The sequence below is a fragment of the Pseudomonas chlororaphis subsp. piscium genome, from assembly GCF_003850345.1.
GTDB classification, from domain to species: domain Bacteria; phylum Pseudomonadota; class Gammaproteobacteria; order Pseudomonadales; family Pseudomonadaceae; genus Aquipseudomonas; species Aquipseudomonas piscium.
In genome coordinates this window covers 5,258,765-5,313,901 of sequence record NZ_CP027707.1, presented here as the reverse complement: position 1 = coordinate 5,313,901, position 55,137 = coordinate 5,258,765, and the positions used below count along the sequence as shown (strand labels likewise).

Below are 55,137 nucleotides of genomic sequence, written 5' to 3'. Positions count from 1 at the left end.
GCCGGTGCGCAGCAGCTGGCGGGCGCCGATCCCGAGCTTGCCCAGCAGGCTTTGCAGCTGGGCGGCATCGAGTGGGGTTTCCAGGTAGCGGACCACGGTCGGGGCCAGGCCACGGGCTTCCAGCAGTTCCAGTGCGCCGCGGGATTTCGAGCAGCGCGGGTTGTGATAAAGCGTCAGATCGGTCATGGGCGGGTCGCATCTTGCGTAAGGTGGCGGCTATTCTACCTGTGCGACGGGCAGTCCTGAACCTTGCGAGGCGATGGGTCGCACGAGAAAGCGGGTTTGACTGGTTTTTTTCAATACAAGGATCAAGGCATGGCAAGGCAACTGGCAGCGGCATTGGCGATCATCGGCACCTTGTTGCTGAGCGGCTGCGGTAACGATTACGGGGTCGATCAATATGGCCAGAAAGTCGCCGCCGAGCGCGTGGACAAGCAATGGCTGGTGCTCAATTACTGGGCCGAGTGGTGTGGGCCGTGCCGCACCGAGATTCCCGAGCTCAATGCATTGGCCGAAGGGCTCAAGGGCCAGCCGGTGAGTGTGCTCGGGGTCAATTTCGATAACGTACAGGGCGAAGAGCTGAAAAGCGCCAGTGAAAAACTGGGCATCAAATTCACCGTGCTGGCGCAGAACCCGGCGGAGATTTTCGATTTGCCACGCAGCGAAGGGTTGCCGGTGACCTACATCATCGATGACCAGGGCAAGGTGCGTGAGCAACTGATGGGCGAGCAGACCGCGGCGGGCGTGATGGCGAAGCTGGAAGCCCTGCGCGGGCATTGATAGATAGCCGCTGCAGGCTGCGAACGGCTAGCAAGGCCGTTGCGATCCCTGGATCGCTGAAGGTCCTGCGGACCTTATCGCAGCCTGCGGCAGCGGCTACAGGAGGACGGTATCAACCTTCCTCGAGCCACCAGCGCAACGGCTTGCCTTCGGCCGGCCAGAAGCGCACTTGCTCGATCGGGGAAATGTCCCAGCGCTGGACGGTTTCCAACGCCTGCAGGAAGCGTCGTTCCTGCTCCATCAGGGCTGGCGCGCACATCTTGCGGGTGCTGCCGACCTTGCCGAAGCTGAGCTTGTCGCCGTCCAGGGTGTAGGGCGCGAACCAGTGGTTGCAGCCACCGTTGCCATAGGCGCGACCGTCTTCGCCGAGGGTGATGGTCAGGTGGCTGTAGTCGATCAGCGGACGCTCGCCGATCCACTCCAGGATGTAGCTGCGATCCTGCTGCAGTTTCACCGGCTCCGCCGCGCAACCCAGCAGGCCGGCGCCGAACGCGGCGGTCAACGCCAGGCGTTTCATTGGGCGGCTCGCTGGCATTTCGGGCAGAGGTGTTTTTCCCCTTGGCTGATCCAGCCCAGCTCGGCGATCCGCGCGCTGGCCGCAGGCTTTTGCGCCTTGCTGCCCAGCTTGGCATCCACTGCGAACTCGAAGTTCAGTTCGGTGGCGCAGCTGTCGCAGTTGACTTGCCACTGATGGATAGCCAGCTCGCCGAATACCGGGCCGCGGGCCACGGCGACCCACTGGCCGACCGGATTGATCAGGTGCCGCACGGTTTCCACCGTCAGGCGCATCGACAGGTCCTTGCTGCCCTTGAGGGTGACGATCAGCACGTCGTCGTTGCGGATGGAACCACCGTTGCCGGTGACCTGATAGCGGCCGGGCACCAGGGCGCGGCATTCGATAAGGGTGTGTTGCGGGTTCATCAGGCTGTAGCGGAAATCGTGTTCGACCATGGGTCCTCCAAATCTGGCGCGTATGCTAGCACGCACCCCGATACCTCAGGTTGCAGGCAGATGACCTTCGCTTACCGCCGGTCCGTCGGCTCAGCCTTCCACCAGGTTGCAGGGCGCGCCGGCAGCCCAGGCGGCGATGTTGTGCAAGGTGGTGTCGGCAATCGCCGCCAGGGCCTCGCGGGTGAGGAAGGCCTGGTGGGCGGTGACAATCACGTTGGGGAAGGTCAGCAGCCGCGCCAGCACGTCGTCCTGCAGCGGCAGGTCGGAGCGGTCCTCGAAGAACAGCTGTGCCTCCTCCTCGTAGACATCCAGTCCCAGGTAGCCCAGTTGCCCATTCTTCAGCGCCTCGATCAGCGCCGGGGTATCCACCAGGCCGCCGCGGCCGGTGTTGATCAGCATCGCCCCCGGTTGCATCCGGGCCAGGCTCTGGCGGTTGATCAGGTGTTTGCTGTCGGCGGTGAGCGGGCAGTGCAGGCTGATGATCTGTGCCTGGGCCAGCAGCTCCGGCAGGCTCAGGTAACGCGCACCCAGGGCCTCGACTTCTGGGTTGGGGAAGGGATCGTGGGCCAGCAACTGGCAGCCGAAACCGGCCATGATCCGGGCAAAGGTGGCGCCGATCTGCCCAGTGCCGACTATGCCGACGGTTTTTCCCACCAGGTCGAAACCGGTCAGGCCGTGCAGGCTGAAGTCGCCTTCGCGGGTGCGGTTGTAGGCGCGGTGCAGGCGGCGGTTCAGCGCCAGGATCAGGGCCACCGCATGCTCGGCCACGGCATGGGGTGAGTAGGCCGGGACCCGCACCACGCTCAGGCCCAGGCGTTTGGCCGCGGCCAGGTCGACATGGTTGTAGCCGGCCGAGCGCAGCGCGATCAGGCGCGTGCCGCCGGCGGCCAGCTGTTCCAGCACCGGGGCGCTCAGGTCGTCATTGATAAAGGCACAGACCACTTCGTGGTGTTCCGCCAGGGCCGCGGTGTCCAGGCTCAGGCGCGCGGCCTGGAACTGTAGCTCGATGCCCGGCGGCAGCTCGGCGCCGAGGAAGCTGTCGCGGTCATAGTTCTGGCTGCTGAAGAGAATGGTGCGCATGGTGTCGTCCTTGTGGGAGGTTGCCCCCAGCATGAACCTTCGGGGCAACCGGGTCGTTGCCCTGAGTCAGGCGTTGATGCGGGCCTCCGTGGCCAGGCGGTTGATCGCCCGTTCGAGTTCGTCGAGGGCGGCGAAGGCCTTGACGTCTTCCTGCTTGAGCAGGGTTTCGCTGCGTTGGCAGGCGGCGCGCAATTGCGGCACTCCGCAGTAGCGGGTTGCCCCATGCAGGCGGTGGACCCGTTCGATCAGGGCATTGTGGTCGTTGGCGGCACGGGCGGCGCGAATCGCTTCGCGATCGGCCTCCAGCGAGGCCAGGAGCATCGCCAGCATGTCGGCGGCCAGGTCCGCCTTGCCGGCGGCCAGGCGCAAGCCTTCGTCGTGATCCAGCACTTGCAGCTCGAGGCCGTTGCCGGACGGTTCGCCCGTGCGTTCCGGGCCCTGGTTGCGCAGGGCCAGACCGGTCCACTTCAACACCACCTGAGCCAGCTGCCGCTCACTGATGGGTTTGGTCAGGTAGTCGTCCATGCCGCTTTGCAGCAGCGCGCGTTTTTCGTTGGCCATGGCGTGGGCGGTGAGGGCGATCACCGGCAGCGGCGTGCAGTTGCGCTCGCTTTCCCACTGGCGAATCGCCTCGGTGCTCTGGCGACCGTCCATGCCGGGCATCTGCACGTCCATCATCACCAGGTCGAAGGATTCGTTCTGCACCGCCTTGACCGCCGCGTAACCGCTGTCGACCGCGAGTACCTTGGCGCCCATGTCTTCGAGCAGGGTCTGCACCAGCAGCAGGTTGGCCGGGTTGTCATCGACACACAGCACTCGCGGTGGGCGACTGGCAATCGGTTCGCTCGGCTCGTTGCGCACCGCCTTGGGGTTGACCAGGTCGGCCAGGGCGCGCCGCAGTTTGCGGGTGCAGGCCGGTTTGGCCTGCAACTGGCTGTGCGGGTTGGGCACCGACAGGTGGAACAGCGTCTGTTCGGTGGTCGGGCACAGCACCAGCACTTTGCAGCCCAGGTGCTCGAGGTCCCAGATGTGCTGGTTGAGACGTTCCGGCGGCATGTCATTGGTGGTGATGCCGAGGACCGCCAGGTCGATCGCCTGTTCGGTCTGGTGCACCCCGGTCACCCCGTTGGTCAGGGCTTCCAGGGTATTGAACGGCGTGACTTCCAGGCCGCAGTCCTCGAGTTGATGCTGCAGGGCCTGGCGCGCCAGCTCATGGTTCTCCAGCACCGCGACCCGCCTGCCGAGCAGCGGCGGGGCGGGCAGGTCTTCGGCATCGTCGCGGGTTTTCGGCAGGCGCAGGCTGATCCAGAACTCCGAACCTTCGCCGGGCGTACTGTCGACGCCGATCTCGCCACCCATCTGTTCGATCAGGCGCTTGGAAATCACCAACCCCAGGCCAGTACCGCCGGGTTGCCGCGACAGCGAGTTGTCGGCCTGGCTGAAGGCCTGGAACAGGGCGCGCACGTCCTGGTTCGACAGGCCGATGCCGGTGTCCTGAATGCTGATGCGCAGTTGCACGCTGTCTTCGTGTTCTTCTTCGAGCATGGCGCGGGCGACGATGGTGCCTTCGCGGGTGAACTTGATGGCGTTGCTCACCAGGTTGGTGAGGATCTGCTTGAGGCGCAGCGGGTCGCCCACCAGCGACAACGGGGTATCGCGATACACCAGGCTGACCAGTTCCAGCTGCTTGGCATGGGCGGCCGGGGCGAGGATGGTCAGGGTGTCCTGCAACAGGTCGCGCAGGTTGAACGGAATGCTGTCGAGCACCAGCTTGCCGGCTTCGATTTTCGAGAAGTCGAGAATTTCGTTGATGATCCCCAGCAGGCTGTCGGCGGACTTTTCGATGGTGCCCAGGTAATCCAGCTGGCGCGGGGTCAGCTCGCTTTTCTGCAACAGGTGGGTGAAACCGAGGATGCCGTTGAGCGGGGTACGGATTTCGTGGCTCATGTTGGCCAGGAATTCCGACTTGATCCGGCTGGCCTCCAGGGCCTCCTTGCGCGCCAGGTCCAGTTCGATGTTCTGGATCTCGATGGTTTCCAGGTTTTGCCGGACGTCTTCGGTGGCCTGGTCGATGCTGTGCTGCAGTTCTTCCTGGGCGTTCTGCAGGGTGCCGGCCATGCGGTTGATGCCCGAGGCCAGTTCGTCCAGCTCCTGGCTGCCGAGCAAAGGCAGGCGGGTTTCCAGGTTGCCGTCCTTGAGTTGGGTGACGGCCTGTTTGATCTGGCTCAGCGGGTTGTTGATGGTGCGCCCCATGCGCAGCGCCAGCAGGCCGGTGCAGATCAGCCCGGCGCTGATCAGCAGCAGGCTGGCGAACAGGCTGCGGTAGCCGCGCAGCAGCATGCTGTTATGGGACAGCTCCAGCTCGACCCAGCCGAGCAGGCGGTCGGACTCGTCGGGAATCAGGTCGCCGGCCAGGTTGCGGTGGCGGCCGAACACTGGCAGCAGATAGCGGGTGGCGTCGCTGCCGGTGCGTTGCAGCATCTGGCTGCCATTACCGGTCGGCGCCTGGTTGAGCATGCTCGGGCCGGCGTGGGCCAGGGGCGTACGGTCGGGTGCGAGGAAGCTCACCGCGCGCACGTCCTGCTGTTCCAGGGATTGGGTGGCAATGCGTTCCAGCAGAGTGGTGTTCTGGTGGGCCAGGGCCGGAGCCACCAGGGGCGCCAGTTGCTCGGCGATCATTTCGCCGCGTTGCAGAAGCTGGGTGTGCAGGTCCGATTGCTGCATCCAAGTGAAATAACCGCCCAGCACCAACGCCATCAGGCTGGTTGGCAGCAAGGTCAGCAACAGCACGCGGCCTTTGATCCCCAATTTCTTAAGCACGCAACTCTCCTGCTACCACGCCGTTTTGAATGAACCCTGCGCACATCCGGTGCGCACCACCTGCGCAGTGTAGCCATTTGCTTTGCCGCAATCTTCGCAAAATTAGCCGTCGAACCGCTCGGCCTTCCTTCGGTGTAGCGAGCGCCTTGTTGACTGGTGTCGGTTGCTCGGAAGTGGACAATCTTGAATAATCGCTCAACTGAGAATTACTTGCAGAAGCTAATGAATCCCGTATCTGTCGTCCATCCCCGGATCCTGAGCATCGAAGACGACCTGGTGCTCGGTGCCTATGTGCACGAGCAATTGGGCCGTTGTGGGTTTGATGTCACCTGGTGCCAGAACGGCCAGGAAGGGCTGACGATGGCCCGCCAGCAGCCTTTCGATGTGGTGCTGATGGACATCCTGCTGCCGGGGATGGACGGACTGACGGTGCTCACCCATTTTCGCCAGAGCCATTCCACGCCGGTGCTGCTGATGTCGGCGCTGGGGGCTGAGGCCGATCGCATCAGTGGTTTCCGCCTGGGGGCCGACGACTATCTGCCCAAGCCCTTCAGCATGGCCGAACTGCGGGTCCGGATCGAAGCCATCCTGCGGCGCGTGGCCCTGGATCGCCGGCCCGCCCCGGCACCGCTCAGGCAGGAAGCCCAGGGGCTGCGTTTCGACGATGAACTGTGCGATGTGCATTACGGCCAGCAGTGGGCTGGCCTGACCCGCAGCGAGTACCGCCTGCTGGAGACGCTCAACCGCAACGGCGACGAGGTTTTGAGCAAACCCTTCCTTTATCAGCATGTGTTGCAGCGCGGCTACGCGCCCCATGATCGCAGCCTGGACATGCACATCAGCCAGATCCGCCGCAAGCTCAAGGCGGTCGGTTATGTCGCGCGGGAAGTGCGCACGGTCTGGGGCAAGGGCTATGTGCTGAGTGCCGTCGATGAAATGGCCTGAGCTGCCCGGCAGACATTCGCTGTTCTGGAAACTAGCCTTTCTGTTGGTCGCCTTCTGCCTGCTGATGATCTGGCTGAGCTGGTCCTGGGGTCGCTACATGGAACAGAAGAACCTGTTCCTCTCCGATGAGGCCCGCGGCACGCTGACCGGCTACGCCGCCGAAGCCGAACAGGCCTGGAGCCAGGGACAGAGCGCCGGGGTCGATGTCTGGTTGCAAGGCATGGCCGAGCGCGAGCGCCATTGGGTCGGGGTCATCGGCCGCGACCTGCAATCGCTGAGCAGTTATCCGCTGAGCGAAGCCGAGAGCCAGCACCTGACCTTCCTGCGCGGCCTTGATTGGCCGGTCAGCCGTCATACCCGTGGTTTGCCCTGGCTGAAGATTCCATTTCCCAACGACCCGTCCGCCGGCAGCCTGGTGATCGAGCTACCCCAGCGCTTCATGCCCGGGCGCTACCGGGTGTTCTGGCGGGTGCTGACCAACGGGGTGATTCCCGGCCTGTTTACCCTGTTGCTGTGTGTCGGGCTGTATCGACTGTTGGTGGTGCCGCTGAACCAGTTGCGCGAACAGGCCAACGCCTGGCGCGCCGATCAACTGAATGCGCGGCTGTCGAGCCAGACCACCAGTCGCCAGGACGAGTTGGGCGAACTGGGCCAGGCATTCGACCAGATGTCCGAGCGCCTGCAGGGCACCGTGGCCTTGCAGCAGCAATTGCTGCGCGATCTTTCCCATGAATTGCGTACGCCCCTGAGTCGCTTGCGGGTGGCCTGTGACGGCGAGCAGAGCTTGTCGGCATTGCGCGAGCGGTTGGCAAGGGAAGTCGATGGCATGCAGCGGCTGGTGGATGACACCTTGCAACTGGCCTGGCTCGACACCGAGCGGGCGCCGCTGGCCGAGGAAGACATCCAGATCCAGGCCCTGTGGGAAATGCTCACGGAAAACGCCTGCTTCGAAAGCGCCTGGTCCAGCGCGCAACTGCACTGCGCGCTGGACGCCTCGTGCTGGGTCAGGGGCAACCTCAATACCCTGGCCCAGGCCCTGGAAAACATCCTGCGCAATGCCATTCGCCATTCGCCCGCGGGCGGGCGTGTGCTGCTGGACGGCCAGCGCCAGGGCGAGTATTGGCTGCTGTGGTTGGAGGATGAAGGGCCTGGCGTGGCCGATGCCGATCTGCAGCGGATCTTCGATCCCTTTACCCGTCTCGACGGCTCGCGTCCGGGCAATGGCGGTTTTGGCCTGGGGTTGAGCATTGCGCGCAACGCCGTGCAGCGCCAGGGCGGTCAGCTGTGGGCGGAAAATGCCGGGCGTGGGCTGCGCCTGAACATGCGTCTGCGGGCTGCCGTTGCAATGGAAGCGCCTTCGACCGAGGCTGATTCGCTGCCTTATATCGTTAAGCCATAAGACCCTCACTTTGCGTGATATGGCCTGCGAACGTTTGCCGGTATGATAGTCGCCCCCGCAGTCCGGATTGCGAATACGCCATGACCTTGCAGTACCCCACCATCGCCGATTGCGTCGGCAACACCCCGCTGGTCCGTTTGCAGCGCCTGCCTGGCGTCACCAGCAACACCCTGCTGCTCAAGCTCGAGGGCAACAACCCGGCGGGTTCGGTCAAGGACCGCCCGGCGCTGTCGATGATCACTCGCGCCGAGCTGCGTGGGCAGATTCACCCCGGCGATACGCTGATCGAGGCGACCTCGGGCAACACCGGGATTGCCCTGGCCATGGCTGCGGCGATCAAGGGTTACAAGATGATCCTGATCATGCCCGACAACTCCAGTGCCGAGCGCAAGGCGGCGATGACCGCCTATGGCGCCGAGCTGATCCTGGTCAGCCAGGAAGAGGGCATGGAAGGCGCGCGCGATCTGGCCGAGAAGATGCAGGCCGAAGGTCGCGGCAAGGTGCTCGACCAGTTCGCCAACCTGGATAACCCGGAAGCGCACTACACCGGCACCGGCCCGGAAATCTGGCGCCAGACCGAGGGCACCATCACCCATTTCGTCAGCTCCATGGGCACCACCGGCACCATCATGGGCACTTCGCGTTATCTGAAGGAACAGAACCCGAACGTGCAGATCATCGGCCTGCAACCGATGGAAGGCTCGGCCATTCCCGGCATTCGCCGCTGGCCGCAGGAATACCTGCCGAAGATCTACCAGGCCACTCGCGTCGATCGCATCGTCGACATGACGCAAAGCGAAGCCGAAGACGTGACCCGGCGCCTGGCCCGCGAAGAAGGCATCTTCTGCGGCGTGTCCTCGGGCGGTGCGGTGGCGGCGATGTTGCGCCTGTCCCGCGAAGTCGAAAACGCGGTAATTGTCGCGATCATCTGTGACCGTGGCGACCGTTATCTGTCGACCGGCATCTTCGATGCGCCCAACTGATGGCTAAGCCAGTCAGAGGCCTGCGCTTCCAGCCTTCGGGCGGGAGCCGGGCGGCGCAGATACCCGTTGGAAAAAAACAGCGCCTGACCATCGAGCGCCTGGCCAACGACGGCCGCGGTATCGCCTTCCTGGAAGGGCGTACCTGGTTCGTTGTCGGTGCACTGGCGGGCGAAGAGGTCGAGGCGCGAGTACTGGGTGCCCACGGCAAAGTGGTGGAGGCCCGTACCGAGCGGGTGTTCAGCGCCAGTGATCTGCGTCGGCCAGCGCCTTGCGCCCATGCCGGCCGTTGTGGCGGCTGCAGCGTGCAGCACCTGCCCCACGATGAACAGCTTGCCCTGAAACAGCGCATGCTCGCCGAGCAGCTGTCGCGGGTCGCCGGTGTCGAGCCAGAGGAGTGGGCGGCGCCCCTGAGCGGTCCGGAGTTTGGCTACCGACGTCGGGCGCGGGTCGCGGTGCGCTGGGACGCCAAGGCGAAAAAACTCGAAGTAGGCTTTCGTGCTGCCGGCAGCCAGGACATCGTCGCTATCGACGAATGCCCGGTGCTGGTACAGCCCTTGCAACCGATCATGAGCCGCTTGCCGGCCATGCTGCAGCGCCTGAGCAAACCGCAGGCGCTGGGGCATGTGGAGTTGTTCAGCGGTTCGGCGATTGCCGTGCTGCTGCGCCATATGGCGCCGTTGTCCGCGGCCGACCTGGAGATTCTCCAGGCGTTCTGCGCGTTCCATGAGGCCCAGCTGTGGCTGCATGGCGAAGGCGAGCCGCAACCGGTGGACCCGGACCAGGCCCTGGGTTACCGCCTGGAGCCGTGGAATCTGCAGCTGGCTTATCGGCCGGGGGATTTTGTCCAGGTCAACGCCGGGGTCAACGAGGCGATGGTGGCCCAGGCCCTGGAGTGGCTGGCGCCGCAGGCTGACGAGCGCGTGCTGGACCTGTTTTGCGGCCTGGGCAACTTTGCCTTGCCGCTGGCGCAGAAGGTTCGGGAAGTGGTGGCGGTCGAAGGGGTGGCGACCATGGTCGCGCGCGCCGCGGAGAATGCCGCTAGCAACAATTTGCATAACACCCGGTTTTTTCAGGCCGATTTATCGCAGCCCCTGAGCGATGCCGAGTGGGCCGGTGAAGGCTTTTCTGCGGTACTCTTGGACCCACCTCGGGACGGTGCTTTCGAGGTGGTACGCAAGCTTGCGAGCCTGGGCGCCAAGCGCCTGGTTTATGTGTCATGCAACCCTGCCACTCTGGCGCGTGACACAGTCGAACTGGTCAGACAGGGCTACCGGTTAAAACGTGCCGGGATCCTCGATATGTTTCCTCAGACGGCACATGTCGAGGCCATGGCGTTATTTGAAGCGAGCTAGGATGGCTCGTCTAATCCGTTGGCCCGTCAGGTAGCACTCGCCGGCCCAGCGAGGAAATACTGGCAGTGAAGGTCAGCGATTTGACGCATTGAATGTGCGTCGTAGGGAAGGTAAAGCAAGATGGTACAGGTGAGAGCGCACCAGCCGATCAACACCGACGGCAGTATCAATCTCGAGGCGTGGCTCGATCATGCGGTCAGCGTCGACATGGCACTGGACCGTGAAGCCTTGAAAGAAGCCTGCGAGTTCGCTCGTGAGGCAGAGCAACAACACATCGCCGCGAAGAATCTCAGCGGCGAAGACATGTCGAGTTTCAGCACCGGCCTCGAGATCGCGGAGATCCTCGCCGACCTCAAGCTGGATCAGGATTCGCTGGTGGCCGCGGTACTCTACCGCGGCGTCCGCGAAGGCCAGATCCCGCTGCCGGCTGTCAGCCAGCGCTTCGGTCCGGTGGTGGCCAAGCTGATCGACGGCGTATTGCGCATGGCGGCGATCAGCGCCAGCCTCAGCCCCCGCCAATCCCTCGTGCTCGGCACCCAGGCCCAGGTGGAAAACCTGCGCAAGATGCTGGTGGCGATGGTTGATGACGTGCGTGTGGCGCTGATCAAGCTGGCCGAGCGGACCTGCGCGATTCGCGCGGTGAAAAACGCCGACGACGAGAAGCGCAACCGGGTCGCCCGGGAAGTCTTTGACATCTACGCACCGTTGGCCCATCGCCTCGGTATCGGCCATATCAAGTGGGAGCTGGAGGACCTGTCCTTCCGCTACCTGGAGCCTGAGCAGTACAAGCAGATCGCCAAGTTGCTGCACGAGCGACGCCTCGATCGTGAGCGCTTCATCTCCGACGTGATGAACCAGCTGCAGAACGAACTGCAGGCCACCGGCGTCGACGCCGACATCAGCGGCCGGGCCAAACACATCTATTCGATCTGGCGCAAAATGCAGCGCAAGGGCCTGGAGTTCAGCCAGATCTACGACGTGCGCGCGGTGCGCGTGCTGGTCCCGGAAATGCGCGACTGCTATACCGCGCTGGGGATCGTCCACACCCTGTGGCGGCACATTCCGAAAGAGTTCGACGACTACATCGCCAACCCCAAGGAGAACGGTTACCGCTCGCTGCACACGGCGGTCATCGGTCCTGAAGGTAAGGTGCTGGAAGTGCAGATCCGTACCCATGCGATGCACGAAGAGGCCGAGCTGGGGGTCTGCGCCCACTGGCGCTACAAGGGCACCGACGTCAAATCCGGTTCCAACCACTACGAAGAGAAAATCTCCTGGCTGCGTCAGGTGCTCGAGTGGCATGAGGAGCTGGGGGATATCGGCGGCCTGGCCGAGCAGCTGCGAGTGGATATCGAACCGGACCGGGTCTACATCTTCACCCCCGACGGCCACGCCATCGACTTGCCGAAAGGCGCGACGCCGCTGGACTTCGCCTACCGGGTGCACACCGAGATCGGTCACAACTGCCGGGGCGCGAAGATCAACGGGCGCATCGTGCCGCTCAACTACAGCCTGCAGACCGGTGAGCAGGTCGAGATCATCACCAGCAAGCACGGCACGCCGAGCCGCGACTGGCTGAACCCGAACCTGGGGTATGTCACCACCTCGCGGGCGCGGGCGAAGATCGTCCACTGGTTCAAGCTGCAGGCGCGGGATCAGAACGTGGCGGCGGGCAAGACCCTGCTGGAGCGCGAACTCAATCGCCTCGACCTGCCGCAGGTGGATTTCGACAAGCTGGCCGACAAGGCCAACATGAAAACCGCCGAGGACATGTTCGCCGCCCTGGGCGCAGGCGACCTGCGCCTGGCGCAACTGGTCAACCTGGCTCAGCAGCTGGTGGAGCCGGAGCGCGGCAACGAACAGCTAGAGCTGATCCCGCGCAAGGCCACCGGCTACAAGCCAGGCAAGCGCGGCGACATCCAGATCCAGGGCGTCGGCAACCTGCTGACCCAGATGGCCGGCTGCTGCCAGCCGCTGCCGGGGGATGCGATCGTCGGTTACATCACCCAGGGGCGCGGGGTGAGCATTCACCGTCAGGACTGCGCCTCGGTGCTGCAACTGGCCGGCCGCGAGCCGGAGCGGATCATCCAGGTCAGCTGGGGCCCGGTACCGGTGCAGACCTACCCGGTGGACATCATCATTCGCGCCTACGACCGCTCCGGTCTGCTGCGTGACGTGTCCCAGGTATTGCTCAACGAGCGGATCAACGTGCTGGCGGTCAACACCCGCTCGAACAAGGAGGACAACACCGCGCTGATGTCCCTGACCATCGAGATTCCGGGGCTGGACGCGCTGGGGCGGTTGCTGGGGCGTATTTCCCAGTTGCCGAACATCATCGAGACCCGCCGTAACCGTACCCCTTGAAATCCGGAGCGTAGGAGCGAGCGGACGGCAAGCCTCGCTCCTACAGAAAACATGGTTTGGCAATGAGAGTGACTGATGTATAGCCTTGAAGACCTGTTGCACCTGATGGCACGGCTGCGGGATCCGCAGTACGGCTGCCCTTGGGATATCAAGCAGAGCTACGCCACCATCGTCCCCCACACCCTGGAAGAAGCCTACGAAGTGGCCGATGCCATCGAGCGGGGCGATTTCGAGCACTTGCAGGGCGAGCTGGGCGATCTGCTGTTCCAGGTGGTGTATTACAGCCAGCTGGCGCGGGAGGAGGGGCGTTTCGAGTTCGACGGCGTGGTCGACAGCATCACCCGCAAGCTGATCCGTCGCCATCCCCATGTATTCCCTACCGGGGACCTGTACGCGCCGCTGGATACGCCACGGCTGGATGAAGAGCAGGTCAAGCAGCGCTGGGAAGAGATCAAGGCCGAGGAGCGCGCCGAGAAGTCGGCAGAGCCTTTGCAGTTGTCCTTGCTCGACGATGTGCCCGCGGCGCTGCCGGCCCTGTCCCGTTCGGCCAAGTTGCAAAAGCGCGCGGCCCAGGTCGGTTTTGACTGGCCGGACGCCTTGCCGGTGGTGGACAAGATCCGCGAAGAGCTCGATGAAGTGCTCGAAGCCATGTCCGAGAATGACCCGCAGGCGATCGCCGACGAGGTGGGCGACCTGCTGTTCGCCGTGGTCAACCTGGCCCGGCATCTGAAGGTCGATCCGGAAACCACCCTGCGTGGCGCCAATGCCAAGTTCGAGCGGCGGTTCCGATTTATCGAGCAGGCATTGCGCGATACCCGCCGACCCATGGAAGATTGCACCCTCGAAGAGTTGGACGCCTTGTGGGGCGAAGCCAAACGTCAGGAAAAGAATTTGCCCAGCTGTGGCTGAGGCTGTTGCCTAAGTGAGTGAGCACCAATGAGCCTTTCCCTTCGCGACCAGTTGCTCAAAGCAGGGCTGGTCAACCAAAAGCAGGCCAAGCAGGTCAGCAAAGAGAAACAGAAGCAGCAACGCCTGGTCCATAAGGGCCAGGTCGAGGCGGACGATACCCAGGCGCGCCTGGCCCAGGAGGCGCAGGCCGAGAAGGTCAAGCGCGACCAGGAACTCAATCGCCAGCAGCAGGAGAAGGCCGAGCAGAAGGCCCGTGCCGCGCAGATCAAGCAACTGATCGAAGTGTCGCGCCTGCCGAAGCTGACCACCGAGGACTACTACAACTTCGTCGACGACAAGAAGGTCAAGCGCCTGTCGGTGAACACCCTGATGCGCAACAAGCTGAGCAGCGGCTCGCTGGCCATCGTGCACCATGCCGGCGGTTATGAAGTCATCCCCCGTGAAGCCGCGCTGAAGATCCAGGAGCGCGATCCACGGCGCATCGTTCAGCTCAACACGCCGACCGAGGCGCCGGACGAGGACGATCCGTACGCGGCCTACCAGATCCCTGACGATCTGATGTGGTAAACCCGCAGAAACAACAAACCCCGCCATGAGCGGGGTTTGTTGTTTCTGAAGCGCCTGCCGATGCGTGGCGGCGGGCGCGGCAGTCATTGTGAGATCAGGAGCTTTGCGGTGCGCGGTTCTGCTCCAGCTTCTCCAGTTCGGCCTTGTAATTATGGGCATCGCTCTCGGAATGAAACATTCCCACCAGCATGTCTTGTTGATGCACGTCCCAGATCCGTACACCTGCGGCTACGCCTTCATGGGACATGTGTGAATCGTCGCGTTCAGTTACTTTTACAGTCATCTGCTAGCTCCAATCTCTATTGATCTGCAGCAAGGCGTGTGCAGGACTCCGTTATATATTTTGTTAGCTGGCTAAGTAAATTACTTTCAAAAGCAACAATCTTTTGCAGATTTCGCAACAGTCCCGCAGGCCGCGGAAACTGTGACATTCGGTCGCAGGCGCCGGAGTTTTATGACAAAAGTTTCATGTTGGGCAGCGGTCGAGCTGGGCATTCCTGCCTGGCGAGCGAGCCTTTCGGATCGCCAGGAGGGCTGTGCTTGAGCGGTTAACTAGAAACGCCAGGCGAAAAAAAGCCCCGCATCGGCGGGGCTTTTTTATTGTCGTGCGGCTTAGCTGCCTTTGACGGTCTTGCCGTTGACGGTGCCGTTCAGGAGCATGATGTTGTACTCCTTGCCGTCGGTTTCGACCTGTTGCAGGCGAACCAGCAGGTAATCCCAGTCCTTGGCGAACCACATGACGGTGATACGTTTGCTTTGTGTCGGGTCGCGCACGCGCTCGACCTTGATCGCATCGATCTGGCCGGCCTTGGTGTCGACTTTTTCCGAGCCCAGGACACGGAAGTCGTAGGTATCGACTTCGCCATCATCGACGACCTGATAGCTCATGCTTTTCTTGCCGGCGGCCACATCGTGCTGCAGGGCGAGTTGGTAGGTGGATTTGTCGACCATGCCGCGATTGAGCGGGATCTTGACCGCATCGCCGCGATCGGTGCCGGTGACCATCTTGGCGTTCCAGTCGAAGTCCAGGTCGGCCTTCTTGGCTTTGCCCAGGCCGCCGCGCTCGAAGTGATAGGACTGCGGCAGCAGGGTGTCCTTGTCGAACGTCAGGGTGCTTTCTTCAGTCAGGCTGGCGATCATCATCGAGGCCTTGAAGCTCAGCTTCCAGGTGCCGTCGCCTTTCTTTTCCAGGCTGCGTTCGGCGGTACCGCTCATCGGCAGCTGTTTCCAGTCGGCGGTATAGCTGGCGGAGAAGGGTTGAAGGTCCGCAGCCTGCGCGAAGGGCAGGGTGAGCAGAGCACAAGCGAAGAGCAGGGCGCGACGCATAAAATCTCCTAATTACGAATCAAGTGGCCACTGGCGGCCAGTAACTGACCATCCAGTAAAGCACCCTGTTCGCCGAGTGTGAGTCGACCTTCGGCAAACCAGCGTACGGCCATCGGGTAAATCCGGTGTTCCTGGACGTGGACCCGCTGCGCCAGGCTTTGCGGCGAGTCGTGCAACTCTACCGGGATCACTGCCTGTACGACCAGTGGTCCGCCATCGAGTTCCTCTGTCACAAAGTGCACGCTGCAGCCGTGCTCGGTGTCTCCGGCCTCCAGCGCTCGCTGATGAGTGTGTAACCCCTTGTATTTGGGTAGCAGCGAAGGATGGATATTGAGCAGGCGACCCTGATAGTGCCGCACGAAGTCCGCGCTGAGAATGCGCATGAATCCGGCAAGCACCACGAGCTTGGGCTGGAAGGCATCGATCAGTTCGATCAGCGCGGCATCGAAGGCCTCGCGGCCTTCGAATGCCTTGTGATCGAGGGCGCGGGTATCGATACCCGCGTCCTGGGCGCGTTGCAGGCCGTAGGCATCGGCGCGGTTGGAAATCACCGCGCGGATGCGCACCGGGCTGTCGTCGGCCCGGGTGCTGTCGATCAGGGCCTGCAAGTTGCTGCCGGTACCGGACAACAGCACCACTACATCACAGGTGGCGGGCATCGGCTCTTGCATCAATGTGCCTTGAGGTTTTTCAGCTCGACCTGGGCAGCGCCTTCGGCGGCGCTAGCGATCTGACCAATGACCCAAGGCTGTTCGCCGGCTTCGCGCAGGACGTTCAGGGCCGTTTCAACATGCTCCTGAGCCACGCAGATCACCATGCCCACGCCGCAGTTCAGCACGCGGTGCATTTCGTGTTCTTCGACGTTGCCCTTCTCCTGCAGCCAGTCGAATACCGCCGGACGCTGCCAGCTGGCTACGTCGACCACGGCCTGGGCGCCTTTTGGCAGAACGCGCGGGATGTTGTCCAGCAGGCCGCCGCCGGTGATGTGGGCCATGGCTTTGACTGCGCCAGTGTCCTTGATCAGCTTGAGCAGTGGCTTGACGTAGATGCGGGTCGGGGCCATCAGCAGTTCGGTCAGCGGCTTGCCGTCGAGCTGGACGGTTTCGATGTCGGCACCGGAGACTTCGATGATCTTGCGGATCAGCGAGTAGCCGTTGGAGTGCGGGCCGGAAGACGGCAGGGCGAGCAGGGCATCACCGGTAGCCACCTTGGAGCCGTCGATGATTTCGGCTTTTTCCACCACGCCGACGCAGAAACCGGCCAGGTCGTAGTCTTCGCCTTCGTACATGCCTGGCATTTCAGCGGTTTCACCGCCAACCAGGGAGCAGCCAGCCAGTTCGCAGCCTGCACCGATGCCGGTGACCACGGTGGCGGCAACGTCGACGTTCAGTTTGCCGGTGGCGTAGTAGTCGAGGAAGAACAGCGGCTCGGCACCGCAGACCACCAGGTCGTTGACGCACATGGCGACCAGGTCCTGGCCGATGCTGTCGTGCTTGTTCAGGTTCAGTGCCAGGCGCAGCTTGGTGCCCACGCCGTCGGTGCCGGAGACCAGCACTGGCTGCTTGTAGCCGGCCGGGATTTCGCAGAGGGCGCCGAAACCGCCCAGGCCGCCCATGACTTCCGGGCGCGCAGTGCGCTTGGCGACGCTCTTGATGCGTTCGACCAATGCTTCACCGGCGTCGATGTCTACACCGGCGTCTTTGTAGCTCAGGGAGGGTTGCTTGCTCATGATCCAGGCCTTTAGGGGGGATTCAGGGGTATCGACCGAGTCCAGGGAGGCCATTGAAACAGTCGCGGCGGCAATGCCGCGCAATCATTTCAGCGACCCCGGCTGTTGCCGGTCTGCGAAGGCGCGCGATTTTATCAGGCTTGAGGTGTAGCGGCCATCCTCGGGCCGACGGGTAGGGCATATCCGCTTAAAAAAAACCGCAATTGCGCGTGTCGATCGCGTCGCACAGGGCTGTATAAGGTATAGCCTTGTATCCGCTGTCGTTATGACAGCACGAAAACTTCCATCGATCGGGTGAATGTTTGCCTGGGCTTTGTGGTCACAGCCTGGATCAATCCTGTTCATGCGGTCTGTTCCAGCCGCCTTTTGTCGTCGGGAATCTTCCATGCGTTTGGGTAAATTTCTGTTTGTGGGCTGTTTGTCATTGGTCAGCCTGGCGAGTCATGCCGAAACCCTCAATAACCTGTATCAGGTCCGCGAGCCGGTCAGCAGCCAGGCCCCTGGCGAGCGCGATCAGGCCACCCGGCGGGCCCTGGAAACCCTGGTATTGCGCCTGACAGGCGATAGCAAGGCCCTGCAGAACCCGGGGCTGGCGGCGATCCGCAAGGACCCGCAGCAGATCATCAGCCAGTACGGCTACGATGCCGGTCCTCCCGAGAGCCTGCAGGTCGACTTCGATCCGGCCAGTACCGATCGGGCGTTGCGCCAGGCTGGCTTGTCCCTGTGGGGCAGCAATCGCCCATCGATTCTCGGCTGGTGGCTGACCGACTCCAGCGAAGGTTCCAGCCTGGTGGGCGATGGCCAGGCCAGCGCTACGCCATTGCGTCGTGCGGCCCTGCATCGCGGCTTGCCGCTGCGTTTGCCGCTGGCTGACCTGAATGAGCAGATTGTCGCCACGGCGCCGAATCTCGAAGGTTCCGATCCGGCGCCATTGCGCGCCGCGTCGGAGCGTTACGGTGCGGACGCCCTGCTGGCGGTGCATGCCAGTGAAGACGGCGGTCAGTGGCAGGCCAAATGGCGCCTGTGGCTGGGTGACCAGAAGGAGCAGGGCAGCGTCCAGGGAGCTGATGTGCCGGCCTTGGCCGATGCCGTGCTGTTGGCGGTCAGCCAGCGCCTGGCGCCGCGTTTCGTGGTCAAACCGGGGGCATCCAGCGAGCAGTTGCTGGAAGTGCAGGGCATGAACCTGGAGCGTTATGCGGCGTTGGGCCGTCTGCTCGAACCTTTCGGCGGGCGTTTGCAGAGCGTCGATGGCGATCGCTCGGTGTACCGGGTCAGCGGCAGCGCCGAGCAATTGCGCGCGCAACTGAGCCTGGCCCGGTTGCAGGAAGTCCCGGCGGGCGCCGCGCCTGTCCAGCCGGCTGTCGAAGGCGCGACACCCGCGCCCGCGCCCGCACCGGCCGCGCAGCTGCGTTTTCGCTGGTAGGTTTTCTTTCTTTATATAGAAGCAATGGAGTGGTTCATGGCTGATACGCGTCGTTGGGTCTGGTTGGGTGGGCTGGTCCTGCTCTGTGGGTTTGTGTACCTGCTGCATCCGATCCTGACCCCGTTCCTGGTGGCTTTGCTGTTGGCCTATCTGTTCGATCCGCTGGTGGACCGTCTGGAGAAGCTCGGCTTGTCACGTACCTGGGGTGTGGTGGCGGTATTTGCCCTGTTCACCCTGATCGTCATGGCGTTGCTGCTGGTGCTGGTGCCCATGCTCGCCAAGCAGCTGCTGCGCCTGTACGAACTGGCGCCGCAGATGCTCGACTGGTTGCAGCACACGGCGATGCCCTGGGCGCAGTCCAAGCTGGGCTTGTCCGACGGTTTCTGGAAGTTCGACAAGGTCAAGGCGGCGATCAGCGAGCACATGGGGCAGACCACCGATATCGTCGGCGTGGTCCTGAGCCAGGCAACGGCCTCCAGCCTGGCGCTGATCGGCTGGCTGGCCAACCTGGTGCTGATTCCAGTGGTCAGTTTTTACCTGCTGCGCGACTGGGACCTGATGATGGCGAAGATCCGCAGCTTGTTGCCCCGTGATCGCGAGGAGCGGGTGGTGGCCCTGGCCGGGGAATGTCATGAAGTGCTGGGGGCGTTCGTCCGTGGCCAGCTGCTGGTAATGGTCGCTCTGGGAATGATCTATGCCGCCGGCCTGATGCTGGTCGGGCTCGAGCTGGGCCTGTTGATCGGCTTGATTGCCGGCCTGGCGGCCATAGTGCCGTACATGGGGTTTGTCATCGGCATCGGCGCGGCACTGATTGCCGGGTTGTTCCAGTTCGGCGGCGACCTGTACCCGATGATCGGTATCGTGGCAGTGTTCATGGTCGGCCAGGCCCTGGAGGGCATGGTGCTGACCCCCTTGCTGGTGGGCGACCGCATCGGCTTGCACCCGGTGGCGGTGATCTTCGCGATTCTCGCCGGGGGCGAGCTGTTCGGTTTCACCGGCATCCTGCTGGCCTTGCCGGTGGCGGCTGTGATCATGGTGCTGGTGCGCCATGTGCACGACTTGTACAAGGATTCGGACATCTATAGCGGTGTAGAGGAGTCCGAGCAGTAACGCCTACCGTTTGTGCTTTTGGGGCGCCCGCGTTTCAGGCGGGTGCCTGCGAGAGCCTTTAGAGCTGTCACATCCACCGTCAAAGATCCCCCCGTGATTTCACCAGGCTAACGCAAACCTTTGATTTTGCTTGTGGTCTGTTGCATTGTGCGCCCGGCGTCACGGGTATAAACTTTGCAAACTTTACACAGAGGCCACTAACGGTTCGTTTGGAACTGTTCAGTCAGCATGAAACCGATTCAGCTGCCCCTAGGTGTGCGTCTGCGTGATGACGCCACCTTCATCAACTACTACCCAGGCGCCAATGCCGCTGCACTCGGCTATGTCGAGCGGCTTTGCGAAGCCGACGCCGGCTGGACCGAAAGCCTGATCTACCTCTGGGGCAAGGATGGGGTAGGGCGTACGCACTTGCTGCAGGCGGCCTGCCTGCGGTTCGAGCAGTTGGGGGAGCCAGCGGTCTATTTGCCTCTGGCGGAATTGCTGGATCGCGGCATCGAAATCCTCGACAACCTGGAACAGTACGAACTGGTCTGCCTGGATGACTTGCAAGCGGTGGCGGGCAAGGCTGACTGGGAAGAGGCGCTGTTTCATCTGTTCAACCGCCTGCGCGACAGTGGCCGGCGCCTGTTGATCGCGGCTTCGACCTCTCCACGGGAGCTACCGGTGAAGCTGGCGGACCTCAAATCCCGCCTGACCCTGGCACTGATCTTCCAGATGCGTCCGCTCTCCGACGAAGACAAATTGCGTGCGTTGCAGTTGCGTGCCTCGCGTCGCGGGCTGCACCTGACCGACGAAGTCGGGCACTTTATCCTGACTCGCGGTACTCGCAGCATGAGCGCCTTGTTCGAGCTGCTGGAGCGCCTCGATCAGGCGTCCTTGCAGGCTCAGCGCAAGCTGACCATTCCCTTCCTCAAAGAAACCCTGGGCTGGTAAACCGCGGGCAGTAGTGGCTTTTTGGCATATTTCAGGCGCCAGAAACCCCGCTTCGGAAGCAGTTCCAGAGGCGCGTGCGTTTAAAATGGGCTTAAGGCCTTAGATGTTGAGTAGAAACCGATAAGTCACATTTCAATCGATTGAATTTGCAAATTAGAGCGATAGAAGGCATAGTCGCGGCTTCTTTATAACTTTAAGCCACGGTCGTGCCCATGCTGAAGCGCTTCGCACCCCTCGTGCCTCTTGCACTCGTCACCCTGTTGTTTGGTTGCGCCACCCACTCTCCGGTGAGCCAACAAGAGCAGCAACAACAGGTTCAAAACTCTTCCAAAGCCCAGTCTTCCGCTATTTTCCAGGAAGAGCTGGCAACCGAAAAAGAACTCGCCGAGTTCGCTGACAGCAAGCCTTACCAGCTGCCAGTGCTGGCTGACAGTATCCTCGAACGTGGCATGTCCCTGATCGGTACCCGTTACCGTTTCGGCGGTACCTCTGAAGCCGGTTTCGATTGCAGCGGTTTCATCGGCTACCTGTTCCGTGAAGAAGCCGGCATGAATCTGCCGCGCTCCACCCGTGAAATGATCAACGTTAACGCTCCGCTGGTTGCGCGTAACAAGCTGCAGCCGGGCGATCTGTTGTTCTTCGCCACCAATGGCCGTCGCGGTCGTGTAAGCCACGCTGGCATCTACCTGGGCGACGACCAGTTCATCCATTCCAGCAGCCGCCGCAGCGGTGGTGTGCGAGTGGACAGCCTGGGCGACAGCTACTGGAGCAAGACCTTCATCGAAGCCAAGCGCGCCCTCGCCATGGCCCCGACCGTGGTCACCGCACGCAAGTAAGCGGACTTTTTGTAAGGTGAAGTTAAAGTCTTACTTGAAGTTTGGCGCGTAGACGCTAGAATCCTGATCTATTGTTGAAAACTAACCGCGTAAGCCCTGCTTACGCGGTTTTGTTTTCGGCCTCACGGCAGAGAAAGCCGCATCCAGATCAGGATTGTTCTGCATATGTCGACGTCGGCCCGCCTCGCATTGATCGTTCTCGCCGCGCTACTCAGCGCGTGCGCCAGTCGTACCCCGCCTCCCGCGCCTGTGGTACGTGCTCCCGTTTTCAATACTCCCCAGACCTTCTCGCCGGCTGCCGAAGACGTGCTGTTTCGTGCGTTGGGCCTGGTGGGCACGCCTTATCGCTGGGGCGGCAACACACCGGACTCCGGATTCGATTGCAGTGGCCTGATCGGTTACGTCTATCGCGACGCGGCCGGTATCTCGCTACCGCGCTCGACCCGCGAAATGATCGGCATGCGTGCACCGAATGTCGGCAAGAACGCCTTGCAGACCGGCGACCTGATATTTTTTGCCACCAATGGCGGTTCTCAGGTCAGCCACGCGGGCATCTATGTCGGCGAAGGCCGCTTCGTCCATGCGCCGGCCACCGGCGGTACGGTGAAGCTGGACAGCCTGTCCAAGGCCTATTGGCAAAAAGCCTACCTGAGCGCCAAGCGCGTGCTGCAGCCAGAGCATCTGGCGCACAACCCTTAGGTTCCATCTCTGCGTCGAGGTTGTCATGACCGCTCGTACCCTCAACCTCGACGACGCCCTCTATCACTACCTGCTCGACGTTTCCCTGCGCGAAACGCCGTTGCTGCGCCGTCTGCGCGACGAAACCCAGGCGCTGCCCATGGCGCGCTGGCAGGTGGCGCCCGAGCAGGGGCAGTTCCTCGCCTTGCTGATCAAACTGATCGGTGCCAGGCGTGTGCTGGAGGTGGGGACTTTCACCGGCTACAGCGCCTTGTCCATAGCCGCGGCCTTGCCGGAGGATGGCCAGTTGATCTGCTGTGACATCCCGGGAGACTACAACGCCACCGCGCGCCGCTACTGGCAGGAAGCGGGTGTCGCCGGGCGGATCGAGTTGCGTCTGGCGCCGGCCCTGGAGACCTTGGCCAGCATTGAGCGGGAGGAGGGCGAGGATGGTTTCGACCTGGTCTTCATCGACGCCGACAAGGCCAATTACCCGGCTTATCTGGAAAGTGCCCTGCGCCTGCTGCGGGTGGGCGGGCTGGCGGTGTTCGATAACACGCTGTGGAGCGGTCGGGTGCTGGAGGAGAATCCCCAGAGCGAAGACACCCGGGCCATCCAGGCACTCAATCGTGCCTTGAAGGATGACCCGCGTGTCGACCTGTCGCTGCTGCCCCTGGGAGACGGCTTGACCCTGTGCCGCAAGCGCTGAACCTATTGCGCCTTGGCTGCTGACACGCGCCAGACCTTGTTGCCGACATCATCGGCCACCAGCAGATCCCCTTGCTTGTCGATCACTACGCCGACCGGGCGGCCCATGGCTTTCTCGTCGGCGCTGAGGAAACCGGTCAGGACATCCACCGGTTGGTCCACCGGCTTGCCGTTGGCGAAGGGCACGAAGATCACTTTGTAGCCGCTGTGGGGCTTGCGGTTCCACGAGCCATGCTGGCCGATGAACACGCCATGGGTGAACGGCGCCGGCAGCGTGCTGCCTTCGGCGAATGCCAGGCCCAGGGAGGCGGTATGCGGGCCGACGGCATAATCCGGGGCGATGGCCTTGGCCACCAGGCCCGGGTTCTGTGGAGTGACGCGCACATCCACATGCTGGCCGTAGTAACTGTATGGCCAGCCATAGAAGGCGCCGTCCTTGACCGAGGTGATGTAGTCCGGCACCAGATCGCTGCCGATCTCGTCACGCTCGTTGACCGCGGTCCATAGCTTGCCACTTTGCGGTTCCCAGGCCATGCCGTTGGGGTTGCGCAGGCCTGAGGCGAAAATCCGTTGTTTGCCGGTGGCGCGATCGACTTCCCAGATGGCGGCGCGACCTTCCTCCTGATCCATGCCGTTTTCGCCGACGTTGCTGTTGGAGCCGACCGTGACGTACAGCTTGCTGCCGTCTTTGCTGGCAATCACGTTTTTGGTCCAGTGGTGATTCCGCGGGCCGCCAGGCAGGTCGACCACCTTGGTCGGCTGGGCGCTGATCTTGGTGTCGCCGTCCTTGTAGGGGAAGCGCAGCAGGCGATCGGTGTCGGCGACGTACAGGTCATTGCCCACCAGGGTCATGCCGAACGGCGAGTTGAGATTTTCCAGGAACACCGTGCGGGTTTCCGCCACGCCGTCGTGGTCCTTGTCCCGCAGCAGAGTAATACGGTTTGGGCTGGGCACGCCGGCGCCGGCACGGCTCATGATCTTGCCGGCGATCCAGCCGCGAATACCCTTGCCTTCATCGGGGGAGGGCGGGGCGTTGGTCTCCGCCACCAGCACGTCGCCGTTGGGCAGCACATACAACCAGCGCGGATGGTCCAGGCCCTCGGCGAATGCGGCCACCTGGGTGCCGGCGGCGGCCACCGGTTTGGCGCCTTGTGGCCAGCCGATCGCGGGTGCGATGTTCACGGTCGGGAACAGGGTCTTGTTCGGTTCGGGCAGTTTCGGCGAGGGGCCGGTGCCGTCGGAGACCTGGAGGGTGGAGGTTTCGCCACAGGCGGCAAGGCCTGTGGCGAGGGTAATAAGGATTGCGTATCGAGGCTTGAGCATGCTGATTTCCCTATGAATGCACGACGTCGGTGTAGTCATAGAGAAGCACAGACGGGCGATGGTTCAACCCGTTCAGCGTGCTTCCTTGAACAGTACGGCAACGCCGGGGTGATAGTTGCCGGCTTCGTTGCGCAATTTGCGGTACGCGTAGGGGAAGTACCAGGCGACGGCGCAGCAATGTTCCTTTTGCAGGTCGTCGACCATGTCCTGCAGTTCTTCCGGGGTGGCGCTGTGCTGGGTTTTCTGTGGCGTGACGAACAGGCAGCCAAGTTTCAGATCGCTGGGGTAGCTAGCTTTTTTCGCGTCGCTGGCGGCATCCAGCAACGGTTGGGTCAGGTGCAGGCTGTTGACCCGGGGCCAGCGCTGGGTGGTCTGGATATAGACGCGTTCCTCCTGCGTGGCGATGTACAGGTCGGTGCGGCCGCTGCGGTTGCCGTCCTCGACCTGTTTTTTGCTCGGGGTGTGTTCCAGGGTGACCATCTCCGCCATCCAGGCTGCCGCCGAGAGCAATCCCAGGTTGGCTTTTTCGTCGAACCAGTAAGGGCTTTCGTTATCGCCGCGCACGGCGTTGTAACGGTCGATGCAATCGAACCAGCGTTCCAGGGCAGGGCGCAGGAATTCCAGTTTCGGATTACTGACGATCATGCCTTTCATCGGACTTTTCCTATTATTGTTGAGATATTGGAGTTTTTTAACTGGATTATGGCTATTTGATATCACTGTGCTGAGTGTGGCACAAGATTGGCGTCATATTTCCGATATGCAGCAGTTCGTCGATCTGTCGGCCCCCCGGCTTTAATTGACGCTCCACCCCCAACCCTCTAACCTTCGCGACTTGTTTCAGGTGCTCTGTGGCCGCAGGTCGACAGAGTGAAACAGGGAAGCCGGTGAGTACGCGTGCCGAAGGCGCACGCACGACGATTCCGGCGCTGCCCCCGCAACGGTAAGTGAGTCAAGACTGCGCCTGATGCCACTGTGTCGACTGTCGACATGGGAAGGCGCGCAGTTGGGCATCCTAGCCACTCACAAGCCCGGAGACCGGCCTGATCCATCCAACGGCATCACGGTGGGCGATGCCAGGCTTGCGCCGTCTATTCCTATTCCTGCCCCCCGTTATCCAGCCCCAACGGAGAGCTGCCCCATGACTGAATCCCCTGATCGTGACGAACGCCATCTGGCGCGCATGTTGCGCAAAAAAGCCGTGATCGATGAACGCATCGCCAACTCGCCGAACGAGTGCGGCTTGCTGCTGGTGCTGACCGGCAACGGCAAAGGCAAAAGCAGCTCGGCCTTCGGCATGCTCGCGCGGGCCATGGGCCACGGCATGCAATGTGGCGTGGTGCAGTTCATCAAAGGCCGCAACAGCACCGGCGAGGAATTGTTCTTCCGGCGCTTCCCGGAGCAGGTGCGTTTCCATGTCATGGGCGAAGGCTTCACCTGGGAAACCCAGGACCGCCAGCGCGACATCGCCGCCGCCGAAGCCGCCTGGGCGGTTTCCCGCGAACTGCTGAGCGATCCGAACATCGGCCTGGTGGTGCTCGACGAATTGAACATCGCCCTCAAGCACGGCTATCTGGACCTGGATCAGGTACTCAGCGACCTGCAGGCGCGGCCGCCAATGCAGCATGTGGTGGTCACCGGGCGTGGCGCCAAGTCGGAGATGATCGACCTGGCCGACACCGTCACTGAAATGGGCATGGTCAAGCATGCCTTCCAGGCCGGGATCAAAGCGCAAAAAGGCGTCGAACTGTGAGTGATGCCCGTCATTGCCCGGCGGTATTGATTGCCGCGCCGGCTTCCGGTCAGGGCAAGACCACCGTGACCGCCGCGCTCGCCCGCCTGCATCGCAATCAGGGACGCAAGGTACGCGTGTTCAAGTGCGGCCCGGACTTTCTCGACCCGATGATCCTCGAGCGTGCCAGTGGCGCGCCGGTGTATCAGCTGGACATGTGGATGGTCGGCGAGCAGGAAAGCCGCCGCCTGTTGTGGGAGGCCGCCGGCGAGGCGGACCTGATCCTGATCGAAGGCGTGATGGGGCTGTTCGACGGCACGCCGTCCAGTGCCGACCTGGCGCGGCATTTCGGGGTGCCGGTGCTCGCGGTGATTGATGGCACCGCCATGGCCCAGACCTTTGGTGCCCTGGCGCTGGGGCTGGCGCGTTATCAGCCGGACCTGCCGTTCGCCGGGGTGCTGGCCAACCGCGTCGGTACCTTACGCCATGCGCAGTTGCTCGAAGGCAGCCTGACCGAAGGCCTGCGCTGGTACGGCGCGCTGTCCCGGGAAACCGGCATCGAACTGCCCAGCCGCCATCTGGGGCTGGTGCAGGCCAGCGAACTCAACGATCTGGATCTGCGTCTTGACGCGGCGGCGGCCGCCTTGGCTGACAGCTGCGAAGTGGCCCTGCCGCCGGCCGTGGCGTTTGCCGCTCCCCAGACAGTTGCCGTCGAGCCGCTGTTGGCCGGGGTACGCATTGCCGTGGCCCGCGACGAAGCCTTTGCCTTTACCTATGGCGCGAGCCTGGATCTGCTGCGGGCCATGGGCGCCGAGCTGGGCTTTTTCTCGCCGATCCATGACGCGGTACTGCCCGAGGCAGACAGCCTGTACCTGCCAGGCGGTTACCCGGAGCTGCATCACCGGGCGCTGGCGGCGAACGGCTCGATGCTCAGCGCGATCCGTGCGCACCACGCCGCTGGCAAACCCTTGCTCGCCGAGTGCGGCGGCATGTTGTATCTGCTGGACTCCCTGACCGACGTCGACGGCGAGCGTGCCGAACTGCTGGGCCTGTTGCCCGGTGATGCGGTGATGCAAAAGCGCCTGGCGGCCCTGGCCTTGCAGGCGGTGGAATTGCCGGAAGGTTCGCTGCGCGGCCATACCTACCACCACTCGTTGACCAGCACCGAGCTTGCGCCGATCGCCCGGGGCCTGAGCCCGAATGGTGGGCGCGGCGCGGAAGCGGTTTACCGTGAAGGGCGGATGACCGCCTCTTACGTGCATTTCTATTTCCCGTCCAACCCCGAAGCGGTGGCGGCCCTGCTGGCGCCGGCAGGAGCGAGCGTGCTCGCGCGGTGCCCATGAGCGACAACGCCTTTTCCGCGGCCGAGCGCGACGCGGTCTATCGCGCGATCGCCGAGCGTCGTGACATGCGCCACTTCGTCGGGGGCACAGTCGAGCCACCGGTCTTGCGTCGCCTGCTGGAGGCGGCGCACCAGGCGCCCAGCGTCGGCCTGATGCAGCCCTGGCGTTTCATCCGTATCAGCGACCGACCGTTGCGCGGGCAGATCCAGCAACTGGTGGAAGAGGAGCGGGTGCGCACTGCCGAGGCCCTGGGCGAGCGCTCCGACGAGTTCATGAAGCTCAAGGTCGAAGGCATCAACGACTGCGCCGAGGTCCTGGTGGCGGCGCTGATGGACGACCGTGAGCGGCATATCTTTGGCCGGCGCACCTTGCCGGAAATGGATATGGCTTCGCTTTCCTGCGCGATTCAGAACCTGTGGCTGGCGGCTCGGGCCGAAGGGCTGGGCATGGGCTGGGTGTCTCTGTTCGAGCCCGCTGCCCTGGCCGAGCTGCTGGGCCTGCCGGCCGGGGCCAAGCCGCTGGCGGTGCTGTGCCTGGGCCCGGTGGGCGAGTTTTACCCGGCCCCAATGCTGGTGCTCGAAGGCTGGGCGCGGGAGCGTCCGCTGAGTGAGTTGCTGTATGAAAACTACTGGGGAGTGAGTCAATGAGTGTGGCGTTGCTGAGTGTCGCCGGGGTGGCGCTGGATGCGTTGCTGGGCGAACCCAAACGCTGGCATCCGCTGGTGGCGTTCGGCCGTTTTGCCGATCGCATCGAGCAACGTTTCAACTCCGGCGGTCGCGGCTGGCGCAGTCATGGCGTCACCGCCTGGGTCATCGCGGTGCTGCCGCTGACCCTGCTGGCAACGCTGTTTTCCTGGCTGCCCTATATCGGCTGGCTGTTCGAGATCCTGGCGCTGTACTGCGCCCTCGGCCTGCGCAGCCTCGGCGAGCATGTCGAGCCGGTGGCCCAGGCCTTGCGCAGCGACGACCTGGATCTGGCGCGGCAGCGGGTCAGTTACCTGGTGAGCCGCCAGACCAGCGAACTGGATGCCACTGAAGTTGCCCGAGCCGCCACCGAGTCGGTGCTGGAGAACGGCAGCGACGCGGTGTTCGCTGCCTTGTTCTGGTTTGCCGTGGCCGGCGTGCCGGGCGTGGTGCTCTATCGCCTGAGCAACACCCTGGATGCGATGTGGGGCTATCGTAATGAACGTTTCGAGCGTTTCGGCTGGGCGGCGGCGAAGATCGACGATCTGCTCAACTATATTCCGGCCCGCCTGGTAGCCCTGACGTATGCCTTGCTGGGCAAGACCCGCCTGGCGCTGAAATGCTGGCGCCGCCAGGGGCCGACCTGGGACAGCCCGAATGCCGGGCCGGTGATGGCGGCCGGGGCCGGAGCCCTGGGTGTCGAGCTGGGCGGCGCGGCGATCTATCACGGCGAGCTGCACCAGCGGCCGCAGCTGGGCGAGGGGGCGGCGGCCGATGCTTCGTCCATCGATCGTGGCTGGCAACTGGTACAGCGTGGAGTCTGGTTATGGCTGCTGATTCTCTGCGTGGGAGCTGAGTTCTATGCTTGAGCACGGTGGCCGCCTGCGCAAGGCGGCCGAGCAATACGGCATCGCCGAGGCCGACTGGCTGGACCTGTCCAGCGGCCTGGCGCCCTGGCCGTGGCCGATTCCCGAGATCGGCATGCGGGCCTGGGCGCGCCTGCCGGAAACCGATGATGGCCTGGAGCAGGCCGCCCGTGACTACTACGGCGCCGCCCATGTGTTGCCGGTGCCCGGCTCCCAGGCGGCGATCCAACTGCTCCCGCGTTTGCGTCGCGCCGGCAAGGTCGGCGTGCTGTCGCCCTGTTATGCCGAACACGCCGAAGCCTGGCGCCGCAGCGGCTACATCGTGCGTGAGGTGCTGGAACAGGAAGTAGACTTTTTCCTCGACAGCCTGGACGTGCTGGTGGTGGTCAACCCGAACAACCCCACGGGCCTGAGCCTGACCCCGGAGCGCCTGCTGGACTGGCACGCGCGCCTGGCGCAGCGCGGTGGCTGGCTGGTGGTCGACGAGGCCTTCATGGACAACACTCCCCAGCTGAGCCTGGCGGCCCAGGCCGATCAGGTGGGGTTGATCGTCCTGCGTTCCTTCGGCAAGTTTTTCGGCCTGGCCGGTGTGCGCCTGGGCTTCGTCCTGGCCGAGCGCAAGCTGCTCAAGCTGCTGGCCGAACAGGTCGGCCCCTGGGCCGTCAGCGGGCCGACCCGGGTGCTGGGCCAGGTGTGCCTGCGCGACAATGAAGGCCATGGGCGGCAACGGCTGCGCAGTGAAGCGGCGAGCCTGCGCCTGGCGCAACTGCTCGAGCGCCACGGCCTGAAACCCCAGGGAGGCTGTGCGTTGTTCCAGTGGCTGATCACCGATCGCGCCGAGCTGTTGCATGAGTTCATGGCGCGCCGGGGCATCCTGCTGCGGCTGTTCACCCACAACAGCAGCCTGCGCTTCGGCCTGCCGGCCGACGAAGCCGACTGGTCGCGTCTCGAACAGGCCTTTGTCGCCTACGCCAAGGAACATCCATGACCACCCTGATGGTGCAGGGCACCACCTCCGATGCCGGTAAAAGCACCCTGGTGACGGCGCTCTGCCGCTGGCTGACGCGCCAAGGGGTGAGCGTCGTTCCTTTCAAGCCGCAGAACATGGCCCTCAACAGCGCGGTGACCGCCGACGGTGGCGAGATCGGCCGGGCCCAGGCGGTGCAGGCCCAGGCCGCGCACCTGGAGCCGCATACCGACATGAACCCGGTGCTGCTCAAGCCCAACAGCGACACCGGGGCCCAGGTGATCATTCACGGCCGTGCGGTGACCACCATGAACGCAGTGGCCTATCACGACTACAAGGCCATCGCCATGCAGGCGGTGCTGGCCTCTCACCAACGCCTGAGCGCGGCCTATCCGGTGGTGATGGTGGAGGGCGCGGGCTCGCCGGCGGAGATCAACCTGCGGGCCGGCGATATCGCCAACATGGGCTTTGCCGAAGCGGTGGACTGCCCGGTGCTGCTGATCGCCGACATCAACCGTGGCGGGGTTTTCGCTCACCTGGTAGGCACCCTGGAGCTGTTGTCGCCGAGCGAGCAGGCGCGGGTCAAAGGTTTCATCATCAACCGTTTTCGCGGCGATATCGCCCTGTTGCAACCGGGTCTCGACTGGCTCGAGGCGCGTACCGGCAAACCGGTGATCGGCGTGCTGCCCTATGTGCTGGACCTGCATCTGGAGGCCGAGGACGGCATCGATCAGCGTCAGGCCGACAAGGCCGAGCAGGTGCTGAAAGTGCTAGTGCCGGTGTTGCCGCGCATTAGCAATCACACCGACTTCGATCCGCTGCGCTTGCACCCCCAGGTGGACCTGCAATTCATCGGTCCTGGCCAGGCGATTCCGCCGGCCGACCTGATCATCCTGCCCGGCTCGAAAAGCGTGCGCAGCGACCTGGCGTATCTGCGTGCCCAGGGCTGGGACACGGCCATCGCCCGGCACCTGCGCTATGGCGGCAAGTTGCTGGGCATCTGCGGCGGTTTGCAGATGCTCGGCGAGCAGCTGCACGACCCCCTGGGGCTGGAAGGCGCGCCAGGCTCCAGCGCGGGGCTGGGGCTGCTGGCATTCGAGACGGTGCTGGAGCAAGAGAAGCAACTGCGCAACGTGCGTGGACGCCTGGCGCTGGAGGAGGCGGAGGTCAGCGGTTATGAGATCCATGCCGGGGTTACGACGGGGCCTGGGCTGGAACTGCCGGCTGTGACTCTGGACAACGGCCGTTGCGACGGCGCGCGCAGCGACGATGGGCAGATTCTCGGCACCTACCTGCATGGTCTGTTCGAAACACCGGCGGCCTGCAGCGCATTGCTGCGCTGGGCAGGGTTGCGCGAGGTGCAGGCGGTCGATTACCACGCCCTGCGCGAACGCGACATCGAGCGCCTGGCCGACCTGGTGGAACAGCATCTGGACACCGAGCGCCTGCGCCAGCTTTGCGGGCTTTAGAGCGTCGGCGCCGGTTTTGCGGCGCTGCTGTGGTTGTACCTCAATTCAAGGGTTTCCAAGCATGTTGCAACTGATCCTCGGCGGCGCCCGCTCCGGCAAGAGTCGTCTGGCTGAAAAACTCGCCGGCGAGAGCGGCCTGGCCGTGACCTATATCGCCACCAGCCAGGCGCTGGATGGCGAAATGAATCAGCGCATTGCCCATCACCGCGAACGGCGTCCGGCCGAATGGGCATTGATCGAGGAGCCGCTGGAGCTGGCGCGGGTGCTGCGTGAAGCGGCGAGCGCCGAGCGCTGCCTGCTGGTGGATTGCCTGACCTTGTGGCTGACCAACCTGTTGCTGCTGGAGGATGCCGAACGGCTCGCCAGTGAGCGCGAAGCGCTGTTGCAGTGCCTGGCGTCGCTGCCGGGCGAAATCATTTTTGTCAGCAACGAGACCGGAATGGGTGTCGTGCCGCTGGGCGAATTGACTCGCCGTTATGTCGATGAAGCCGGTTGGCTGCATCAAGCCCTGGCCGAGCGTTGTCAGCGGGTAGTGCTGACGGTGGCCGGCCTGCCACTGACTCTGAAAGGAACTGCGTTATGAATGACTTCTGGTGGCAGCGGCCGTGCAAGGCGCTCGACACTCAAGCCCTGGAGGCGGCGCGGTCGCGTCAGCAGCAATTGACCAAGCCCGCGGGTTCGCTGGGGCAGCTGGAGCGGGTAGCGGTACAGCTGGCCGGCTTGCAGGGGCGGGTCAAGCCTGGCCTGGAGCAACTGTGGATCGCGATTTTCGCCGGTGACCACGGAGTAGTGGCCGAGGGCGTTTCGGCTTATCCGCAGGAAGTCACCGGGCAGATGCTGCACAACTTCGTCACTGGCGGTGCGGCCATCAGCGTATTGGCGCGGCAGCTGCGGGCACGCCTGGAAGTGGTCGACCTCGGTACGGTGACACCCGGGCTGAACCTGACTGGCGTGCGTCATTTGAACCTAGGGCCGGGCACCTGCAACTTCGTTGAGGGGCCGGCCATGACCCAGGCCCAGGGCGAGCAAGCCTTGCGGGCTGGACGTGACAGTGTGCTGCGGGCCGTCGAGCAGGGCAGCGAGCTATTTATCGGTGGCGAGATGGGCATCGGCAACACCACCGCGGCCAGCGCCGTGGCCTGCGCCTTGCTGGACATTCCGGTGGCGCACCTTGCGGGGCCGGGCACCGGCCTGGATGCGGCGGGTGTCAGCCATAAGGCGCGGGTGATCGAGCGTGCCTTGAGCCTGCATGCCGCCCAGCGTGGCGATGCCTTGCAGACCTTGTTCAACCTCGGCGGCTTCGAAATCGCTGCCCTGGTGGGGGCGTACCTGGCCTGTGCCCAGGAAGGCGTGGCGGTGCTGGTCGACGGTTTCATTTGCAGCGTGGCGGCGCTGGTAGCAGTGCGGCTGAACCCCGAGTGCCGCCAGTGGTTGCTGTTCGGCCACCGAGGGGCCGAGCCGGGGCATCGGCATATCCTGCAGACCCTCGAGGCCGAGCCCTTGCTGGACCTCGGTTTGCGCCTGGGCGAGGGCAGTGGTGCGGCGCTGGCGGTGCCCTTGCTGCGTCTGGCCTGTGACCTGCACGGGCAGATGGCGACCTTCGCCGAAGCGGCCGTGGCGGATCGCCCGGCATGACCTTGCGCCTGGACCTGCTGCGCCATGGCGAAACCGAACTCGGTGGTGGCCTGCGCGGCAGCCTCGACGATGCCCTGACCGATGCCGGATGGCAGCAGATGCGTGCCGCCGTCGCCGGCCAGGGGCCTTGGGATCGGTTGGTGAGCTCGCCCTTGCAACGCTGTGCGCGTTTCGCCGAGGAACTGGGCGTGCGCCTGGCGTTGCCGGTGAGCCTGGACCCGGATCTGCAAGAGCTGCATTTCGGTGCCTGGGAAGGGCAGAGCGCGGCGGCGTTGATGGCGACCGACGCCGAGGCGCTGGGGCGGTTCTGGGCCGATCCCTATGCCTTTACCCCGCCGCAGGGCGAGCCGGTGCTGGCGTTTTCCGAGCGAGTGCTGGGGGCGGTCGAGCGTCTGCACCAGCGTTATGCCGGCGAGCGGGTGCTGCTGGTCAGCCATGGCGGGGTGATGCGGTTGTTGCTGGCCCGGGCCCGGGGTTTGCCGCGCGAGCAGTTGCTGAATGTCGAGGTCGCTCACGGTGCCTTGTTCGCCCTGACTGTCGAGGCGGGCCTGGTGTTGAGCGAAGGAGTCTGAGCGTGCTGCCATTCTGGATCGCCCTGCAATTTCTCAGCAGTTTTCCGGTGCGTTTGCCGGGCATGCCGTCGCCCGAGGAAATGGGCCGGTCGTTGCTGTTCTATCCGCTGGTTGGCCTGCTATTCGGGCTGCTGCTCTGGGGCATGAACCAGTTGTTGATGGGCGCGCCGTTGTTGCTGCATGGGGCGTTGTTGCTGACGGTCTGGGTGCTGCTCAGCGGTGCCCTGCATCTGGACGGGCTGGCCGACAGCGCGGATGCCTGGCTGGGCGGCTTCGGCGATCGCGAGCGCACGCTGACAATCATGAAGGATCCTCGCAGCGGGCCGATCGCCGTGGTCACCCTGGGGTTGGTATTGCTGCTCAAGTTCGCCGCGTTGGTAGCGCTGATCGAGCAGCAGGTCGGCGTTGCCTTGTTGCTGGCGCCGCTGATCGGTCGTGGCGCCTTGCTGGGGCTGTTCCTCTGCACGCCTTATGTGCGCCCTGGTGGCCTTGGGCAGGCGCTGGCGAATCATCTGCCGCGTCTGGCCGGCAAGTGGGTGCTGGCGCTCGCAGCGCTGGCGTGCGTAGTGCTCGGTGGCTATAGCGCGGTGCTGGCGTTGCTGCTGGCGGGCGTGGTTTTTGTCGGCTTGCGCCAGCTGATGCTACGTCGCCTGGGCGGCACCACCGGGGACACGGCGGGGGCTCTGCTGGAACTGCTGGAGGTGGCGGTCCTGGTGGGGCTGGCGTTGTTCTAGAAAAGCAGGGTGCTGGTTTTATCCGGGCTCTGGATTTTGCAAATTTCTTGCATTCCGTTAATCGCGGGTATATACACGCACCATGCTTCCATCTCAATGTCTGTGCACCAACCTGCGTCGTGCCGCCCGTGGCGTCAGCAGGTTCTACGACGGCGCTCTCGACGGCTTCGGGATCAACGTTGCCCAGTATTCCTTGCTGAGCAACCTGCAGCGCCTGGACCAGCCGAGCATTTCCAGCCTGGCCGAGGCCATGGGCCTGGATCGCAGCACGCTGGGCCGCAACCTGCGGGTGCTGGAAGGCGAGGGGCTGGTCCGGCTGTCCGAGGGCGAGGATCAACGCAATCGCATCGTCCAGCTGACCAAGGAGGGCCAACAACGACTGCTGGCGGCCTTGCCGGCCTGGGAAGCGGCGCAACAGCGCTTGATCGACCGTCTGGGTGTAGAGAAACGCGAAACCTTGCTGGCCTTGCTGAACGAACTGTCGTGAGCACTGTTCGTTCGATGATAAGCGGGTATATACCCGTAAATGGAGAATAAAATGACTTCGATGTGGCGTACCAGCGGTTGGGTTCTTCTCGGGAGTGCGCTGATCCTGGCCTTGTCGCTGGGGGTTCGACACGGCTTCGGGCTGTTTCTGCCGCCCATGAGCGCGGAATTCGGCTGGGGGCGCGAGGTGTTTGCCTTTGCCATCGCCTTGCAGAACCTCATTTGGGGCCTGGCCCAGCCTTTCACTGGAGCCCTGGCTGACCGCTTCGGCGCGGCCAAGGTGGTGGTGATCGGCGGCGTGTTGTACGCCGTGGGCCTGCTGTTCATGGGGTTGGCCGATTCGCCGCTGTCGCTGTCGTTGAGCGCCGGGTTGCTGATTGGTATCGGCCTTTCAGGGACCTCGTTCTCGGTGATTCTCGGCGTGGTGGGGCGCGCACTACCGCCGGAAAAACGCAGTATGGGCATGGGCATTGCCAGTGCGGCCGGTTCGTTCGGTCAGTTCGCCATGCTGCCGGGCACCCTGGGTTTGATCGGCTGGCTCGGCTGGTCGTCAGCGCTGCTGGTGCTGGGGTTGCTGGTGGCTTTGATCGTGCCGCTGGTGAGCATGCTCAAGGACAAGCCGCTGCCAAGCCTGGGCCATGAGCAGAGCCTCTCCGAGGCCTTGCGCGAAGCCTGCTCCCATTCCGGGTTCTGGCTGCTGGCGTTCGGCTTTTTCGTCTGTGGTTTCCAGGTGGTATTCATCGGCATACATTTGCCGGCCTACCTGGTGGACCAGCACTTGCCGGCTACAGTGGGCACCACGGTGCTGGCGCTGATCGGCCTGTTCAATATCTTCGGTACCTACACCGCCGGCTGGCTGGGCGGGCGCATGTCCAAACCGCGCTTGTTGACTGGCCTGTACCTGTTGCGTGCGGTGGTCATCGGCCTGTTCCTCTGGCTGCCGGTGACGCAAGTCAGTGCTTATCTGTTCGGCATGGCCATGGGCTTCCTGTGGTTGTCGACGGTGCCCCTGACCAATGGCACGGTGGCCACCTTGTTCGGTGTGCGCAACCTGTCCATGCTGGGCGGCATCGTGTTTCTGTTTCACCAGTTGGGCTCGTTCCTCGGCGGCTGGCTCGGCGGGGTGGTCTACGATCGAACCGGGAGTTATGACTTGATCTGGCAGGTGGCGATTCTTCTCAGTCTACTGGCCGCGGCCCTGAACTGGCCGGTGCGCGAGCGTCCGGTCGCGCGTTTGCAGGCTAGCGCGGCATGAGCCGGACAGGCCTGCGCTGGGTCGTCCTGGCAGTTGTCGTCGCCCTGTTGGCGTTGGCCTGGTGGGGCTGGCACCAGGGTGGGCTGGCGCTGATGCAGTTGGGCATGGGCGTCTGCTAGGAAGCGCTTGCTAGGGCGTCCGCCGGGCGGGTAGTTTCACCCCTGACGTACTTTCAAGGAGTTGAATATGTTGGCGCGCTGGCTTGCTGTTCCAGCTGTACTCATGGTGTTTGCCGGTTCGACGTGGGCGGGCGAATGCCCGTCGCTGTTGCAGGGCTCGTTGCCCAAGCTGCGCGCCAAGGAATCCATCGACCTGTGCCAACGCTTTGCCGGCAAGCCGCTGGTGGTGGTCAATACCGCAAGCTTTTGCGGCTTCGCCCCGCAGTTCAAGGGGCTCGAAGCGCTGTACCAGCGTTACAAGGATCAGGGGCTGGAGCTGGTAGGCGTGCCGTCCAATGACTTCAAGCAGGAGTCCAGGGATGGCGCGGAAACGGCCAAGGTCTGTTATGTGAACTACGGCGTCACCTTCACTATGACCGAGCCGCAGCAGGTCCGAGGCCCGGACGCGGTGCACCTGTTCAAGGTCCTGGCCGAGCAGAGCAGTGCGCCGAAGTGGAATTTCTACAAGTATGTGGTCGATCGCCAGGGCAAGGTGATCGCCAACTTCTCCAGCCTGACCAAGCTGGACAGTCCGGAACTGATCGAGGCGGTGGAGCAGGCGCTGGCATCCAAGCCTTGAGTGTTATTTGCGGCCAATAAAAAAGCCCCGGCATCCTTGGATGCCGGGGCTTTTTCGTTCAGGCCGTCAGGCTTTAGAAGCGGTAGGTTGCACCCACGCCGAAGCCGTTCGCGCTGTTTTCATACTCGGAGCTGTAAGACTGGCCGAGCGTATTGCGGTTGTTGACCTTGACTTTCTCTTCCTTGAGGTAGGAGTAGGCCACGTCGATGGTCAGGTCTCCGGTTGGGCTCCAGCCGGCGCCGAGGCTGAAGATGGTCCGGTCGCCGGTAGGAATACGTGGCGAACGGTTGGTGTTGTTGGCTGGCGACTGGTCGAAGCTCAGGCCGGTACGCAGTACCCACTGCTTGTTCAGCTGGTAGGAAGTACCGATGGCGTAGGCCCAGGTATCGTGCCAGTTCTGCTCTTCCTTGACGGTGCTGAGTGCACCCGGGGCCAGAAGACCACCGGCGCTGGCGGTTACGCCTTCGTTTTCCACCGTGATGTCTTTCAGGCGGCTCCAGCGGGTCCAGGTCGCACCGGCGTAGAGTTTCCAGGCATCGTTGAGGTCCTGGGTTACCGACAGGTCGGCCGATTCAGGGGTGGTGATGTCCAGCGAAGCATCGTAGCGAGCGCCACGCAGCAGGGCACTCGGAGTGCCGGCGCCTGGGCTGACTTCAGTGTGGCCCTCGAGCTTGTACTTGACCTTCGAGTGGTAGGTCAGGCCCACGCGAGTGGTATCGGTTGCCTGGACCAGCAGCCCAATGTTGTAGCCGTAGCCAATGTCGTCACCTTTGATCTGCACACGGCCGTCGTTGGGGGACAGAGGGGTGGTCAGTGCGGACTCCAGGGTACCGGAAATACGGTTGATGGTCGGGCCGAAACCGATCGACACCTTGTCGTTGAAGGCGTAGCTGACGGTTGGCTGGAAAGTGATGACTTTAACTTCGCTCTTGCTGCCGAAGTTACGACCCTGGAAGCCGTTTTCGTAGTCGGTGATCAGGCCGAATGGGGCGTAGACACCCAGGCCGAAGGCCCACTGATCGTCGATAGGCTTGACGTAGAAGCCCATTGGCACGGCGGTGAAGGGCACCATGTCGCCTTTGTTGGTACCGCTACGGCTGCCGCTGGCATCGTTGATGTCGGTGGAGGCGTCAATGGCCGCGACGCCGCCAGTGATTTGCTGGCGTTTCAGGCGCGACATGCCGGCAGGGTTACCAAAAACTGTGCTTGCATCATCGGCAGCAGAGGATCGACCGGCGAAACCAGTGCCCATGCCGCTGATGCTTTGTTCGTTCAGGGCAAAGCCACTTGCAAAAAGTTGGGTGGATGCCATGGCAACGGCAAGGCTAAGACTGGTTTTGAGTATTACTTTTTTCATTATTAGAACTCCTGGTGATCACCGGAGCGAAAATTACCAACATTTCCTCCTCAGCGCTATAGGCTGTATGGCTTGAGATAGAGCGGTTTTGTAGGACAATCCGACCAAAATTGCCGTTGTTTGCGCGATCTTGCAAAAAGCCCGATCAGCAGGCGACCTGATTCAGCGGTGCAACACAGGTTTGCCAGGCGTCGGCGAAGTCCCGCAAACGTCCTTGTGGCTGGAAGATCTGCTTCCAGATGCGAGCCATGCCGACCAGGTCGTCGGCCTCGGGGAGAGGGGTGTTCTGCTCTTCCACCAGCAGCCAGGCAATGGCGGTGGCGTAACGCAGGTTGACGGTCAATTCCAGGTGCGGCCCGCTGAGGAATGCATGCTGGCTGGCCAGGCCGCGAACCAGGCTGGCACGCTCCGGGTCCAGGGCCAGGTAGTGGTCCCAGAGGGCCTGGTGGCGGGGTTCGGCGATACGATAGAGGCCGTGGCCCCTGCGGTCGTGCAGGGCGGAGCCGAGGGCGGATTGGCTGGCGGCGATGCCTAGCAGCAGTGATTCTGCAGTGCGACTGTGGCTGCCCAGATAGATCAGGGTCGGGCGGATCACGTAGCGGCACAGTTCGCTGGCGGCAATACCCATAAAGCCCTCGAAAGGTGAAAGTGGCCGGCGAGGCCTGATGGGGGAGCTTGGCAGCGGTGGATCGGTCAGACTCGCCGGAAGCGGATCATGCCGCTTGAGTTGAAGTCTAGTGTCATATCGTTGCTGTAAAGGACTGTTTTTAAAATATTTTCAGCTTCGAGTTATAACCGTTATATCGGATGGTGCTTTAGCCGAAGGCGGAAAAACCGAAATAACAGGCAACAAAAAGCCCCGCTGTTCAGGCGGGGCTTCGGGTTTTCAGCGCTCTGGCGTCTCAGGCGGTCAAGGCCTGGCGAGTGCGCTCGATCACCGCTTGCAGCGGCTCGGCGCTGGAGTACTGGTCGGGGTACAGGCGTTCGCTGTGACGAGCGATACCGTGTTCGTTGACCAGGGTGAAGCTGAAGCAGCCTTTGCGAGCAGCCATGATCAGGCAGTTCATTGGAGCAAAAGCGTTGGTGAGGGTGCGAATGGCATCCTGAGTCTGGATTTGAGTAGACATAGTTATTGGGTGTTCCTACAAATGACACGGATAAGAACCGTGCAACGTTAAAACGTTCCAGTAACGCCGACCACCATTGGTCGAACGAAGAACCCGACTGGAACAAAGCAGCCAGTTGGAAGCGCTTTATCAAGTGCGCGCTAGGGCTGGCAGGTAGGTACTTAGGAGGGCAGGCAATCACAGCGGGGGGTTAAGGTTCTGGGCCCCAGGTGAAGATCCTGATCAATTTGCAGGTTGGTTCGGTCAGAGTAAAAGAGCTTCGCGACATCCTTTGCAATGTGTTCAAAGGCGGTGTCGGCGAAAGCTTTACCTGGAAACCAGCGAGGTGGTCGATCCCGTGTAGTCGGTAGAAACTTCTCTTGAGGGAAGCTGAACCGGGGGACTTGTTCGACCAGAATTGACTTTCAGCTTGGTACTAACGCTGTGGATGATAACGGATTGATGTAGCTGGTGCAAGTGTGTTAGGCAAAATGGTTATGAGCGTCGCAGGGGCGAGGCTGGCCGGGCTTTCCAACGTAGTTGAGCAGAAAGTTGTTACTGGAATCTTTGGTCTTCGATGCTGTTCTCCCATGAATGGGCGAAAAAGGTGCAGCGATATAACCGGATCGAGGGTACTTGTGCACAATAGTTGCGCAGGCTGTCACCAGCCTGTCACCTCAGCTGCCGGGCCCGCCAATGCCTGCGATGAAAATTTAAGTCAATGAAAAACATCGGTTTTTTTTACTGGTGAAAAAATCGTCAGTTTGACTGCGGGCCCCGTCCCATGCGGCTTTCGGCGACTTGTAGGGCGGTTGTCCACTGAGTTATCCACAGCTTCTGTGGATTGTCCCAAGCGCTTGCTCTAGCACGGGCGTGCCGAGTTTTTTCGACTTTACGCATGCGAAAAAAGGAGTAGAGTGGCGCGCCTTCCGATCTGCCCTACAGTGCTTTATGAAGTTTCGCTCAGTGTCACCTTCTGTTACTTCTGCCTCCTCCAGTGTTACCGAACCCAAGCGTTTTTCGTTACGCGTGGCCATGTGGCTGCTCGACAGTCCGCGCCTGGGGGATAACCGGAACGTCAAACACTTTGCCGGGCGTTTGCTCAAGCAGCCTGCCCGGGAAGGGGTGGTGGCGGCGCAGAGTCGTCTTGGCCAACTGATGTGCCGCGAATGCGGCAACGCCCGCGATCGGCGGATCGGCCACGATCTGCTGCGGCAGGCGGCACGGGCCGGCGACCGCCGCGCCCAGCTGGAGCTTGGGCAGATCGAAGACTGAGCTGTCCAAGCCTCGGTCCCTTGGTTAACCTTCAAGCTTTATTTCACTGTCTGGAGTGGCTATGGCTATGGACTTGACCAGCGTACTGCTCGGTCTGGCAGGCGCGGCATTGCCCTTGGTGGCGCTCGCCTGGCAACTGCAGCGCCGTCTGAGTTCCCGCCAAACCGAACTGTCCCTGCTGGAGGAGCGCCTGGCCACTGCGCTACTGGCGCAGGATGGCTTGAATGCCCAGCTCGATGCCTGCCGCGACGAGATCAGCGACCTGGGCCAGGCCAATGCCGTGAAGCAGGCCGATCTGGCGGCGGTACGCCGGGAAGTCGAGTTGTTGCAGATCGAGCGCGACAACGCCCGTGATGCCGCCCACGCCTGGAACCTTGAACGGGCCAACAAAGAAGCCGAACTGCGGCGCCTGGATGCCCAGGCCGCGTCGTTGAATGCCGAGCTGCGTGAGCAGCAGGAAAGTCACCAGCAACGCCTGAGCGATCTACAAGGCTCGCGAGATGAGCTGCGGGCACAGTTCGCCGAGCTGGCGGGCAAGATCTTCGATGAGCGTGAGCAGCGTTTTGCCGAGAACAGCCAGCAGCGTCTCGGGCAATTGCTCGACCCGCTCAAGGAGCGCATCCAGTCCTTCGAGAAGCGGGTCGAAGAAAGTTATCAGGCCGAAGCGCGCGAGCGTTTTTCCCTCGGCAAGGAACTTGAGCGCCTGCAACAACTGAACCTGCGCTTGAGCGACGAGGCGACCAACCTGACGCGCGCGCTCAAGGGCCAGAAAACCCAGGGTAACTGGGGCGAACTGATTCTCGAACGGGTGCTGGAGCATGCCGGCCTGGAGAAGGGCCGTGAGTACCAGACCCAGGTCAGCCTCAAAGGGCCTGACGGCGAGCGTTTCCAGCCCGACGTACTGATCATGCTGCCCGGCGACAAGCAAGTGGTGGTGGATTCCAAGGTCAGCCTGACCGCCTACCAGCAGTTTGTCGCGGCGGACGACGAAGTGATCGGCCAGGCGGCGCTGAAGCAGCATGTGCTGTCCTTGCGCAATCATGTCAAAGGCCTGGCCGGCAAGGACTACAAGCGCCTGGAAGGCTTGCACAGCCTGGATTTTGTGTTGCTCTTCGTCCCCATCGAGGCGGCCTTTTCCGCTGCCTTGCAGGCCGAGCCCAACCTGTTCCAGGAAGCTTTCGATCGCAACATCGTGATCGTCAGCCCGACCACGCTTCTGGCCACGCTGCGGGTAATCGACAGCCTGTGGAAGCAGGAGCGGCAGAGCCAGAACGCCCGGGAAATCGCCGAGCGCGCCGGTTGGCTGTACGACAAGTTCGTGTTGTTCATTCAGGATCTGGATGAGGTCGGCAATCGTCTGCAGCAGCTGGACAAGGCCTACAGCGCCGCGCGCAACAAGCTGACCGAGGGGCGCGGCAACCTGGTCAGCCGCAGCGAGCAACTGCGGTTGCTCGGCGCGCGCGCCAGCAAGAGCCTGCCGGCGGACCTGCTGGAGCGGGCGATGACCGATGCCGACGGCGCCGTGCTCGAACTGCCGGATTGACCCGAGGGCGGGATATCAGAGCGGCAGATGCCGGCTCAACAACGCCCGCAACGCCGCCGGCTTCACCGGCTTGGCCAGGTAGTCCAGCCCCGCGGCGTGTACCTCGGCAACCATCTCGGGGCGCCCGTCGGCGCTGATCACCACGCCAGGCACCGGATCGCCCAACTGGGTGCGCAGCCAGGCCATGACCTCGGTGCCGGTTTCACCATCGTCCAGGTGATAGTCCACCAACGCCAGTTGCGGGCGCACGCCGTCACCCAGCAGCGCGGCGCATTCTTCCCGGTTGCGCGCGGTCCAGACCTGACAGCCCCAGCGAGAGAGCAGGCTGTTCATGCCGATCAGGATGCTGTCTTCATTGTCGACGCACAGCACCTGGGCGCCGGACAGCAGATGGCCATTGAGTTCGGCCACCTGCCTCGGTGCGCTGACGGCCGCCTTGGCCAAAGGCACGCTGACGCTGAAGACGCTGCCCTTGCCTGGCCAGGAGCGTACCTGCAGGCCATGGCCGAGAACGCGGCACAAGCCGTCGGCGATCGCCAGCCCGAGGCCCAGGCCTTTCTCGGCGCGAGTCTGGTGGCTGTCGAGGCGCTTGAACTCTTCGAAGATCACTTGCTGCTTGTCCAGCGGAATGCCCGGCCCGCGGTCCCAGACCTCCAGGCACAGCTGGTTGCCGCGGCGGCGCACGCCCAATAGCACAGGCCCCTTGGCGTAACGGAAGGCGTTGGTCAGGAAGTTCTGCAGAACCCGGCGCAATAGCTTGATGTCGCTGTCGACCCTGAGGTGGCTGCCACGCAAGCGGAACTTCAAGCCTTGCTCCTGGGCCAGCGCCTTGAATTCGGCCCCCAGGGTATCGAACAGCTCGTTGAGCACGAACGGCTTGCGCTCCGGATTGATCTTGCCGTTTTCCAGGCGGGAAATATCCAGCAAGTCGCTGATCAGGTCTTCGGCGGAGCGCAGGGAACTGTCCAGGTGCTGGACCAGTTGCTGGGCTTCAGTGGACAAACCGTCGTCCTGGTGGGAGAGGGCGGCGGAGAACAGCCGGGCGGCGTTCAGCGGTTGCATCAGGTCGTGACTGACCGCCGCCAGGAAGCGCGTCTTGGACTGGTTGGCGGCCTCGGCGGTGCCCTTGGCCTCGGTCAGCGCGGCATTCAACTGCGACAGTTCTTGAGTCCGTTCGGCGACCCGTTGTTCCAGGCCTTCGTTGGCTTCGGTGAGGGCCTGTTCGGCCTCGCGGAACGGAGTGATGTCAGTGAAGCTCATGACAAAACCGCCGCCCGGCATCGGGTTGCCGATCAGCTCGATCACCCTGCCATTGGGGAATAGACGCTCGGAGGTGTGGGCACGGCCCTGGCGCATCCAGTGCAGGCGGCGAGCTACATGCACTTCTGCTTCGCCCGGCCCGCACAGGCCACGCTCGGCGTTATGGCGGATGATGTCGGCGATCGGCCGGCCGACGCTGATCAGCCCGTCCGGGTAGTTGAACAGCTCCAGGTAACGACGGTTCCAGGCCACCAGCCTGAGGGACTGGTCGACCACGCTGATGCCCTGGCTGATGTTCTCGATCGCGCCTTGCAGCAGGGCGCGGTTGAACTGCAGCACCTCCGAGGCTTCGTCGGCGATGCGCACCACGTCTTCGAGCTGCATCTCCCGTCCTTCGATGGCGGCCTTGACTACCGCGCGGGTGGACGAGGCGCCGAGGACACCGGCCAGCAGGCGTTCGGTATGGGCGATCCACTCGCCGTCGGCGTTCTGGTTGGGGTTGAAGCCTTTGCCCTGGCGGTAGGCAAAGCGGATGAAGCTCTGGCGGGCCCGTTCTTCCCCGACAAAGCGCGCGGCAAGCTTGAGCAGGTCGTCGATCTGCACCGACAACATCGAGCGGGAGCTGGGGCGGCCGCTGATTTCCTGGCCGATGAAGCGCCCGGCCTGCCAGTGTTCCGAAACCCGGGTGCGCGACAGTACCGAGACCCAGGCGAACAGGGTGAAGTTACCCGCCAGCGACAGCACCACACCCTGGGTCAAGGGCGTGATCGGCAGGTTCAGCGGGTTACCGTGCAGCCAGGCCAGGCCTGGGAAGCTGCTCAGCGACCAGCCCAGGCTGTGGGCGGCGATTGGCAGGATCAGGGTGTAGAACCACAGGAAAGTACCCGCCGCCAACCCGGCGAACACGCCGCGGCGGTTGGCCTGCTTCCAGTACAGCGCGCCGAGCATGGCTGGGGCCAGTTGGGTCACGGCGGCGAAGGCGATCTGGCCGATGGTCGCCAGGCTCGCGGTGGAGCCCAGCAAGCGATAGCTGACATAGGCCAGCAGCAGGATGACCACGATGCTGACTCGGCGCACCGAGAGCATCCAGTGGCGGAACACTTCGAAGGGCCGCTCGGCACTCTGCCGGCGCAGCAGCCAGGGCAGCAGCATGTCGTTGGAGACCATGGTCGACAGCGCCACGCTGGCGACGATCACCATGCCGGTGGCGGCCGATGCACCGCCGATGAAGGCCAGCACGGCCAGGGCCGGATGGGCCTGGGCCAGGGGCAGGCTGATGACGAAGGAGTCCGGCAACACCGAACTGGGCAACATCATCTGCCCGGCCAGGGCGATCGGCACCACGAACAGCGCGGCCAGGGCCAGGTAGGCGGGGAACACCCACTTGGCCAGGCGCAGATCCTGGGGCTCGATGTTCTCCACCACTGTGACGTGGAACTGCCGCGGCAGGCAGATGATCGCCATCATGGCAACGCCGGTCTGCACCACCATCGACGGCCAGTTGATGGTTTCCTGCCAGTACTGCTCCAGGCGCGGAGCAAGCATGGCCTGGCTGAACAGGTCGTCGAAACCGTCGTACAGGCCATAGGTGACAAAGGCGCCGACCGCGAGAAAGGCCAGCAGCTTGACCAGGGATTCGAAGGCAATCGCCAGTACCATGCCGCGGTGGTGCTCGGTGGCGTCGAGGTTGCGGGTACCGAAGACGATAGTGAACAGCGCCAGGATCAGCGACACGATCAGCGCCGTGTCCTGGGCGCGGGTGCCCATGGTGTCGGCGCCGGCGCCGATCAGCAGGTCCACGCCGAGCACGATGCCCTTGAGTTGCAGGGCGATGTAGGGAAGCACTCCGACCAGGCAGATCAGCGCCACCACCACCGCCAGGGACTGGGATTTGCCGTAGCGCGCGGCGATGAAGTCGGCGATGGAGGTGATGTTTTCCTGCTTGCTGATCATCACCATCTTCTGCAGGACCCAGGGCGCGAGCACCAGCAGCAGGATCGGCCCCAGGTAGATCGGCAAGAACGACCAGAGTTGCTCGGCGGCCTGACCGACGGCGCCGAAGAAGGTCCAGCTGGTGCAGTACACCGCCAGCGACAGGCTGTACACCCAGGCACGCACCCGCGGCGGCAAGGGCGCGCTGCGACGGTCACCGTAAAAGGCGATGGCGAACATGATGGCCATATAGGCCAGGGCGACGATGGCGATCAGCCCGCTGGACAACGACATGGAAACTCCGAACATAAAGGCGCGCCGGGCGCTTCAGCCCGGTCAGACAGTCTCGCACGATGTTCGGGGTTCGTCAGTGTCGACCAAGGTATTGGCGCGGCCAGGTGTCGCAGGGGGGAAGAGGGCTAACTGTCAGGCTTTACCCTGAACAGGCGCGCTCCTGCAGGAGCGCGATGACGGCCTCAAGACCGCAGCGCGATGTCGATCAGTTCATGCAGTTCCTTTACCTCGAGCGGTTCCGCGGCAAACAGGATGCGGAACACCGTCGGCGCCACCATCATGTTCAGTAGCCGATCAAGGCTGGGCAGGGCTGCTTCGCTGTGCCGGTGGCGATCGAGGATGATCTGCAATTGCCCGCTGAGAATGCTCACGCAATAGCCGGGCGTGGCGCTGCATTGCACGTCGCGCATCATGGTGCGCCCGGGTTCGGAGCTCATTTCGTCGAGGTACTGTTCGGCCCAGGCCCGCAGGTCGCCGCGCAGGCTACCGGTGGCGGCCGGTTCGCCGTCCGGGCGCATGCGTTCCAGGGCGACATCCGCCAGCAGCGCCGACAGGTCGCCCCAGCGCCGGTAGATGGTCGAGGGCGTCACACCGGCGCGAACGGCGATTTGCGGCACGGTCAGGGTCGAGCGCTCCTGTTCTTCGAGGAGTTCACGGACTGCCGAGTGGATGGATTCCTGCACCCGGGCACTGCGCCCGCCCGGGCGTAAACCTTCTTTAATAGCCATGGACCGAACCTTAACACAAAGAATTTGCTTTAAGAGCGAGACGGTAGCACACTCCGCAAAAGCAAAAAGTTAGCTTTAATGGAGCGTGCCCATGTCCAGTCCTGTCGACTCTTCACTGTCAAACCGCTCCAGACTGCTGTTTCTGGCGATCACCTTACTCAGTTTTCTCGCTGCTTCCAGTGTGCCGACGCCGATGTATCACCTGTATCAGGAGGCGCTGCAATTCTCCTCGGCAACCCTGACCCTGATCTTCGGCGTCTACGCCTTGAGCCTGTTGGCGGCGTTGCTGACCGTGGGGTCGCTTTCGGATTATCTGGGGCGCAAGCCGGTGATCTTCGTGGCTCTGCTGCTGGACATACTGGCGATGCTGCTGTTCATCCAGGCCGACAGCGTGGCCTGGCTGATTGCTGCCCGGGTGATGCAGGGCTTCGCCACCGGCATGGCCACCAGTGTGCTGGGGGCGGCGCTGCTGGATACCGACCGACAGCAGGGGCCGCTGGTCAACAGCGTGGCGCCTTTGCTGGGCATGGCGTGCGGGGCGATGGGCAGTGGCTTGCTGGTGGAGTACGCACCGTTGCCGCTGCAATTGGCCTACTGGTTGCTGCTGGTGCTGTTTGTCGCCCAGGCGCTGTACGTCTGGCGCCTGCCGGAGACGGTCAGTGCCCAGCCCGGTGTGTGGGCTTCCCTGCGGCCCACCCTGCATGTGCCGCCCCAGGCGCGGCGGGCGTTGTGGCTGGCGTTACCGGTGGACGTGGCGGTGTGGGCCGTGGGCGGGTTCTTTCTGTCGTTGGCGCCATCGCTGGTGCGCACCGCGACGGGCTCGACCTCGAACCTGATCGGTGGCGGCCTGGTGGCGGTGCTGACTTTGAGCGGTGCCCTGATGATTGTTTCCCTGCGCCATCGTCCGGCGGACAAGGTGCTGCGGCTGGGCGCGAGCCTGCTGGCCGTCGGCATCAGCCTGATCCTCATCGCCGTGCACACCGCCAGCCTGCCGCTGTTCTTTCTCGGCACCCTGGTCACAGGCGGTGGTTTTGGCTCCGGGTTCCTCGGCGCCCTGCGCAGTGTGATGCCATTGGCCTTGCCCCATGAGCGGGCGGGGTTGATGTCGGCGTTTTATGTGCTGAGTTATCTGGCGTTCTGCCTGCCGTCCCTGCTGGCGGGAAACCTGACGCGCAGTTTTGGCCTGATCGCGACCACCGACGGTTATGGCGCGGTGTTGATCCTGTTGTCCCTGGGTGCCTTGCTGGGGCTGTTGCGTCAGCGAACCGCCAAGGCCTGTATCGCCCAGGAAAGTTGAGCACTGTGGTGGCTGATCCGGGCGCCGGCTTGGGTTAGCCTGCACACCGGGCGCGTGCAGGGTGCGCGCGCCAGCCTTGGGAGCGGCGGGCATCGATGAAGATCATTCGCAGTAAAACCTTCACCGGAGAGCGGGCCTGGGCAGCGCTGGATATCGCCAACATGAATGGCATCACCACGCGCCTGCATTGGACCGACCAGCCTTATAAATGGCACACCAACGACGGGCAGGAAGTCTTTGTCGTGCTCGATGGCCAGGTGCGCATGCACTATCGGGAGAACGGCCTGGAACAGTCGGTGCTGCTGGAAGTGGGCGACATCTTCTACGCCGATGTCGGCACCGAGCATGTGGCCCATCCGCAAGGCGCCGCGCGGGTGCTGGTGGTGGAAACCGAAGGCAGTGTCTAGTTCGTATATTTATAAAACAGATAACAGATAGAGAAATTACCCGTTATATAGATATTCGATCCGGTTCTATCATGGCTCCACCTCATTGGAGGACAGGAGATCACACCATGACATGCCCCAACACCCTCAGAACCGGACGGCCCTTGAGCCAGCTGCAGCATCCTCGCGAAGCCATCCGCCAGTTCACCCCCAACTGGTTCGCCGCCACCATGGGCACCGGCGTACTGGCCCTGGCGCTGGCCCAGTTGCCGCTACGGATCCCCGGCTTGCACCTGTTGGCCGAGGGGCTGTGGCTGTTCACCATCGTGCTGTTTGTGGTGTTCAGCGCGGCCTATGCGGCACGCTGGATATTGTTCTTCGACGAAGCCCGGCGGATTTTCGGGCATTCCACGGTCTCGATGTTCTTCGGCACCATCCCCATGGGCCTGGCCACCATCATCAACGGTTTTCTGCTGTTCGGCATACCGCGCTGGGGCGAAGGCGTGGTGCAACTGGCCGAGCTGCTGTGGTGGCTGGACGTGGCGCTGTCGCTGGCCTGTGGGGTGCTGATTCCCTACATGATGTTCACCCGCCAGGAGCACCGTATCGACCAGATGACCGCGGTTTGGCTGTTACCGGTGGTCGCGGCCGAAGTCGCCGCCGCCAGTGGCGGGCTGCTGGCGCCGCATCTGCTGGACGCGCATTCGCAGCTGGTGATGCTGGTGACCAGCTATGTACTCTGGGCCTTCTCGTTGCCGGTGGCTTTCAGCATCCTGACCATTCTCCTGCTGCGCATGGCCCTGCATAAGCTGCCTCACGAAAGCATGGCTGCCTCGAGCTGGCTGGCCCTGGGGCCGATCGGCACGGGGGCCCTGGGCATGTTGCTGCTGGGTGCGGACGCTCCGGCGATCTTTGCCGCCAACGGCATGGCCGGAGTGGGCGAAATCGCCGAGGGCCTGGGGCTGGTGGCCGGTATCACCCTGTGGGGTTTTGGCCTGTGGTGGATGCTGACGGCGTTGCTGATCACCCTACGTTACCTGCGCGACGGCATTCCGTTCAACCTTGGCTGGTGGGGGTTCACCTTCCCGCTGGGGGTCTATGCCCTGACCACCCTGAAACTGGCCAGCACCCTGAACCTGACGTTTTTCGCGGTGTTCGGCAGCCTGTTGGTCCTGGCGCTGGCACTGATGTGGCTGCTGGTGGGCAAGCGCACGCTGCAGGGCGCTTATCGGGGTGAGTTGTTCGTTTCGCCTTGTATCGCAGGATTAGCGAAATAATCCGCGAACTTTAGGTAAGGTTGTGGCCTGGATCGAAGATCGATAATCCAATAACAGCATCCAAGCCACTCAGGGACATGGAAGATGAGTCACCCCTCACAGTTCACCTTGCTTCGTACGCGGCGTTTCCTGCCGTTCTTCATTACCCAGTCCCTCGGTGCGTTCAACGACAACATCTTCAAGCAGTCGCTGATCCTCGCCATTCTCTACAAGCTGGCCATCGAGGGTGACCGCTCGATCTGGGTCAACCTCTGCGCCTTGCTGTTTATCCTGCCGTTCTTCCTGTTCTCGGCGCTGGCCGGGCAATTCGGCGAGAAGTTCGCCAAGGACGCGTTGATCCGCCTGATCAAGCTCGGCGAGATCGTGATCATGGCCGTGGGGGCGGTGGGGTTTGTCTTCGATCACCTGTCGCTGATGCTGCTGGCGCTGTTTGCCATGGGCACCCACTCGGCGCTGTTCGGCCCGGTGAAATATTCGATCCTGCCCCAGGCGCTGCGGGAGGAAGAACTGGTGGGAGGCAATGGCCTGGTGGAAATGGGCACCTTCCTGGCGATTCTTGCCGGGACCATTGGCGCCGGGATCATGATGTCCTCCGCCCATTACGCACCCATCGTCTCGACGGCGATCATTGCCGTCGCCGTGCTCGGTTACCTCGCCAGCCGGAGCATTCCCCGAGCCGCGGCGGCCACCCCGGACCTGCGCCTGAACTGGAACATCTTCAGCCAGTCCTGGGCCACCTTGCGCCTGGGCCTGGGGCAGACCCCGGCCGTGTCGCGCTCGATCGTCGGCAACTCGTGGTTCTGGTTTGTCGGGGCGATCTACCTGACGCAGATTCCGGCCTACGCCAAGGAGTGGATGCACGGGGACGAGACGGTGGTCACGCTGATCCTCACCGTGTTCTCGGTGGGTATCGCCGCCGGTTCCATGCTCTGCGAGAAGCTTTCGGGACGTAAGGTCGAGATCGGCCTGGTGCCCTTTGGCTCGTTCGGCCTGACGGTGTTCGGCCTGCTGCTGTGGTGGCATTCCGGCGGGATTCCGCTGAGCGAGGCGGGTTACAGCTGGATCGAAGTGCTCGGTTATGGCCATGCCTGGTGGGTGCTGATCGATATTCTCGGCCTGGGCATCTTCGGCGGTTTCTACATCGTGCCGCTGTACGCCCTGATTCAATCGCGGACCCCGGAGCATGAGCGGGCGCGGGTGATTGCCGCGAACAACATTCTCAACGCGCTATTCATGGTGGTGTCGGCGATCGTCTCGATCGTGCTGCTGAGCCTGGCCAAGCTGTCGATCCCGCAGCTGTTCCTGGTGGTGTCGCTGCTGAACATCGCGGTCAACGCCTACATCTTCAAGATCGTCCCCGAGTTCAGCATGCGCTTCATTATCTGGCTGCTCAGCCATTCCATGTACCGGGTCGAGCATCGCAACCTGGAGGCGATCCCGGACGAAGGCGCGGCGTTGCTGGTGTGCAATCACGTGTCCTTCGTCGATGCCTTGCTGATCGGCGGCGCGGTGCGGCGGCCGATTCGTTTCGTGATGTATTACAAGATCTACAACCTGCCGGTGCTCAACTTCATCTTCCGGACCGCCGGGACCATTCCGATTGCCGGGCGCAACGAGGACATCCAGATCTACGAAAGGGCGTTCACCAAGATTGCCCGCTACCTCAAGGATGGCGAGCTGGTGTGCATCTTCCCGGAAGGCAAGCTGACCGCCGATGGCGAGATCAATGAGTTCAAGGGCGGGCTGACGCGGATTCTCGAAGAGACACCGGTGCCGGTGATTCCGCTGGCGTTGCAGGGGCTGTGGGGCAGCTTCTTCAGTCGCGATCCGAGCAAGGGGCTGTTCCGCCGCCTGTGGTCGCGAGTGACCCTGGTGGCGGGCTCGGCCGTGACGGCCGACAGTGCCGAACCGGCCCGCTTGCAAACCCTGGTGGGCGAGCTGCGCGGTAGCGTGCGCTAGGTTTCCAGCGCCTATAAAAACGCCCACAGAGTTGTGGGCTTTTTTGTTAGGGGGGCTTGCTTGTATTGTCCAGCCGGTCAGGCCGCGCTGACTTTCAAGCCGACCAGCCCGGTAATGATCAGCGCCACGCTGGCCAGGCGGAACAGCGCCATGGACTCACCGAACAGAATGATCCCGGCGATCACCGTGCCGACCGCACCGACCCCGGTCCAGATGGCATAGGCAGTGCCCAGCGGCAGTTCCTTCATGGCCAGCCCCAGCAGGCCGAGACTGACCGCCATGGCGGCGATGGTCAGGGCGGTAGGGAGAGGGCGACTGAAACCGTCGGTGTATTTGAGGCCGACGGCCCAGCCCACTTCAAACAGGCCGGCGAAAAACAGAATGATCCAGGACATGATGACCTCCATCGATTGACGGGGTCGTCCCCAGATTAATGACTCGATCGAGCCGCGGGGTCGTCCCCGCGTTGCGCAGTATAGTGCCCATCATTAATCCGGGGATCAAGGTTTCTCCTCATTCGCTCGCCTGTTGGGCAGCCAGCGCGCGGTCGTCCTTTTCGCTCATGCGGCGGAACCAGGTGGAAAGCAGCGCCCCGGAAATGTTGTGCCAGACGCTGAACAGCGCGCTGGGCACCGCCGCCAGCGGCGAGAAGTGCGCGCTGGCCAGGGCGGCGCCGAGGCCGGAGTTCTGCATGCCGACTTCCAGGGCCAGGGATTTGCGTTGCGCCAACGGCAGCTTGAACAGGCGGCCGGTGAAGTAACCCAGCAGGTAACCGAAGCTGTTATGCAGCATCACCACGGCCATGATCAGCAGGCCGGACTCGGCGATTTTCGCCTGGCTGGCGGCCACCACCGCGGTGACGATGATCACGATGCTGACCACTGACACCAGCGGCAACACTTCCACCGCATGCCGTATCCGGTCGCCAAGCACGCGCTGGGCGATTACGCCGAGCACGATCGGCAGCAGCACCACCTGCAGGATCGACCAGAACAGTTCCATGAACGAAACCGGCAGCCAGGCCGAGGCCAGCAGCCAGATCAGGGCCGGGGTCAGCAGTGGCGCCAGCAGGGTGGTGACGGCGGCGATCGCCACCGACAGCGCCAGGTCACCGCGGGCCAGCCAGGTCATGACGTTGGACGAAGTACCGCTCGGGCAGCAGCCGACCAGAATCACGCCGACGGCGATTTCCGGCGGCAGGTGAAATACCTGGCACAGCAACCAGGCCACGCCCGGCATGATCACGAAGTGCGCGACCACGCCCAGGGCCACGCGCCATGGATGGCGGGCGACTTCGGCGAAGTCTTCGAGCTTCAGGGTCAGGCCCATGCCGAACATCACCAGGCCCAGCAGCGGCACGATGGCACCCTTGAGGCCGATGAACCAGCCCGGCTGCAGGAACGCCACCACCGCGAAAATCAGTACCCAGTAGGCAAAGGTATTGCCGACAAAACGACTTAATGCTGCCAGTGCACGCATGGCCTGTTCCTTCTTATATGAAAACGCCACCGAAAGCGGTGGCGTCTGTGTTGCTCCTGCAGGAGCGAGCGGGTTGGCGATAAGGCCGGATGCGGCCGGTCGCCAGCCGGCTGGCTGCTACTAAGGTCAGATGCCTTGTGGGATCTCTTCGCCACCCAGGGCTTCGAACAGCGCCGGGAGGAAATCGCCGAAGGTCAGCATCATCAGGGTGAAGCTGGCGTCCAGTTGGCCGAGGGCTTCGTCGCCGCCGTCCTGTTCCGCCTGATCCTGCAGCAGGTCTTCGAACTTCAGGCGCTTGACCGTCATCTTGTCGTCGAGCATGAAGGACAGTTTGTCCTGCCAGGCCAGGGACAGTTGGGTGACCACCTTGCCGGTGCTCAGGTGCAGCTGGATCTCTTCGCTGGTCAGGTCCTGGCGCTTGCAACGGACGATGCCGCCGTCTTCGTGGGTGTCGCGCAGTTCGCACTCGTCGAGGACGAAGAAGTCGTCGGCAGCTTGTTGGGTTTTCACCCAGTCGGTCATGATCGCGGTCGGTGCAGTCTTCACGGTCAGCGGACGCACCGGCAGGGTACCGAGCACTTCGCGCAGGGTGGAGAGCAGGTCTTCGGCGCGTTTCGGGCTGGCCGAGTTGACCAGGATCAGGCCCTGCTTCGGCGCGATGGCAGCGAAAGTCGAGGAGCGACGGATAAAGGCGCGCGGCAGGAACGCCTGGATGATTTCATCCTTGATCTGGTCGCGTTCCTTTTTATAGACCTTGCGCATTTGCTCGGCTTCGATCTCTTCGACCTTTTCCTTGACCGCGTCGCGCACCACGCTGCCAGGCAGAATACGTTCTTCCTTGCGCGCGGCGACCAGCAGGAAGTCCTGGCTGACGTGTACCAGCGGCGCATCTTCGCCTTTGCCGAACGGCGCGACGAAACCGTAAGTGGTCAACTCCTGGCTTGCACATGGACGCGCCAGTTTGGTGGCCAGTGCGGTTTCCAGCGCCTCAGCATCAAAGGGCAGATCTTGGGTCAGGCGATAGATAAGCAGGTTCTTGAACCACATGGGGTGAATCTCTCCTTTATACAAAGGGGGGCATTATTCTCCGCGCAGCTCCATAGGCCAACCCTCCGCTAAGCCTTTGGAAGGCCTGAAAAAATTATTTTAAAAAGTGCTTGCCAGAGTAGGGGACGCTCCGTAGAATGCGCGCCACACCGAACGTGAAGGGTGATTAGCTCAGCCGGGAGAGCATCTGCCTTACAAGCAGAGGGTCGGCGGTTCGATCCCGTCATCACCCACCATTCGCTTTCAGTGTTACGCGCAGCGGTAGTTCAGTCGGTTAGAATACCGGCCTGTCACGCCGGGGGTCGCGGGTTCGAGTCCCGTCCGCTGCGCCATATTCGATGAGCTGGAACACTGAACGCCAGGTCATCACAGAAAGCCCGCTAACGCGGGCTTTTTTGTGCCTGTGTTTCATGCGCGGTGCCCGATACATCGAAATTCAGCTTTTTTTGATAATTTTGTTATTTAAATCAGCACGTTATGAATTTCTGTGTAATAATGCGCCCCGCAACGAAGGTAAAGGGTGATTAGCTCAGCTGGGAGAGCATCTGCCTTACAAGCAGAGGGTCGGCGGTTCGATCCCGTCATCACCCACCACTTGCTTTCAACGCTACGCGCAGCGGTAGTTCAGTCGGTTAGAATACCGGCCTGTCACGCCGGGGGTCGCGGGTTCGAGTCCCGTCCGCTGCGCCATATTCGATGAGCTGGAACACTGAACGCCAGCTCATTACAGAAAGCCCGCTAACGCGGGCTTTTTGCTGTCTGGGGTATGCAAATGCCCCCAAAAAAAGCGGCCTGCGGGCCGCTTTTTTCGTTTGTGGCTCACTGCTTGGCGTTACGACTGTGCCGGTAGTCGCTGACCGCTTCGTACACCGCCTTGCGCAGGCGGTTGATGCCACCGATGGGGCGGTGCGCCTCCAGGCCGAACCAGGGGTTGAAGGACAGGTTGTCGCATTGCAGGTTCTGTAGCGGGGTATCGAAGTCCTGGGCGGGGATCCTGATCCGCGCCACGGTTTCGAAGGGCGCATCGCTTTCTCGCCATTCGATGCTGGTGTCCTCGATGGGCATGTAGTGGCTGGGGTCCTGGCGTTGCACCTGCAAGACGAAGCAGGCCGGCACCCGGTTGGTCGACAACTGCTGGTTCAGGGCGTTGCGCAGAAAGTTGGGCAGGGCCTGGTTCTGTGGGGGCAGGTTGTACGCCGGGCAGCTGTCCGGATCCGGTGCGACGCGGAACTTGGCGTTGGCGCCGCCGAACTTGTAGGGCGAAACCGAAAAATAGCGGGTTTGCGTCGGGCTGGCCGGGGGCGGTGACAGGGTGGCCAGGGCGATGAATAGATGATGGATCTGCCAGGTACGTGGATCCCAGCCAGGGAAAAAGGCTCCGACCTTTTTTCCGTCCGCCTGCGCGGCGACATTCTGCCGATACTCGGCGACATCGCTGACAAAGAAGTTCGGATGGTTGAACATCACGAAATCCTGCTCGCCACGGCCCTGCTGCTCCTTC

54 protein-coding genes, 4 tRNA genes and 1 riboswitch (2 of these 59 only partly in view) are annotated in these 55,137 nt (G+C 63.0%); of the genes, 38 read left to right on the top strand and 20 right to left on the bottom strand.

What is annotated here, in order from left to right:
- On the bottom strand, positions 1-186 hold the 5' portion of the coding sequence (arsC, locus tag C4K38_RS23845; RefSeq protein WP_053280450.1) for an arsenate reductase (glutaredoxin). It extends 168 nt beyond the left edge of the window; only the first 186 of its 354 coding nucleotides appear in the window; the start codon lies at positions 184-186; its stop codon lies off the left edge, out of view.
- A gap of 129 nt (positions 187-315) precedes the next feature.
- Here arsC and C4K38_RS23840 point away from each other — a divergent pair, with 129 nt between their 5' ends.
- Complete coding sequence (locus tag C4K38_RS23840) at positions 316-780, top strand: TlpA disulfide reductase family protein (protein ID WP_038576819.1); 465 nt, start codon at positions 316-318, stop codon at positions 778-780.
- Between the two features lie 112 nt (positions 781-892).
- Here the strand turns inward: C4K38_RS23840 and C4K38_RS23835 are convergent, their stop codons facing one another.
- The 4 genes from C4K38_RS23835 to C4K38_RS23820 all read right to left on the bottom strand — a co-directional run bounded on the left by C4K38_RS23835 (position 893) and on the right by C4K38_RS23820 (position 5,631).
- The gene (locus C4K38_RS23835) at positions 893-1,297 is read right to left on the bottom strand and encodes an META domain-containing protein (RefSeq protein WP_023966598.1); all 405 of its coding nucleotides are present in this window, start codon (positions 1,295-1,297) and stop codon (positions 893-895) included.
- Positions 1,294-1,731 (bottom strand): hypothetical protein, encoded by a 438-nt coding sequence (locus C4K38_RS23830; RefSeq protein ID WP_053280449.1) that lies wholly within the window; start codon positions 1,729-1,731, stop codon positions 1,294-1,296. The genes C4K38_RS23835 and C4K38_RS23830 overlap by 4 nt, the downstream gene beginning before the upstream one ends.
- A gap of 90 nt (positions 1,732-1,821) precedes the next feature.
- Positions 1,822-2,811, bottom strand: coding sequence for a 2-hydroxyacid dehydrogenase (locus tag C4K38_RS23825; RefSeq protein WP_053280448.1), 990 nt, complete (start codon positions 2,809-2,811; stop codon positions 1,822-1,824).
- 66 nt (positions 2,812-2,877) lie between these two features.
- Positions 2,878-5,631: a response regulator gene (locus C4K38_RS23820; protein ID WP_053280447.1), complete on the bottom strand. Its 2,754-nt coding sequence runs from the start codon at positions 5,629-5,631 to the stop codon at positions 2,878-2,880.
- A 222-nt stretch (positions 5,632-5,853) separates the two neighbouring features.
- On the opposite strand from C4K38_RS23820, the gene C4K38_RS23815 reads away from it, so the two are divergent.
- From C4K38_RS23815 to C4K38_RS23785, 7 genes are all read left to right on the top strand, one after another.
- Positions 5,854-6,576 (top strand): response regulator transcription factor, encoded by a 723-nt coding sequence (locus C4K38_RS23815; RefSeq protein WP_053280446.1) that lies wholly within the window; start codon positions 5,854-5,856, stop codon positions 6,574-6,576.
- The gene (locus tag C4K38_RS23810; RefSeq protein WP_053280445.1) at positions 6,563-7,975 is read left to right on the top strand and encodes a sensor histidine kinase; all 1,413 of its coding nucleotides are present in this window, start codon (positions 6,563-6,565) and stop codon (positions 7,973-7,975) included. Before C4K38_RS23815 ends, C4K38_RS23810 begins: the two co-directional genes overlap by 14 nt.
- An 80-nt stretch (positions 7,976-8,055) precedes the next feature.
- Complete coding sequence (cysM, locus tag C4K38_RS23805) at positions 8,056-8,958, top strand: cysteine synthase CysM (RefSeq protein WP_009050276.1); 903 nt, start codon at positions 8,056-8,058, stop codon at positions 8,956-8,958.
- Complete coding sequence (gene rlmD, locus C4K38_RS23800; protein ID WP_053280444.1) at positions 8,958-10,310, top strand: 23S rRNA (uracil(1939)-C(5))-methyltransferase RlmD; 1,353 nt, start codon at positions 8,958-8,960, stop codon at positions 10,308-10,310. Before cysM ends, rlmD begins: the two co-directional genes overlap by 1 nt.
- A 120-nt stretch (positions 10,311-10,430) precedes the next feature.
- On the top strand, positions 10,431-12,674 hold the full coding sequence (relA, locus tag C4K38_RS23795; protein WP_009050274.1) for a GTP diphosphokinase: 2,244 nt from the start codon (positions 10,431-10,433) through the stop codon (positions 12,672-12,674).
- A gap of 75 nt (positions 12,675-12,749) precedes the next feature.
- The gene (gene mazG, locus C4K38_RS23790) at positions 12,750-13,583 is read left to right on the top strand and encodes a nucleoside triphosphate pyrophosphohydrolase (protein WP_009050273.1); all 834 of its coding nucleotides are present in this window, start codon (positions 12,750-12,752) and stop codon (positions 13,581-13,583) included.
- Positions 13,584-13,610: 27 nt separating this feature from the next.
- Entirely contained in the window at positions 13,611-14,150 is a 540-nt protein-coding gene (locus C4K38_RS23785) for a DUF2058 domain-containing protein (RefSeq protein ID WP_007927770.1), read from the top strand.
- A 94-nt stretch (positions 14,151-14,244) separates the two neighbouring features.
- On the opposite strand, the gene C4K38_RS23780 is transcribed toward C4K38_RS23785, so the two are convergent.
- The 4 genes from C4K38_RS23780 to purM form a co-directional block, all read right to left on the bottom strand.
- The gene (locus tag C4K38_RS23780) at positions 14,245-14,433 is read right to left on the bottom strand and encodes a hypothetical protein (RefSeq protein ID WP_025805664.1); all 189 of its coding nucleotides are present in this window, start codon (positions 14,431-14,433) and stop codon (positions 14,245-14,247) included.
- Positions 14,434-14,762: 329 nt separating this feature from the next.
- Positions 14,763-15,476 (bottom strand): DUF3108 domain-containing protein, encoded by a 714-nt coding sequence (locus tag C4K38_RS23775; RefSeq protein WP_025805663.1) that lies wholly within the window; start codon positions 15,474-15,476, stop codon positions 14,763-14,765.
- Between the two features lie 8 nt (positions 15,477-15,484).
- Positions 15,485-16,135: a phosphoribosylglycinamide formyltransferase gene (gene purN / locus C4K38_RS23770; RefSeq protein WP_009050271.1), complete on the bottom strand. Its 651-nt coding sequence runs from the start codon at positions 16,133-16,135 to the stop codon at positions 15,485-15,487.
- A gap of 11 nt (positions 16,136-16,146) precedes the next feature.
- Positions 16,147-17,205 (bottom strand): phosphoribosylformylglycinamidine cyclo-ligase, encoded by a 1,059-nt coding sequence (gene purM, locus C4K38_RS23765; protein ID WP_038634283.1) that lies wholly within the window; start codon positions 17,203-17,205, stop codon positions 16,147-16,149.
- Positions 17,206-17,590: 385 nt separating this feature from the next.
- Between purM and C4K38_RS23760 the strand changes: the two genes are divergently transcribed.
- The 6 genes from C4K38_RS23760 to C4K38_RS23735 all read left to right on the top strand — a co-directional run bounded on the left by C4K38_RS23760 (position 17,591) and on the right by C4K38_RS23735 (position 22,894).
- Positions 17,591-18,628: a DUF2066 domain-containing protein gene (locus C4K38_RS23760; RefSeq protein ID WP_172833168.1), complete on the top strand. Its 1,038-nt coding sequence runs from the start codon at positions 17,591-17,593 to the stop codon at positions 18,626-18,628.
- A gap of 36 nt (positions 18,629-18,664) precedes the next feature.
- Complete coding sequence (locus tag C4K38_RS23755; protein WP_053280442.1) at positions 18,665-19,738, top strand: AI-2E family transporter; 1,074 nt, start codon at positions 18,665-18,667, stop codon at positions 19,736-19,738.
- Positions 19,739-19,966: 228 nt separating this feature from the next.
- Complete coding sequence (hda, locus tag C4K38_RS23750; RefSeq protein ID WP_007898944.1) at positions 19,967-20,671, top strand: DnaA regulatory inactivator Hda; 705 nt, start codon at positions 19,967-19,969, stop codon at positions 20,669-20,671.
- A 212-nt stretch (positions 20,672-20,883) separates the two neighbouring features.
- The gene (locus C4K38_RS23745) at positions 20,884-21,507 is read left to right on the top strand and encodes a C40 family peptidase (protein WP_053280441.1); all 624 of its coding nucleotides are present in this window, start codon (positions 20,884-20,886) and stop codon (positions 21,505-21,507) included.
- Positions 21,508-21,672: 165 nt separating this feature from the next.
- Positions 21,673-22,206: a C40 family peptidase gene (locus C4K38_RS23740; RefSeq protein ID WP_007927778.1), complete on the top strand. Its 534-nt coding sequence runs from the start codon at positions 21,673-21,675 to the stop codon at positions 22,204-22,206.
- Between the two features lie 25 nt (positions 22,207-22,231).
- Positions 22,232-22,894, top strand: coding sequence for a class I SAM-dependent methyltransferase (locus C4K38_RS23735; RefSeq protein WP_053280440.1), 663 nt, complete (start codon positions 22,232-22,234; stop codon positions 22,892-22,894).
- 2 nt (positions 22,895-22,896) lie between these two features.
- Here C4K38_RS23735 and C4K38_RS23730 read toward each other — a convergent pair whose 3' ends face one another.
- Positions 22,897-24,216, bottom strand: a complete 1,320-nt coding sequence (locus C4K38_RS23730) for a PQQ-dependent sugar dehydrogenase (protein ID WP_053280439.1) — start codon at positions 24,214-24,216, stop codon at positions 22,897-22,899.
- A 72-nt stretch (positions 24,217-24,288) separates the two neighbouring features.
- Entirely contained in the window at positions 24,289-24,870 is a 582-nt protein-coding gene (locus tag C4K38_RS23725; protein ID WP_053280438.1) for a hypothetical protein, read from the bottom strand.
- 171 nt (positions 24,871-25,041) lie between these two features.
- Positions 25,042-25,277, top strand: a riboswitch (cobalamin riboswitch).
- Positions 25,278-25,357: 80 nt separating this feature from the next.
- Between C4K38_RS23725 and cobO the strand changes: the two genes are divergently transcribed.
- From cobO to C4K38_RS23660, 14 genes are all read left to right on the top strand, one after another.
- Positions 25,358-25,969 (top strand): cob(I)yrinic acid a,c-diamide adenosyltransferase, encoded by a 612-nt coding sequence (cobO, locus tag C4K38_RS23720; RefSeq protein WP_053280437.1) that lies wholly within the window; start codon positions 25,358-25,360, stop codon positions 25,967-25,969.
- Positions 25,966-27,291, top strand: a complete 1,326-nt coding sequence (locus C4K38_RS23715; RefSeq protein ID WP_009050262.1) for a cobyrinic acid a,c-diamide synthase CobB — start codon at positions 25,966-25,968, stop codon at positions 27,289-27,291. The genes cobO and C4K38_RS23715 overlap by 4 nt, the downstream gene beginning before the upstream one ends.
- Positions 27,288-27,938 carry a 5,6-dimethylbenzimidazole synthase gene (gene bluB / locus C4K38_RS23710; RefSeq protein WP_053280436.1) on the top strand — a complete coding sequence of 217 codons (651 nt, stop codon included), beginning with the start codon at positions 27,288-27,290 and terminating at the stop codon, positions 27,936-27,938. Before C4K38_RS23715 ends, bluB begins: the two co-directional genes overlap by 4 nt.
- Positions 27,935-28,843, top strand: coding sequence for an adenosylcobinamide-phosphate synthase CbiB (gene cbiB / locus C4K38_RS23705; RefSeq protein ID WP_053280435.1), 909 nt, complete (start codon positions 27,935-27,937; stop codon positions 28,841-28,843). Before bluB ends, cbiB begins: the two co-directional genes overlap by 4 nt.
- On the top strand, positions 28,836-29,828 hold the full coding sequence (gene cobD / locus C4K38_RS23700) for a threonine-phosphate decarboxylase CobD (RefSeq protein ID WP_053280434.1): 993 nt from the start codon (positions 28,836-28,838) through the stop codon (positions 29,826-29,828). Before cbiB ends, cobD begins: the two co-directional genes overlap by 8 nt.
- Positions 29,825-31,276: a cobyric acid synthase gene (locus tag C4K38_RS23695; RefSeq protein ID WP_053280433.1), complete on the top strand. Its 1,452-nt coding sequence runs from the start codon at positions 29,825-29,827 to the stop codon at positions 31,274-31,276. Before cobD ends, C4K38_RS23695 begins: the two co-directional genes overlap by 4 nt.
- Before the next feature lie 61 nt (positions 31,277-31,337).
- The gene (gene cobU / locus C4K38_RS23690; protein WP_053280432.1) at positions 31,338-31,859 is read left to right on the top strand and encodes a bifunctional adenosylcobinamide kinase/adenosylcobinamide-phosphate guanylyltransferase; all 522 of its coding nucleotides are present in this window, start codon (positions 31,338-31,340) and stop codon (positions 31,857-31,859) included.
- Positions 31,856-32,911, top strand: coding sequence for a nicotinate-nucleotide--dimethylbenzimidazole phosphoribosyltransferase (gene cobT, locus C4K38_RS23685; protein ID WP_053280431.1), 1,056 nt, complete (start codon positions 31,856-31,858; stop codon positions 32,909-32,911). Before cobU ends, cobT begins: the two co-directional genes overlap by 4 nt.
- A complete protein-coding gene (cobC, locus tag C4K38_RS23680; RefSeq protein WP_053280430.1) occupies positions 32,908-33,483 on the top strand; it encodes an alpha-ribazole phosphatase family protein in 576 nt (191 codons plus the stop codon). Before cobT ends, cobC begins: the two co-directional genes overlap by 4 nt.
- Positions 33,484-33,485: 2 nt before the next feature.
- A complete protein-coding gene (locus C4K38_RS23675; protein ID WP_053280429.1) occupies positions 33,486-34,217 on the top strand; it encodes an adenosylcobinamide-GDP ribazoletransferase in 732 nt (243 codons plus the stop codon).
- Between the two features lie 82 nt (positions 34,218-34,299).
- The gene (locus C4K38_RS23670) at positions 34,300-34,704 is read left to right on the top strand and encodes a MarR family winged helix-turn-helix transcriptional regulator (protein ID WP_053280428.1); all 405 of its coding nucleotides are present in this window, start codon (positions 34,300-34,302) and stop codon (positions 34,702-34,704) included.
- Positions 34,705-34,755: 51 nt separating this feature from the next.
- Positions 34,756-35,958: an MFS transporter gene (locus tag C4K38_RS23665; protein ID WP_053280427.1), complete on the top strand. Its 1,203-nt coding sequence runs from the start codon at positions 34,756-34,758 to the stop codon at positions 35,956-35,958.
- The gene (locus C4K38_RS32750; protein ID WP_269458517.1) at positions 35,955-36,077 is read left to right on the top strand and encodes a hypothetical protein; all 123 of its coding nucleotides are present in this window, start codon (positions 35,955-35,957) and stop codon (positions 36,075-36,077) included. Before C4K38_RS23665 ends, C4K38_RS32750 begins: the two co-directional genes overlap by 4 nt.
- Positions 36,078-36,144: 67 nt before the next feature.
- Positions 36,145-36,696: a glutathione peroxidase gene (locus C4K38_RS23660; protein ID WP_053280426.1), complete on the top strand. Its 552-nt coding sequence runs from the start codon at positions 36,145-36,147 to the stop codon at positions 36,694-36,696.
- Positions 36,697-36,769: 73 nt separating this feature from the next.
- On the opposite strand, the gene C4K38_RS23655 is transcribed toward C4K38_RS23660, so the two are convergent.
- The 3 genes from C4K38_RS23655 to C4K38_RS23645 form a co-directional block, all read right to left on the bottom strand.
- Positions 36,770-38,053 carry an OmpP1/FadL family transporter gene (locus C4K38_RS23655; RefSeq protein ID WP_053280425.1) on the bottom strand — a complete coding sequence of 428 codons (1,284 nt, stop codon included), beginning with the start codon at positions 38,051-38,053 and terminating at the stop codon, positions 36,770-36,772.
- 145 nt (positions 38,054-38,198) lie between these two features.
- Positions 38,199-38,681 carry a hypothetical protein gene (locus C4K38_RS23650; protein WP_025805636.1) on the bottom strand — a complete coding sequence of 161 codons (483 nt, stop codon included), beginning with the start codon at positions 38,679-38,681 and terminating at the stop codon, positions 38,199-38,201.
- 274 nt (positions 38,682-38,955) lie between these two features.
- The gene (locus C4K38_RS23645) at positions 38,956-39,180 is read right to left on the bottom strand and encodes a hypothetical protein (protein ID WP_007927809.1); all 225 of its coding nucleotides are present in this window, start codon (positions 39,178-39,180) and stop codon (positions 38,956-38,958) included.
- 930 nt (positions 39,181-40,110) lie between these two features.
- Here C4K38_RS23645 and C4K38_RS23635 point away from each other — a divergent pair.
- Positions 40,111-40,434: an SEL1-like repeat protein gene (locus C4K38_RS23635; protein WP_009045091.1), complete on the top strand. Its 324-nt coding sequence runs from the start codon at positions 40,111-40,113 to the stop codon at positions 40,432-40,434.
- A 175-nt stretch (positions 40,435-40,609) separates the two neighbouring features.
- Positions 40,610-41,977: a DNA recombination protein RmuC gene (locus tag C4K38_RS23630; protein ID WP_164486275.1), complete on the top strand. Its 1,368-nt coding sequence runs from the start codon at positions 40,610-40,612 to the stop codon at positions 41,975-41,977.
- A 15-nt stretch (positions 41,978-41,992) separates the two neighbouring features.
- Here the strand turns inward: C4K38_RS23630 and C4K38_RS23625 are convergent, their stop codons facing one another.
- Positions 41,993-45,463, bottom strand: a complete 3,471-nt coding sequence (locus C4K38_RS23625) for a hybrid sensor histidine kinase/response regulator (RefSeq protein ID WP_053280423.1) — start codon at positions 45,461-45,463, stop codon at positions 41,993-41,995.
- 182 nt (positions 45,464-45,645) lie between these two features.
- Positions 45,646-46,191, bottom strand: a complete 546-nt coding sequence (locus C4K38_RS23620; protein ID WP_053280422.1) for a TetR/AcrR family transcriptional regulator — start codon at positions 46,189-46,191, stop codon at positions 45,646-45,648.
- A gap of 91 nt (positions 46,192-46,282) precedes the next feature.
- Between C4K38_RS23620 and C4K38_RS23615 the strand changes: the two genes are divergently transcribed.
- The 4 genes from C4K38_RS23615 (at position 46,283) to C4K38_RS23600 (ending at position 51,110) form a co-directional block, all read left to right on the top strand.
- Positions 46,283-47,488, top strand: coding sequence for an MFS transporter (locus tag C4K38_RS23615; protein ID WP_053280421.1), 1,206 nt, complete (start codon positions 46,283-46,285; stop codon positions 47,486-47,488).
- Between the two features lie 95 nt (positions 47,489-47,583).
- Complete coding sequence (locus tag C4K38_RS23610; protein ID WP_025805630.1) at positions 47,584-47,895, top strand: cupin domain-containing protein; 312 nt, start codon at positions 47,584-47,586, stop codon at positions 47,893-47,895.
- Positions 47,896-48,002: 107 nt separating this feature from the next.
- Positions 48,003-49,151, top strand: a complete 1,149-nt coding sequence (locus tag C4K38_RS23605; RefSeq protein ID WP_053280420.1) for a TDT family transporter — start codon at positions 48,003-48,005, stop codon at positions 49,149-49,151.
- Positions 49,152-49,235: 84 nt separating this feature from the next.
- A complete protein-coding gene (locus C4K38_RS23600; RefSeq protein WP_053280419.1) occupies positions 49,236-51,110 on the top strand; it encodes an MFS transporter in 1,875 nt (624 codons plus the stop codon).
- A 77-nt stretch (positions 51,111-51,187) separates the two neighbouring features.
- Here C4K38_RS23600 and sugE read toward each other — a convergent pair whose 3' ends face one another.
- The 3 genes from sugE to rdgC all read right to left on the bottom strand — a co-directional run bounded on the left by sugE (position 51,188) and on the right by rdgC (position 53,636).
- On the bottom strand, positions 51,188-51,505 hold the full coding sequence (sugE, locus tag C4K38_RS23595; RefSeq protein ID WP_053280418.1) for a quaternary ammonium compound efflux SMR transporter SugE: 318 nt from the start codon (positions 51,503-51,505) through the stop codon (positions 51,188-51,190).
- Between the two features lie 118 nt (positions 51,506-51,623).
- Positions 51,624-52,589 (bottom strand): bile acid:sodium symporter family protein, encoded by a 966-nt coding sequence (locus C4K38_RS23590; RefSeq protein ID WP_053280417.1) that lies wholly within the window; start codon positions 52,587-52,589, stop codon positions 51,624-51,626.
- A 126-nt stretch (positions 52,590-52,715) separates the two neighbouring features.
- Positions 52,716-53,636 carry a recombination-associated protein RdgC gene (gene rdgC / locus C4K38_RS23585; protein WP_009045083.1) on the bottom strand — a complete coding sequence of 307 codons (921 nt, stop codon included), beginning with the start codon at positions 53,634-53,636 and terminating at the stop codon, positions 52,716-52,718.
- 160 nt (positions 53,637-53,796) lie between these two features.
- Here rdgC and C4K38_RS23580 point away from each other — a divergent pair.
- The 4 genes from C4K38_RS23580 (at position 53,797) to C4K38_RS23565 (ending at position 54,326) form a co-directional block, all read left to right on the top strand.
- Positions 53,797-53,872, top strand: a tRNA-Val gene (locus tag C4K38_RS23580).
- A 19-nt stretch (positions 53,873-53,891) separates the two neighbouring features.
- A tRNA-Asp gene (locus tag C4K38_RS23575) sits at positions 53,892-53,968 on the top strand.
- 186 nt (positions 53,969-54,154) lie between these two features.
- Positions 54,155-54,230 (top strand) — tRNA-Val (locus C4K38_RS23570).
- A 19-nt stretch (positions 54,231-54,249) separates the two neighbouring features.
- Positions 54,250-54,326 (top strand) — tRNA-Asp (locus C4K38_RS23565).
- Positions 54,327-54,455: 129 nt separating this feature from the next.
- Here the strand turns inward: C4K38_RS23565 and C4K38_RS23560 are convergent.
- Positions 54,456-55,137, bottom strand: the 3' portion of a protein-coding gene (locus C4K38_RS23560; RefSeq protein ID WP_053280416.1) for a catalase family protein. 455 nt of this gene lie beyond the right edge of the window; the window shows 682 of its 1,137 coding nt (coding positions 456-1,137); its start codon lies beyond the right edge, outside the window; it ends in the stop codon at positions 54,456-54,458.

Coding starts and splice junctions, on each gene's coding strand:
- C4K38_RS23840 (WP_038576819.1), top strand. CDS start 316: ATGGCAAGGCAACTGGCAGCGGCATTGGCGATCATCGGCACCTTGTTG.
- C4K38_RS23835 (WP_023966598.1), bottom strand. CDS start 1,297: ATGAAACGCCTGGCGTTGACCGCCGCGTTCGGCGCCGGCCTGCTGGGT.
- C4K38_RS23830 (WP_053280449.1), bottom strand. CDS start 1,731: ATGGTCGAACACGATTTCCGCTACAGCCTGATGAACCCGCAACACACC.
- C4K38_RS23825 (WP_053280448.1), bottom strand. CDS start 2,811: ATGCGCACCATTCTCTTCAGCAGCCAGAACTATGACCGCGACAGCTTC.
- C4K38_RS23815 (WP_053280446.1), top strand. CDS start 5,854: ATGAATCCCGTATCTGTCGTCCATCCCCGGATCCTGAGCATCGAAGAC.
- C4K38_RS23810 (WP_053280445.1), top strand. CDS start 6,563: ATGAAATGGCCTGAGCTGCCCGGCAGACATTCGCTGTTCTGGAAACTA.
- cysM (WP_009050276.1), top strand. CDS start 8,056: ATGACCTTGCAGTACCCCACCATCGCCGATTGCGTCGGCAACACCCCG.
- rlmD (WP_053280444.1), top strand. CDS start 8,958: ATGGCTAAGCCAGTCAGAGGCCTGCGCTTCCAGCCTTCGGGCGGGAGC.
- relA (WP_009050274.1), top strand. CDS start 10,431: ATGGTACAGGTGAGAGCGCACCAGCCGATCAACACCGACGGCAGTATC.
- mazG (WP_009050273.1), top strand. CDS start 12,750: ATGTATAGCCTTGAAGACCTGTTGCACCTGATGGCACGGCTGCGGGAT.
- C4K38_RS23785 (WP_007927770.1), top strand. CDS start 13,611: ATGAGCCTTTCCCTTCGCGACCAGTTGCTCAAAGCAGGGCTGGTCAAC.
- C4K38_RS23780 (WP_025805664.1), bottom strand. CDS start 14,433: ATGACTGTAAAAGTAACTGAACGCGACGATTCACACATGTCCCATGAA.
- C4K38_RS23775 (WP_025805663.1), bottom strand. CDS start 15,476: ATGCGTCGCGCCCTGCTCTTCGCTTGTGCTCTGCTCACCCTGCCCTTC.
- purN (WP_009050271.1), bottom strand. CDS start 16,135: ATGCCCGCCACCTGTGATGTAGTGGTGCTGTTGTCCGGTACCGGCAGC.
- purM (WP_038634283.1), bottom strand. CDS start 17,205: ATGAGCAAGCAACCCTCCCTGAGCTACAAAGACGCCGGTGTAGACATC.
- C4K38_RS23760 (WP_172833168.1), top strand. CDS start 17,591: ATGCGTTTGGGTAAATTTCTGTTTGTGGGCTGTTTGTCATTGGTCAGC.
- C4K38_RS23755 (WP_053280442.1), top strand. CDS start 18,665: ATGGCTGATACGCGTCGTTGGGTCTGGTTGGGTGGGCTGGTCCTGCTC.
- hda (WP_007898944.1), top strand. CDS start 19,967: ATGAAACCGATTCAGCTGCCCCTAGGTGTGCGTCTGCGTGATGACGCC.
- C4K38_RS23745 (WP_053280441.1), top strand. CDS start 20,884: ATGCTGAAGCGCTTCGCACCCCTCGTGCCTCTTGCACTCGTCACCCTG.
- C4K38_RS23740 (WP_007927778.1), top strand. CDS start 21,673: ATGTCGACGTCGGCCCGCCTCGCATTGATCGTTCTCGCCGCGCTACTC.
- C4K38_RS23735 (WP_053280440.1), top strand. CDS start 22,232: ATGACCGCTCGTACCCTCAACCTCGACGACGCCCTCTATCACTACCTG.
- C4K38_RS23730 (WP_053280439.1), bottom strand. CDS start 24,216: ATGCTCAAGCCTCGATACGCAATCCTTATTACCCTCGCCACAGGCCTT.
- C4K38_RS23725 (WP_053280438.1), bottom strand. CDS start 24,870: ATGAAAGGCATGATCGTCAGTAATCCGAAACTGGAATTCCTGCGCCCT.
- cobO (WP_053280437.1), top strand. CDS start 25,358: ATGACTGAATCCCCTGATCGTGACGAACGCCATCTGGCGCGCATGTTG.
- bluB (WP_053280436.1), top strand. CDS start 27,288: ATGAGCGACAACGCCTTTTCCGCGGCCGAGCGCGACGCGGTCTATCGC.
- cbiB (WP_053280435.1), top strand. CDS start 27,935: ATGAGTGTGGCGTTGCTGAGTGTCGCCGGGGTGGCGCTGGATGCGTTG.
- cobD (WP_053280434.1), top strand. CDS start 28,836: ATGCTTGAGCACGGTGGCCGCCTGCGCAAGGCGGCCGAGCAATACGGC.
- C4K38_RS23695 (WP_053280433.1), top strand. CDS start 29,825: ATGACCACCCTGATGGTGCAGGGCACCACCTCCGATGCCGGTAAAAGC.
- cobU (WP_053280432.1), top strand. CDS start 31,338: ATGTTGCAACTGATCCTCGGCGGCGCCCGCTCCGGCAAGAGTCGTCTG.
- cobT (WP_053280431.1), top strand. CDS start 31,856: ATGAATGACTTCTGGTGGCAGCGGCCGTGCAAGGCGCTCGACACTCAA.
- cobC (WP_053280430.1), top strand. CDS start 32,908: ATGACCTTGCGCCTGGACCTGCTGCGCCATGGCGAAACCGAACTCGGT.
- C4K38_RS23670 (WP_053280428.1), top strand. CDS start 34,300: ATGCTTCCATCTCAATGTCTGTGCACCAACCTGCGTCGTGCCGCCCGT.
- C4K38_RS23665 (WP_053280427.1), top strand. CDS start 34,756: ATGACTTCGATGTGGCGTACCAGCGGTTGGGTTCTTCTCGGGAGTGCG.
- C4K38_RS32750 (WP_269458517.1), top strand. CDS start 35,955: ATGAGCCGGACAGGCCTGCGCTGGGTCGTCCTGGCAGTTGTCGTCGCC.
- C4K38_RS23660 (WP_053280426.1), top strand. CDS start 36,145: ATGTTGGCGCGCTGGCTTGCTGTTCCAGCTGTACTCATGGTGTTTGCC.
- C4K38_RS23655 (WP_053280425.1), bottom strand. CDS start 38,053: ATGAAAAAAGTAATACTCAAAACCAGTCTTAGCCTTGCCGTTGCCATG.
- C4K38_RS23650 (WP_025805636.1), bottom strand. CDS start 38,681: ATGGGTATTGCCGCCAGCGAACTGTGCCGCTACGTGATCCGCCCGACC.
- C4K38_RS23645 (WP_007927809.1), bottom strand. CDS start 39,180: ATGTCTACTCAAATCCAGACTCAGGATGCCATTCGCACCCTCACCAAC.
- C4K38_RS23635 (WP_009045091.1), top strand. CDS start 40,111: ATGAAGTTTCGCTCAGTGTCACCTTCTGTTACTTCTGCCTCCTCCAGT.
- C4K38_RS23625 (WP_053280423.1), bottom strand. CDS start 45,463: ATGTCGTTGTCCAGCGGGCTGATCGCCATCGTCGCCCTGGCCTATATG.
- C4K38_RS23620 (WP_053280422.1), bottom strand. CDS start 46,191: ATGGCTATTAAAGAAGGTTTACGCCCGGGCGGGCGCAGTGCCCGGGTG.
- C4K38_RS23615 (WP_053280421.1), top strand. CDS start 46,283: ATGTCCAGTCCTGTCGACTCTTCACTGTCAAACCGCTCCAGACTGCTG.
- C4K38_RS23610 (WP_025805630.1), top strand. CDS start 47,584: ATGAAGATCATTCGCAGTAAAACCTTCACCGGAGAGCGGGCCTGGGCA.
- C4K38_RS23605 (WP_053280420.1), top strand. CDS start 48,003: ATGACATGCCCCAACACCCTCAGAACCGGACGGCCCTTGAGCCAGCTG.
- C4K38_RS23600 (WP_053280419.1), top strand. CDS start 49,236: ATGAGTCACCCCTCACAGTTCACCTTGCTTCGTACGCGGCGTTTCCTG.
- sugE (WP_053280418.1), bottom strand. CDS start 51,505: ATGTCCTGGATCATTCTGTTTTTCGCCGGCCTGTTTGAAGTGGGCTGG.
- C4K38_RS23590 (WP_053280417.1), bottom strand. CDS start 52,589: ATGCGTGCACTGGCAGCATTAAGTCGTTTTGTCGGCAATACCTTTGCC.
- rdgC (WP_009045083.1), bottom strand. CDS start 53,636: ATGTGGTTCAAGAACCTGCTTATCTATCGCCTGACCCAAGATCTGCCC.